52 protein-coding genes (1 of these 52 running past the window's edge) are annotated in these 57,671 nt (G+C 60.0%); 12 read left to right on the forward strand and 40 right to left on the reverse strand.

Annotated elements, in window-relative coordinates; genetic code table 11:
- Positions 1-323: 323 nt before the first annotated feature.
- The 17 genes from AB5Z25_RS07140 to AB5Z25_RS07220 all read right to left on the reverse strand — a co-directional run bounded on the left by AB5Z25_RS07140 (position 324) and on the right by AB5Z25_RS07220 (position 15,352).
- Complete coding sequence (locus AB5Z25_RS07140; protein ID WP_368135165.1) at positions 324-1,559, reverse strand: LCP family protein; 1,236 nt, start codon at positions 1,557-1,559, stop codon at positions 324-326.
- Positions 1,560-1,571: 12 nt separating this feature from the next.
- Entirely contained in the window at positions 1,572-2,855 is a 1,284-nt protein-coding gene (murA, locus tag AB5Z25_RS07145; RefSeq protein ID WP_195363613.1) for a UDP-N-acetylglucosamine 1-carboxyvinyltransferase, read from the reverse strand.
- 88 nt (positions 2,856-2,943) lie between these two features.
- Positions 2,944-3,336 carry an ATP synthase F1 subunit epsilon gene (atpC, locus tag AB5Z25_RS07150; RefSeq protein ID WP_006235718.1) on the reverse strand — a complete coding sequence of 131 codons (393 nt, stop codon included), beginning with the start codon at positions 3,334-3,336 and terminating at the stop codon, positions 2,944-2,946.
- A gap of 3 nt (positions 3,337-3,339) precedes the next feature.
- On the reverse strand, positions 3,340-4,794 hold the full coding sequence (gene atpD / locus AB5Z25_RS07155) for a F0F1 ATP synthase subunit beta (protein ID WP_006235717.1): 1,455 nt from the start codon (positions 4,792-4,794) through the stop codon (positions 3,340-3,342).
- A complete protein-coding gene (gene atpG / locus AB5Z25_RS07160) occupies positions 4,794-5,702 on the reverse strand; it encodes an ATP synthase F1 subunit gamma (RefSeq protein ID WP_368135166.1) in 909 nt (302 codons plus the stop codon). The genes atpD and atpG overlap by 1 nt, the downstream gene beginning before the upstream one ends.
- A gap of 5 nt (positions 5,703-5,707) precedes the next feature.
- Complete coding sequence (gene atpA, locus AB5Z25_RS07165) at positions 5,708-7,306, reverse strand: F0F1 ATP synthase subunit alpha (protein WP_368135167.1); 1,599 nt, start codon at positions 7,304-7,306, stop codon at positions 5,708-5,710.
- On the reverse strand, positions 7,306-7,782 hold the full coding sequence (locus AB5Z25_RS07170; protein WP_006235713.1) for a F0F1 ATP synthase subunit delta: 477 nt from the start codon (positions 7,780-7,782) through the stop codon (positions 7,306-7,308). Before AB5Z25_RS07170 ends, atpA begins: the two co-directional genes overlap by 1 nt.
- Entirely contained in the window at positions 7,772-8,374 is a 603-nt protein-coding gene (gene atpF, locus AB5Z25_RS07175) for a F0F1 ATP synthase subunit B (RefSeq protein WP_006235712.1), read from the reverse strand. Before atpF ends, AB5Z25_RS07170 begins: the two co-directional genes overlap by 11 nt.
- A gap of 15 nt (positions 8,375-8,389) precedes the next feature.
- Positions 8,390-8,584, reverse strand: coding sequence for an ATP synthase subunit C-like protein (locus AB5Z25_RS07180; RefSeq protein ID WP_022094262.1), 195 nt, complete (start codon positions 8,582-8,584; stop codon positions 8,390-8,392).
- 124 nt (positions 8,585-8,708) lie between these two features.
- Positions 8,709-9,512, reverse strand: coding sequence for a F0F1 ATP synthase subunit A (gene atpB, locus AB5Z25_RS07185; protein ID WP_022094263.1), 804 nt, complete (start codon positions 9,510-9,512; stop codon positions 8,709-8,711).
- 3 nt (positions 9,513-9,515) lie between these two features.
- The gene (locus tag AB5Z25_RS07190; RefSeq protein ID WP_035138788.1) at positions 9,516-9,827 is read right to left on the reverse strand and encodes a hypothetical protein; all 312 of its coding nucleotides are present in this window, start codon (positions 9,825-9,827) and stop codon (positions 9,516-9,518) included.
- Positions 9,828-10,108: 281 nt separating this feature from the next.
- Entirely contained in the window at positions 10,109-10,756 is a 648-nt protein-coding gene (upp, locus tag AB5Z25_RS07195) for a uracil phosphoribosyltransferase (RefSeq protein ID WP_035138786.1), read from the reverse strand.
- Between the two features lie 123 nt (positions 10,757-10,879).
- Positions 10,880-12,421: a glycerol kinase GlpK gene (glpK, locus tag AB5Z25_RS07200; RefSeq protein ID WP_052044221.1), complete on the reverse strand. Its 1,542-nt coding sequence runs from the start codon at positions 12,419-12,421 to the stop codon at positions 10,880-10,882.
- Between the two features lie 13 nt (positions 12,422-12,434).
- Entirely contained in the window at positions 12,435-13,178 is a 744-nt protein-coding gene (locus AB5Z25_RS07205) for an L-threonylcarbamoyladenylate synthase (protein WP_035138785.1), read from the reverse strand.
- Between the two features lie 148 nt (positions 13,179-13,326).
- Positions 13,327-13,629: a helix-turn-helix domain-containing protein gene (locus AB5Z25_RS07210; protein WP_006235701.1), complete on the reverse strand. Its 303-nt coding sequence runs from the start codon at positions 13,627-13,629 to the stop codon at positions 13,327-13,329.
- On the reverse strand, positions 13,616-14,011 hold the full coding sequence (locus AB5Z25_RS07215; protein WP_022094268.1) for a type II toxin-antitoxin system RelE/ParE family toxin: 396 nt from the start codon (positions 14,009-14,011) through the stop codon (positions 13,616-13,618). Before AB5Z25_RS07215 ends, AB5Z25_RS07210 begins: the two co-directional genes overlap by 14 nt.
- A 75-nt stretch (positions 14,012-14,086) precedes the next feature.
- A complete protein-coding gene (locus AB5Z25_RS07220) occupies positions 14,087-15,352 on the reverse strand; it encodes a N5-glutamine methyltransferase family protein (protein WP_368135168.1) in 1,266 nt (421 codons plus the stop codon).
- Between the two features lie 36 nt (positions 15,353-15,388).
- Here AB5Z25_RS07220 and AB5Z25_RS07225 point away from each other — a divergent pair, with 36 nt between their 5' ends.
- Complete coding sequence (locus tag AB5Z25_RS07225) at positions 15,389-15,562, forward strand: hypothetical protein (protein WP_368135169.1); 174 nt, start codon at positions 15,389-15,391, stop codon at positions 15,560-15,562.
- 438 nt (positions 15,563-16,000) lie between these two features.
- Here AB5Z25_RS07225 and prfA read toward each other — a convergent pair whose 3' ends face one another.
- The 7 genes from prfA to AB5Z25_RS07260 form a co-directional block, all read right to left on the reverse strand.
- Positions 16,001-17,068, reverse strand: a complete 1,068-nt coding sequence (prfA, locus tag AB5Z25_RS07230; protein ID WP_055252487.1) for a peptide chain release factor 1 — start codon at positions 17,066-17,068, stop codon at positions 16,001-16,003.
- A gap of 228 nt (positions 17,069-17,296) precedes the next feature.
- Complete coding sequence (locus AB5Z25_RS07235; protein ID WP_368135170.1) at positions 17,297-18,712, reverse strand: M20/M25/M40 family metallo-hydrolase; 1,416 nt, start codon at positions 18,710-18,712, stop codon at positions 17,297-17,299.
- Between the two features lie 72 nt (positions 18,713-18,784).
- Entirely contained in the window at positions 18,785-19,570 is a 786-nt protein-coding gene (locus tag AB5Z25_RS07240; protein ID WP_118099385.1) for an amino acid ABC transporter ATP-binding protein, read from the reverse strand.
- Between the two features lie 22 nt (positions 19,571-19,592).
- A complete protein-coding gene (locus AB5Z25_RS07245) occupies positions 19,593-20,741 on the reverse strand; it encodes an amino acid ABC transporter permease (RefSeq protein WP_368135171.1) in 1,149 nt (382 codons plus the stop codon).
- 9 nt (positions 20,742-20,750) lie between these two features.
- Positions 20,751-21,677 carry a transporter substrate-binding domain-containing protein gene (locus AB5Z25_RS07250; protein WP_368135172.1) on the reverse strand — a complete coding sequence of 309 codons (927 nt, stop codon included), beginning with the start codon at positions 21,675-21,677 and terminating at the stop codon, positions 20,751-20,753.
- Positions 21,678-21,940: 263 nt separating this feature from the next.
- Positions 21,941-22,834, reverse strand: coding sequence for an aldose 1-epimerase family protein (locus AB5Z25_RS07255; protein WP_035138780.1), 894 nt, complete (start codon positions 22,832-22,834; stop codon positions 21,941-21,943).
- A gap of 113 nt (positions 22,835-22,947) precedes the next feature.
- Positions 22,948-23,817, reverse strand: coding sequence for a hypothetical protein (locus tag AB5Z25_RS07260; RefSeq protein ID WP_035138779.1), 870 nt, complete (start codon positions 23,815-23,817; stop codon positions 22,948-22,950).
- Between the two features lie 252 nt (positions 23,818-24,069).
- Between AB5Z25_RS07260 and AB5Z25_RS07265 the strand changes: the two genes are divergently transcribed.
- Together AB5Z25_RS07265 and AB5Z25_RS07270 are read left to right on the forward strand one after the other, a co-directional pair.
- Entirely contained in the window at positions 24,070-25,320 is a 1,251-nt protein-coding gene (locus AB5Z25_RS07265) for an MFS transporter (RefSeq protein ID WP_368135173.1), read from the forward strand.
- Between the two features lie 45 nt (positions 25,321-25,365).
- Positions 25,366-25,812, forward strand: coding sequence for a low molecular weight protein-tyrosine-phosphatase (locus AB5Z25_RS07270; RefSeq protein WP_368135174.1), 447 nt, complete (start codon positions 25,366-25,368; stop codon positions 25,810-25,812).
- A 186-nt stretch (positions 25,813-25,998) separates the two neighbouring features.
- On the opposite strand, the gene AB5Z25_RS07275 is transcribed toward AB5Z25_RS07270, so the two are convergent.
- From AB5Z25_RS07275 to AB5Z25_RS07285, 3 genes are all read right to left on the reverse strand, one after another.
- Entirely contained in the window at positions 25,999-27,360 is a 1,362-nt protein-coding gene (locus AB5Z25_RS07275; protein ID WP_368135175.1) for an ATP-binding protein, read from the reverse strand.
- A gap of 183 nt (positions 27,361-27,543) precedes the next feature.
- Positions 27,544-27,873, reverse strand: coding sequence for a TIGR04076 family protein (locus AB5Z25_RS07280; RefSeq protein WP_215674512.1), 330 nt, complete (start codon positions 27,871-27,873; stop codon positions 27,544-27,546).
- On the reverse strand, positions 27,866-28,690 hold the full coding sequence (locus AB5Z25_RS07285) for a PfkB family carbohydrate kinase (RefSeq protein WP_055286300.1): 825 nt from the start codon (positions 28,688-28,690) through the stop codon (positions 27,866-27,868). The genes AB5Z25_RS07280 and AB5Z25_RS07285 overlap by 8 nt, the downstream gene beginning before the upstream one ends.
- 695 nt (positions 28,691-29,385) lie before the next feature.
- Here AB5Z25_RS07285 and AB5Z25_RS07290 point away from each other — a divergent pair.
- From AB5Z25_RS07290 to AB5Z25_RS07300, 3 genes are read left to right on the forward strand one after another with little or no spacing between them, the layout of a single operon-like run.
- Positions 29,386-29,889 (forward strand): MarR family winged helix-turn-helix transcriptional regulator, encoded by a 504-nt coding sequence (locus tag AB5Z25_RS07290; protein WP_195919859.1) that lies wholly within the window; start codon positions 29,386-29,388, stop codon positions 29,887-29,889.
- On the forward strand, positions 29,882-31,726 hold the full coding sequence (locus AB5Z25_RS07295; protein ID WP_368135176.1) for an ABC transporter ATP-binding protein: 1,845 nt from the start codon (positions 29,882-29,884) through the stop codon (positions 31,724-31,726). Before AB5Z25_RS07290 ends, AB5Z25_RS07295 begins: the two co-directional genes overlap by 8 nt.
- On the forward strand, positions 31,719-33,638 hold the full coding sequence (locus AB5Z25_RS07300) for an ABC transporter ATP-binding protein (RefSeq protein WP_368135177.1): 1,920 nt from the start codon (positions 31,719-31,721) through the stop codon (positions 33,636-33,638). Before AB5Z25_RS07295 ends, AB5Z25_RS07300 begins: the two co-directional genes overlap by 8 nt.
- Before the next feature lie 180 nt (positions 33,639-33,818).
- On the opposite strand, the gene AB5Z25_RS07305 is transcribed toward AB5Z25_RS07300, so the two are convergent.
- The 6 genes from AB5Z25_RS07305 to AB5Z25_RS07330 all read right to left on the reverse strand — a co-directional run bounded on the left by AB5Z25_RS07305 (position 33,819) and on the right by AB5Z25_RS07330 (position 41,977).
- Positions 33,819-34,910 carry a GGDEF domain-containing protein gene (locus tag AB5Z25_RS07305; RefSeq protein ID WP_368135178.1) on the reverse strand — a complete coding sequence of 364 codons (1,092 nt, stop codon included), beginning with the start codon at positions 34,908-34,910 and terminating at the stop codon, positions 33,819-33,821.
- A gap of 142 nt (positions 34,911-35,052) precedes the next feature.
- A complete protein-coding gene (gene srtB, locus AB5Z25_RS07310) occupies positions 35,053-35,787 on the reverse strand; it encodes a class B sortase (protein WP_368135179.1) in 735 nt (244 codons plus the stop codon).
- Between the two features lie 20 nt (positions 35,788-35,807).
- Positions 35,808-36,899, reverse strand: coding sequence for a DUF7601 domain-containing protein (locus AB5Z25_RS07315; protein WP_368135180.1), 1,092 nt, complete (start codon positions 36,897-36,899; stop codon positions 35,808-35,810).
- Between the two features lie 51 nt (positions 36,900-36,950).
- Positions 36,951-37,484 carry a signal peptidase I gene (lepB, locus tag AB5Z25_RS07320; RefSeq protein WP_368135181.1) on the reverse strand — a complete coding sequence of 178 codons (534 nt, stop codon included), beginning with the start codon at positions 37,482-37,484 and terminating at the stop codon, positions 36,951-36,953.
- A 95-nt stretch (positions 37,485-37,579) separates the two neighbouring features.
- Positions 37,580-40,822, reverse strand: coding sequence for a DUF7601 domain-containing protein (locus AB5Z25_RS07325; protein WP_368135182.1), 3,243 nt, complete (start codon positions 40,820-40,822; stop codon positions 37,580-37,582).
- A 276-nt stretch (positions 40,823-41,098) separates the two neighbouring features.
- Positions 41,099-41,977, reverse strand: a complete 879-nt coding sequence (locus AB5Z25_RS07330; protein WP_368135183.1) for a LysR family transcriptional regulator — start codon at positions 41,975-41,977, stop codon at positions 41,099-41,101.
- A gap of 233 nt (positions 41,978-42,210) precedes the next feature.
- On the opposite strand from AB5Z25_RS07330, the gene AB5Z25_RS07335 reads away from it, so the two are divergent.
- From AB5Z25_RS07335 to AB5Z25_RS07350, 4 genes are all read left to right on the forward strand, one after another.
- The gene (locus AB5Z25_RS07335; RefSeq protein ID WP_118934451.1) at positions 42,211-43,092 is read left to right on the forward strand and encodes an SDR family NAD(P)-dependent oxidoreductase; all 882 of its coding nucleotides are present in this window, start codon (positions 42,211-42,213) and stop codon (positions 43,090-43,092) included.
- A gap of 66 nt (positions 43,093-43,158) precedes the next feature.
- Positions 43,159-44,415, forward strand: coding sequence for an MFS transporter (locus tag AB5Z25_RS07340; RefSeq protein ID WP_368135184.1), 1,257 nt, complete (start codon positions 43,159-43,161; stop codon positions 44,413-44,415).
- 69 nt (positions 44,416-44,484) lie between these two features.
- Positions 44,485-45,525, forward strand: coding sequence for a Gfo/Idh/MocA family protein (locus tag AB5Z25_RS07345; RefSeq protein ID WP_368135185.1), 1,041 nt, complete (start codon positions 44,485-44,487; stop codon positions 45,523-45,525).
- Between the two features lie 411 nt (positions 45,526-45,936).
- Positions 45,937-48,084, forward strand: coding sequence for a Tex family protein (locus AB5Z25_RS07350; protein WP_368135186.1), 2,148 nt, complete (start codon positions 45,937-45,939; stop codon positions 48,082-48,084).
- A 382-nt stretch (positions 48,085-48,466) separates the two neighbouring features.
- On the opposite strand, the gene AB5Z25_RS07355 is transcribed toward AB5Z25_RS07350, so the two are convergent.
- The 5 genes from AB5Z25_RS07355 to AB5Z25_RS07375 all read right to left on the reverse strand — a co-directional run bounded on the left by AB5Z25_RS07355 (position 48,467) and on the right by AB5Z25_RS07375 (position 52,476).
- Positions 48,467-49,171, reverse strand: a complete 705-nt coding sequence (locus AB5Z25_RS07355; protein WP_368135187.1) for a transaldolase — start codon at positions 49,169-49,171, stop codon at positions 48,467-48,469.
- 324 nt (positions 49,172-49,495) lie between these two features.
- Positions 49,496-50,887, reverse strand: a complete 1,392-nt coding sequence (gene ulaA, locus AB5Z25_RS07360; protein WP_196033455.1) for a PTS ascorbate transporter subunit IIC — start codon at positions 50,885-50,887, stop codon at positions 49,496-49,498.
- Between the two features lie 71 nt (positions 50,888-50,958).
- Entirely contained in the window at positions 50,959-51,234 is a 276-nt protein-coding gene (locus AB5Z25_RS07365) for a PTS sugar transporter subunit IIB (RefSeq protein WP_022094539.1), read from the reverse strand.
- Between the two features lie 75 nt (positions 51,235-51,309).
- Positions 51,310-51,756: a PTS sugar transporter subunit IIA gene (locus AB5Z25_RS07370; RefSeq protein WP_117582968.1), complete on the reverse strand. Its 447-nt coding sequence runs from the start codon at positions 51,754-51,756 to the stop codon at positions 51,310-51,312.
- 9 nt (positions 51,757-51,765) lie between these two features.
- Complete coding sequence (locus AB5Z25_RS07375; protein ID WP_368135188.1) at positions 51,766-52,476, reverse strand: transaldolase; 711 nt, start codon at positions 52,474-52,476, stop codon at positions 51,766-51,768.
- Between the two features lie 348 nt (positions 52,477-52,824).
- On the opposite strand from AB5Z25_RS07375, the gene AB5Z25_RS07380 reads away from it, so the two are divergent.
- Positions 52,825-53,616 (forward strand): DeoR/GlpR family DNA-binding transcription regulator, encoded by a 792-nt coding sequence (locus tag AB5Z25_RS07380; RefSeq protein ID WP_368135189.1) that lies wholly within the window; start codon positions 52,825-52,827, stop codon positions 53,614-53,616.
- A 45-nt stretch (positions 53,617-53,661) separates the two neighbouring features.
- Here the strand turns inward: AB5Z25_RS07380 and AB5Z25_RS07385 are convergent, their stop codons facing one another.
- Positions 53,662-54,489, reverse strand: coding sequence for an HAD-IIB family hydrolase (locus tag AB5Z25_RS07385; protein WP_368135190.1), 828 nt, complete (start codon positions 54,487-54,489; stop codon positions 53,662-53,664).
- Between the two features lie 75 nt (positions 54,490-54,564).
- Between AB5Z25_RS07385 and rlmKL the strand changes: the two genes are divergently transcribed.
- Positions 54,565-57,132, forward strand: coding sequence for a bifunctional 23S rRNA (guanine(2069)-N(7))-methyltransferase RlmK/23S rRNA (guanine(2445)-N(2))-methyltransferase RlmL (gene rlmKL, locus AB5Z25_RS07390; protein WP_368135191.1), 2,568 nt, complete (start codon positions 54,565-54,567; stop codon positions 57,130-57,132).
- Between the two features lie 95 nt (positions 57,133-57,227).
- On the opposite strand, the gene AB5Z25_RS07395 is transcribed toward rlmKL, so the two are convergent.
- Positions 57,228-57,671, reverse strand: partial view of a response regulator gene (locus AB5Z25_RS07395; RefSeq protein ID WP_368135192.1) — the 3' portion only. The gene runs 270 nt beyond the window's last position; only the last 444 of its 714 coding nucleotides appear in the window; its start codon lies beyond the right edge, outside the window; it ends in the stop codon at positions 57,228-57,230.

The raw sequence follows: 57,671 nt of genomic DNA on the forward strand, positions 1-57,671 counted from the left end.
TGACCCCATATCGTTGGGGCCAGGCCCGATTTTGCCTCTTGACAATGTCCTGCTCATATTAAAAGGAACGTCCCCAAGTGCCAAGTGCATCAAGAGTGCCCCCTTTGACCAGTCGTTTAAGAACGTCCCCAATGACTACCCATGTGCCAAGTGTTACGCCGATGTTTTGGCACCGACAGCGAAAACCCGCCAGAGCGAGCAAGGTGCCTTGAAACGAGGTGGCATTGATCTTTTGATCATGCCGCCGAAGTTGAAAGGCAGATTGCCGCTCTGGCGGGTTTGCAGCGTCAACTGGTTACGCGGTTTGGTAAAACCGCGTAACTCTAGTAGTTGGCTTCGTAGCCGTTACCGTCGCCGGTGGGCTCTTCGTAGTAGTCCGAATCGCTCGAATCGCTTGAGTCATCGGAATCGTCAGAGCTGACCGATGAGGTTGCGGTACCGTTTGCGTAATCGTCAGACGTGTTGTTGTTCAGGTCGCCGATCGTAGAGCTGGAACCGTCGGAAAGACCCATGGTGTTGGGACCCTTGGGGTCCTTGCCGGCATCGACGCGCTCCATCATTTCCTTGAGCTCGTCCTCGTAGACAAAGACGTAGCTCACACCGTCGATCATGGTGCTGTCGTCGGCGTACGAGGGCAGGTTGGCCGAGTAGATACCGTCGACATCCATACCGCGCATGGCGTTGACCGTAGCCACGATATCCTGAACGCTCATATCGGTTACGAGCATATCGGACAGCGAATTAACCAGGCCAAAGATCTTCGTGGCATCGAAGTTATTGAGAATCTGGTTGGCAAGGGCGCCAAGCACCTGACGCTGGTGGCGCATGCGCGTGTAATCGCCGTCGGCATAGGTGTAGCGGCAGCGGGCATAGGTAAGGGCGGTGGCACCGTCCATATGCTGCTGGCCAGCGGTAATCTTAATATCCAGGTGCTCGGGGTCGTCAACATCATCGGTTGCGTTAATGTCGATACCGCCAACCGAATCAATCAGCGCCTGCATACCGTCGAAGCTGACCTCGGCATAGTGGGAAATCTGAACACCGCACAGCTCGTTGACAGCCTCGACCATGGCCTCGGCGCCGCCAACGGTATGGCAGGCGTTGATCTTCATGGTCTCGCCCTTGTACTCGACCTTGGTGTCGCGCGGAACGGAAATGAGCGTCGCCTGCTTTTGCGTGGGGTCGATGCGTGCCAGGATAATCGAGTCGGCACGGTACGTATCCTCGCCCGGACGGCCGTCGGTGCCAAGGAGCAGCACGTAGAACGGATCCTTTGCCTCATCGGTGTCAACCAGAACCCGACGCAGATTGTCGGTAATGACATTAGAATCGCCGAGCTTGCCCATAATGGTGGCAAACCACAGGCCGGCAGCGGTAGTGGCACTCAGCAGCACGCCAAGCACGACAATGAGCGCGACGTGACGAATCGTGTGGCTACGACGAAGTTGACGAGCGCGCTCGGAATAGCGAGCCACGTTATCGCGACTGTAGATCTTGGCCTGCGCACCAGTTGAGGGTCTTCGGGCGGTGGTATCCGCGAGGGGCTTTTTATTAAACATAGGCAACCTGTATTAGTAGATGACAGGATCGGGGACGGAAGCATGCTCGACATGCGCGCCGAGCGCCTGCAGCTTTTCGACAAACTGCTCGTAGCCGCGCTTGATGTGATGGATGGCCGAAACCTCGGTCGTCCCGTCGGCGATCAAGCCCGCTACGACGAGGGCCGCTCCGCCACGCAGATCGGGCGAGGTAACCTGTGCACCCGAGAAGCCCTTGACGCCATGAATCATGGCATGATGGCTCTCGATACGAATGTCGGCACCCATGCGCACCAGCTCAGAGGCGAACATAAAGCGATTCTCGAAGATGTTTTCGGTAATAACGGAACTGCCGTCGGCAAGGGCGGAGAGCACCATAATCTGCGCCTGCATGTCGGTCGGGAAACCGGGGAACGGAAGCGTCTGGATGTCGACCGGCTTGATACGCTCGGCACGGTTCACATGGACGCCATCTTCGACGCGCTCGCAGTCGATACCCATGAGCTCCATCTTCTTGAGCACCATACCCAAGTGAATGGGGCAAAAGCCCGTGACATCGACACCGCGATCGTCGGCCATCAACGCACCGGCAACGATAAAGGTACCGGCCTCGATGCGGTCGCCCACCACGCGATGGGTAACGGGATGGAGCTCTTCCACGCCCTCGATGGTCACGACGGGCGTGCCCGCGCCGACAATCTTAGCGCCCATCTCGTTGAGCATGTTGGCGAGATCGACGATCTCGGGCTCGCGGGCGGCATTATCGATAACCGTGGTGCCCTGTGCGCGCACAGAGGCCATGATGAGGTTCTCGGTCGCACCGACGCTGGCGAACTCGAGCGTGACGGTGGTACCGCGCAGACCTTGGGGCGCATTAGCGTTGATGTAACCGTGGGCGGTATCGAACTCAACGCCCAGGGCCTCAAGACCAAGAATGTGCATATCGATCTTGCGAGCACCCAGGTTGCAGCCGCCCGGCATGGCAATCTTGGCGCGATGGAAGCGGCCCAGCAGGGGTCCCATGACGGCGGTGGAAGCACGCATCTTGGCAACGAGCTCGTAGGGGGCCTCCCAAGAATCGACCTGAGAGGTATCAATCTCGAGCGTGTGCTCGTCGAGAACATCGATCGTAGCGCCCATGCCCTTGAGCACCTTGCCCATCACGTGGACATCGGAAATATCGGGCACGTTCTGCAGCGTCGTCTTGCCCGGCGCCAGAAGCGTTGCCGCCATGAGTTTGAGCGCGGAGTTCTTGGCGCCCGAGACGGGCACGGAGCCTCCGATGGCGTGGCCACCCTCAACGCGGATAATATCCAAGGTCTACCCTTTCAAAAAGCATGCCCGGGGTGGCTGGGCCATCCCGGGCATGATGTGTTCGCAAATGGTCGAACGCTAAATCGTTTGACTATTGGGCAAGCTTGAGCTTACACCATGCGATTTCATTATAGAGGTAGGCGCGGCGTGCATCATCCTCCGACAAATTACCCAGCTTCTCTTCAAAACCTTGAATATCAGCTTTAAGCTTGTCGGCATCGACGGTCGCCAAATCGCAAGCGCGCTCGGCGAGAACGGTCACGACATCGTCCGCAACCTGGGCATAGCCGCCGGCCACGGCAAACGTGTGGTCGACAGTGCCCATGGCCTTATCGGAAACGCGAACGTAACCGCGGTCGATCGTGCAGATCTCGCTGGAGTGAGCAGGCAGAACGCCAAACTCGCCATCCGTGGACGGAATCGACACAAACGCAGCGTCGCCCTCATAGGCGCAGCTCACGGGGCACACGATGCGGATACGCATAACCTACTTCTCCCCCATCTTGCGGGCGCGCTCGCGCACGTCCTCAATCGTGGAAGCATAGCGGAAAGCCTGCTCGGGCAGGTCATCGGCCTTGCCGTCGACAATCTCGGCGAAAGAGCGGACGGTATCCTCGACGCGGACGTAGACACCGGGGTTGCCGGTGAACTTCTCGGCGACGTGGAAGGACTGCGAGAGGAACTGCTGAATCTTACGGGCACGGTTGACCGTAAGGCGCTGCTCCTCGGACAGCTCGTCCATACCCAGAATGGCGATGATGTCCTGAAGGTCGGAGTACTCCTGCAGGAGCTCCTGGACCTTGACGGCGACACGGTAGTGCTCCTCGCCAACGATCGAGGGATCGAGAGCGTCGGAGGAAGACGCAAGCGGGTCGATAGCCGGGAACAGGCCGAGCGACGAAATGCTACGCGAAAGAACCGTGGTGGCATCGAGGTGCGTAAACGTCGTGGCAGGCGCCGGGTCGGTCAGGTCGTCTGCGGGGACGTAGACAGCCTGGACGGAGGTAATGGAGCCCGTCTTGGTCGAGGTAATGCGCTCCTGGAGGTCGCCCATCTCGGTTGCCAGCGTGGGCTGGTAACCAACGGCGGACGGCATACGGCCCAGCAGTGCGGAAACCTCGGAACCTGCCTGGGAGAAGCGGAAGATGTTGTCGATGAATAGCAGAACGTCCTGGCCACGATCGCGGAAGTACTCAGCGGTGGTAAGGCCGGCCAGACCGATGCGCAGACGCGCTCCGGGCGGCTCGTTCATCTGACCATAGACCAAGCAGGTCTTGTCGATAACGCCAGACTCGCTCATCTCGAGGAACAGGTCGGTGCCCTCGCGGGTACGCTCGCCGACGCCGGTGAACACCGAGGTACCGCCGTGCTCCTGGGCGAGGTTGTTGATGAGCTCCTGAATCAGAACGGTCTTGCCGACGCCGGCGCCGCCGAACAGGCCCGTCTTGCCGCCACGGATGTAGGGCTCGAGCAGGTCAACGGCCTTGATGCCGGTCTCGAAGATCTCGGTCTTGGTGGTGAGCTCGTCGAAACGGGGCGCTGCATGGTGGATGGGGTAGAACTCCTCCACCTCGGGCATGGGCTTGCCGTCGACGGGCTTGCCCATGACGTTCCAAATGCGGCCGAGCGTCTTGGGACCAACGGGCATCTTCATGGGCTCACCGGTATCGGTGGCGATGAGGCCGCGCTGCAGGCCGTCGGTCGAGGACATGGCGACCGTGCGGACGACGCCGCCCGGAAGCTGGCTCTCGACCTCGAGGATCGTGCTCAGATGACCGATCGGGGTCTCGGCCTCGACCGTGAGCGCGTTGTAGATCGGGGGCACCGCACCGTCAAACTTGACGTCGACGACAGGACCGATGATTCGCACGATGCGACCATCACCGGCAGTCGTCTTCTTGGTGGCTTCCTCGACCGCAAGCTTTACGGTGTTATTAGCCATTACTGTTCCTCCAATGCTGAGGCTCCGCCGACGATCTCGTTAATCTCGGTCGTGATCGAAGCCTGGCGCACGCGACTATACGTGCGGGTAAGGGTCGAGATGATCGCGGTGGCGTTTTCCGTCGCGGAGTGCATGGCCTTGCGGCGTGCACCCTGCTCGGCAGCCGCCGAATCGATCAGGGCCTGGTAGATGACCGTCAGGATATAAGACGGCACAAGCTTGCCGAGAACATGCTCGGGAGAGGGCACGAACTCGAACGTGGACGAGATGCGCTTAGGGGCGTCGGTCTCGTTCTTACGCGGACCGTGGGCCATAGCGATCATCTCGGGGTCGAGCGGCAACAGATGCTCGACGCGAAGCTCCTGATCCACGCGATTCTTGGCGTGGTGGTAGACAAGCTCGACACGGTCAAGCTCACCGGCACGATACGCATCGCAGATATGAGAGGAGATCATGCGGGCCTGATTGAAATCGGGCTCAGAGGAGTTGCCCTCAAAGTGCATGACGACGTTTTCGCGGTCACGGAAATACGTGGCCGGTTTGCGCCCACACGCGATGATCTCGCACTCGATGCCGTCGTTCGCCCAAGAAGCGGCGAGCTTTTCGGCCGTGCGCTCCACCGTCGTATTGAAACCGCCGGCAAGGCCGCGGTCCGAGGCAATAACGACAATCAGGCCATGCTTGACGTTCTCATGCTTCTGCAGCATGGGATCGGTGCCCGAACAGGAAGCGTCGCCGGCGACCGTCAACATGACGTCGGTCAGCGCCTCCTTATAGGGCTCGGCCTGCTTGGAGCGATCAAGGGCACGACGGATCTTGGCCGTAGAGACCATCTCCATCGTGCGCGTGATCTGCTTGGTCGTGGTAACCGAGGAGATTCGCTTCTTAATGTCGCGAAGGTTGGCCATGGGGCTTAGTTCTCCTCTGATCCAGAAACATCCGAATGGTGCTTGGCCATGAACTGCTGCTTGAAGTCGCCGATGACGCGCAAGAGCTCAGCCTTGGTGTCATCATCGATCTTCTTGGCGCGAACCTTGTCGAGCAGCGAGCCAAAGCCATTGTCCATGTACTCGATGAGCTCGGCACGGAAAGGCAGCACGTCGGCGATCCCCAGGTCATCCAGGAAGCCCTCGTTGCCAGCGAACAGCGTAACGATCTGCTCGCCAACCTCAAACGGCTTGTAGCGCGGCTGCTTCAGGAGCTCGGTCATGCGGGCACCATGGGTCAGCTGCTTCTGAGTAGCCTCGTCGAGGTCGGAGCCGAACTGCGTAAAGCCGGCGAGCTCCTGGTACGAAGCGAGGTCCAGACGGAGGTTGCCGGCGACCTGCTTCATAGCCTTGGTCTGCGCGTCGCCACCGACGCGGGACACGGAAATGCCCACGTCAACTGCCGGGCGCTGGCCCTGGAAGAAGAGCTCGGACTGCAGGTAGATCTGACCATCAGTAATGGAAATGACGTTGGTCGGAATGTAGGCCGAGACGTCGCCGTCCTGGGTCTCGATGATCGGCAGAGCCGTCATGGAGCCATAACCGTTCTTCTTGGACATCTTGACGGCACGCTCGAGCAGACGAGAGTGCAGGTAGAAGATGTCGCCAGGATAGGCCTCGCGTCCGGGCGGACGATGCAGCGTCAGCGACATCTGACGGTAGGCCACAGCCTGCTTGGACAGGTCGTCGTAGATGACGAGCACGTGGCCGCCGGGGTTGGTCTCGCTGGCGGGCTTGCCGTCCTCGCCGTTGTACATGAAGAACTCGCCGATAGCGGCACCGGCCATAGGCGCGATGTACTGCATAGGGGCGGAATCGGCAGCGGTGGCCGAAACGATGATGGTGTAGTCGAGCGCACCGTGCTGAGCGAGGGTCTCGCGGATGTTGGCAACCGTGGAGGCCTTCTGGCCGATGGCTACATAGATGCAGACCATGCCCTTGCCGCGCTGATTGAGGATAGCGTCGATGGCGATGGCGGTCTTACCGGTCTTACGGTCGCCGATGATGAGCTCACGCTGACCGCGACCAATAGGCACCATGGAGTCGATGGCCAACAGGCCGGTCTGAACCGGCTCGCACACCGGGGTACGGTCGATGACGCCGGGGGCCTTGAACTCGACGGGGCGACGATGCGTGGCGACGATGTCGCCAAGGCCGTCGATAGGTTGGCCGAGCGGATTGACGACGCGGCCGAGCATGGCGCGGCTCACAGGGATATCCATAATGCGGCCAGTGGTGCGGCACTCGTCGCCTTCCTTGATGGAGTCGACGGCACCAAACAGAACGGCGCCGACCTCGTCACGGTCAAGGTTCTGGGCAAGGCCGAAGACGGTCTCACCGGTATCGGAGCTCTTGAACTCCAGAAGCTCGCCTGCCATGGCGCTCTTGAGGCCGGAGACGCGCGCGATGCCGTCGCCTACCTCGTCGACCGTTGAAACCTCATGCGTATCGACCGTCGCGGAGAGGCTCGTGAGCTGCTCCTGCAGTTTCTTGGCGATATCCTGGGCATTGAGGGTTTCGGACATTAGGCTTCACCTCCGTACGAATTAGCAGAGTTTGCGAGGGTCTCCTGCGCGATGCGCAGCTGCGTCTTGACGGAAATGTCACGACGCTCGCCGCGGGCCTCGAGCACCAGGCCGCCCACAATAGACGGGTCGACCTGCTCGATAAGGAATACCTTGCGGCCGAAGTCCTGCTCGCATTTCTTAGTGATGGTTTGACGCAGCTCGTCGTCGAGCGGGATCGCCGTGGTGACGGTCACGCCCACTACATCCTCGTCTTCCTCGGCAACATACTTAAAGGCAGCTGCCACCTTGGGAAGAAGGTCGAGCTGGTCGCGCTTGGACATGGTGTCGAGCACGGCGATGATCTCGGGGCTGGCAGAAGCCAGGCGCTCGATCATCTCGAGGTCCTCGAACACATGGTTCTCGGCCTTGGCGGCTTCCAGAAGGGAGCGCGCGTAGGTCTCGAGCACCTTGTCCTGATAGCGGCTAGTCGGCATTCAGGCTACCTGCTTCCTGGATGTAGCGCTCGATGAGCTTCTTCTGCTCGGCATCGTCCTCGAGCGCCTCGCCCACGATCTTGGTGGCGACGGCAACGGACAGGTCGGCGATGGAGCTCGCGGCACCGGCGTAAATGGACTTGCGCTCGTCCTCGACGGTCGTATGGGCCTTGGCGATGATCTCCTCGGCCTCCTTGTGAGCAGCCTCGATGATACGGGCGCGCTCGGACTCGGCGTCCTTACGGGCCTCGAGAACGATGTCGGCAGCCTGACGACGGGCGTCGGTGACGATCGAGTCGGACTCAGCGCGCTTGGCGATGGCCTCCTGCTTGGTCTTCTCGGCCTCGTCGAGGCTCTCCTCGATCTTCTTGCCACGCTCCTCCATGGTCTTCATGATGCCCGGCAGGGCGACCTTGGCCAGCACGATCCAGATAATCAGGAAGGCGATAAGCGCCGGGATGAACTCCGCCATCTTAGGGATGAGGATGTCCGCACCGGCAGCGCCGTCCTCGGCGAACGCGGAAACCGGCATGAGCAGCGCGGCCGCGGATGCGGAGAGTGCGATCGCGCTCTTCTGGGATGAAAGATTCATACTTGACGCTCCGTGCTATTTAACGATCAGCGCGACAACGAAGCCGATCAGAGCCAGAGCCTCGCCGAAGGCGGAGCCCATGATGAAGACGGTGAACACGCGGCCCTGGACCTCAGGCTGACGGGCCATAGCACCCGTAGCACCCAGAGCAGACAGGCCGATAGCAAGACCAGCGCCGATAACACCGAGACCGTAACCGATAACTCCCACGATTCCTCCTTTGTCGTGCGTGTCTTATTTCACGCAGGATAACCTTTTTATAACTGCCGGGCTCCATGGGTACGGGCACCGGCGGTTTAACGAATTGCCTTACCTTTAAGGCACGAACGGAAGACTACTCCTCCTCCGCAACCTCCTCTGCCTCGGAGACATACACGGCGGTAAGGACCGTGAAGACGTAAGCCTGGATGGCGCCGACCACAAGCTCGATCGCATAGATCAGGATGAGGATGGCAAGCCAGGCCAGCGAAGGCAGGGCGCCGACGGCGTGGGCCGCGGAAACCTGCTGAAGCAGCGGCTGCATGAACATGCTCGCCATGATGGCAAACGAGCCCATGACCACGTGTCCTGCGAACATGTTGCAGAACAGACGGACGGCGAGCGTGATGAGGCGCAGGAAGGTCGAGAAAAGCTCGACGACCCACACGAGCACGTTCATCGGGAAGCTCACGCCCTGCGGGGCGAGGCTCTTGATGTAGCCGATCACGCCGTGAGCCTTGCATCCGTAGTAGATGAAGTACACGAAGGCGAAGATGGCGAGCGCGGCGGTGGAGCCGATTGCGCCGGTGCCGGGCTTCATTCCCGGGATCAGGCCGATCATGTTGTTGATCAGGATGAACAGGAAAAGCGAGCACAGGAACGGGAAGTGCTTCTTCCAGTTCTCACCCACGACACCCTTGCCGATATCGTTCTCGACGTACTCGATGATGTACTCGAAACCGTTGACGAAGAAGCCCTTGGGAACCAAAGTCTGCTTCTTCTTGAACACGGCCAGGACGATCAGGAGCACGATCGTGGAGACGATCAGCCAAAACGAGTACTGCGTGATGCCGCAGCTCAGATCGCCCACGACAGGGGTGGAGCTGAACTCGCTGACCAGATGATTAATCTCATCAGGCAGCTTTTCAAAAATTTCCACGACTTACCTTTCGACCTCATGAGGATCTCGCAGCGCCTTGGCGACGCGAACCGCGCAGGCGGCCATAAAGGCCACGAAGCCGATCGCCTCGCCCAGGAGGAACATGCGAAATGCCTCTCCGAACAACACAAACACAACCAAGGTAAAGACAAGCAACGCGATTGCCGAGACCGCGAGACTCACCATACCCTTGAGCATGTCCGCATTCTGCTTATCGTCAAGAACCGGCTTGAGCGTAAAGACAAAGGGAAGGAAGGCAATCGCGCCCGCGATGGCACCTGCAACGATAGCGAGCAGATCGGCTATCTGAAACACTGGCGTCCTCACTTTCCTTTTTAACGCCTCACAGAACAGTTCCCGCCAAACATTGGTGACTATTGTACGAGCCAATCGCTAAAGTACAACCGAAAAAGCATCGGTTAATACGCACCTGTTCGTTTTCTTAAGACCTTCTTTATGCCGCAGGTACGGTAATACGTTTTTCTCGAACCCTGCAGGGCAAAACGTCCGTTAACAGGAGTGCGCGCGGTCGCCTTTTGTTCGACCGCGCGCACCGTTTCTTCGTATTTGCAGCCGCGGCCGTCTTAGCCCAGCGACTAGAGCGTGCCGTAGATGCGGTCGCCGGCGTCGCCGAGACCGGGAACGATGTAGGCAGCCTCGTTGAGATGGTCGTCGATGGCGCAGGTATAGATATGCACATCGGGATCCTTCTCAGTCAGCGACTTGAGGCCCTCGGGGGCCGCGACGATGCACAGCATGCGGATGTCCTTGACACCGCGCCCGCGCAGGTAGCTGATGGCCATCTCGGCCGAACCGCCCGTGGCGAGCATGGGGTCGACGACCAGGCAGATGCGCTGGTCGATATCCTTGGGCATCTTGCAGTAATACTCGTGCGGCTCGTGGGTGACCTCGTCGCGCTCCATGCCGATGTGGCCCACGCGAGCGGAGGGCACCAGGTCGAGGATACCGTCGACCATGCCAAGGCCCGCACGCAGGATGGGCACGATGGCGAGTTTCTTGCCGGCAAGCTGTTTGAACGTGGCGGTAGTGATGGGGGTCTCGACCTCGACGTCTTCCATAGGCAGGTCGCGCATGGCCTCGTAGCCGTCAAAAAGCGCGAGTTCGCGCACGAGCTGACGGAACTGGTTGGTGCCGGTGTTTTTGTCGCGCAGGATCGACAGCTTGTGCTGGACGAGCGGATGATCGACAAGCGTCACACGGGACGCATCGTAGGTGACGGTCATGGGTTGATTGCCCCTTTCGTTGCAGCCGCAAAACGGCCTTGCTGACAAGGCGCGCAGCAATGTTGCCGCCGCACGCCATGCATAAGTTTAGCGGTTTGTTGTATCGAGCAGCCCATCGCAGCCCTACTGTGCGGTACTGAGCGAGCGCTTGACTGCATCACGCCAGCCCGCAAGGTTTTGCTCGCGACGCTCGGCGGACATATGGGGAAGGAAGGTCCTAACGATCTGGGCATTTTGCTCCAGCTCTTCAAGGTCTTCCCAATAGCCGACGGCAAGACCCGCCAAGTACGCGGCACCGATTGCCGTGGTCTCCACCGTCTCGCATTGCAGCACGGGGATATCCAGCAGGTCGGCCTGGAATTGCATGATGAACTCGTTGCGCGAGGCACCGCCATCGACAGACAGGCGCTCAATCGAAAGCCCCACGTCCTGCTCCATGGCGCGCAGCACGTCGTAGCTCTGATATGCCATGGATTCGCAGGCGGCACGTACGATGGTCGCACGGCTCGAGGCGCCGGTCAGACCGCACACGATACCGCGGGCATGCGGGTCCCACCAGGGAGCACCCAAACCTGCAAAGGCGGGAACGAAGTAGCAGCCCTCGTTGTCGCTAATCGAAGCGGCGAGTTGTGCCGACTCGCTCACGCTCGAGATGATGCCCATGTTGTTGCGAAGCCAGTTCATCGTTGAACCGGCGGCAAAAATAGAGCCCTCGAGCGCATAGCTGACTTTGCCGTCCGCAGCGATACCGATGGTGGAGACCAGGCCATTCTTGGATTCGACGATCTCGTCACCGGTGTTCATGAGCATAAAGCAGCCCGTGCCATAGGTGTTTTTGGTCTGGCCGGGATAGAAGCAGCAGTGGCCGAACAGCGATGCCTGCTGGTCGCCCGCCACGCCCATGATGGGCGGCATGTTGGTCATGATGTCGCTCGCGACGCGGCCGTAGTCGCCCGAGCTCCAGCGAACCTCGGGCATCATGGAACGTGGAACGTCAAAGAGCGCCAGCAGGTCGTCGTCCCAATCGAGCGTATGGATATTAAAGAGTGCCGTGCGGCTGGCATTGGTGTAGTCGGTGGCAAAGACCTGGCCGCCGGTGAGGTTGTAGATGAGCCAGGTGTCGATGGTGCCAAACATGAGGTCGCCCGCCGCCGCGCTCTCGCGTGCGCCGTCGACGTTGTCGAGAATCCACTGCACCTTGGAGGCCGAGAAATACGGGTCAAGCGTAAGTCCCGTGCGGGAGCGCACCAGCTCCTCGCAACCCTGTTCAACCAACGCGTCGATCGCCGGCGCGGTACGACGGCACTGCCATACGATGGCGTTATAGATGGGCTGGCCGCTCACGCGGTCCCAGACCACCGTGGTCTCGCGCTGGTTGGAGATGCCGATGGCGGCGATGCGATCGGAATGGATGCCGCTCTTAAACTGAACCTCCATCATCACGCCGATCTGGCTGGCAAGCACCTCCGTGGGATCCTGCTCCACCCAGCCGGGGCGCGGGAAGCTGGTTTTGACGCTACGACGCGCCTGGGCAACGATGCAGCCGTATTCGTCGACAATGGCCGCGAGTACCGAGGTAGTGCCGCAGTCGAGCGCCATGATGTAGGAACCGCCAAAGTTAAACGAGGCATCTTCCATGCCCAGGCTGCCCAGATTCAACGACATCGCTTACACCCTTCTATTGCATCGGGTCGGACAGGACCCGCTCGATCTCTGATGCGGGAAGTGCGCCTTGGCGCAGGATCTGGAGCCCGCCGTGCTGGAACGACACGATGGTCGAGGCGTAGCGACACGGGGTCTCACCGGCGTCGACGGCAACATCGACCCCCTCCAGGATGCGGCCCTCGACGGCGGCAAAGCTTGCCGGCGAAGGCGCGCCGTGCGTGTTGGCGCTCGTGCAGGCAAGGGGACTGCCGCAGGCGCGGATGAGCGCTTGGACCACGGGAGAGGCCGAAGCGCGCAGGGCCACGGTGTCGTCGGCAGCGCGCATAAAGGTCGGCACGCAGGGGGCTGCCTTGACCACGATAGTCAGGGCTCCCGGCCAGCATCGTCGCGCGAGTACGCGGGCATCTTCCGGGATATCCACGCCATAGCGGTCGAGTGCTTCGACGCCATCGACCAGCCAAGCGACGGTTTGCGTGAGCTCACGTTGCTTGAGAGTGAAGATACGGCGATAGCCGGTGCCGAGCGCAGGAACTGCGGCGCCATTGACGGCAGCCTGCGGATCGCGCGGCCACGATGGGAATTCGCTTGTATCTTGGGGCACGGCGCCCGAGAAGGCGTTGACTGCCACGGCGACACCGTAGACGGTCTCGGTCGGAATCAAGGCCAGGCCGCCGCGGCCGAGCACCTCGGCCGTGCGCTCGACGGCAAGCCGATGCGGCTCGCGCGTTCCCTCGTATACCCGATAGACCGTCTGCATGTGTATGCCAGCCCCTTACGCTCCGGTGCAAGTTTGTTTACTGTGGGGCATTCTCGCACGAAACATTCAACCTATTTGCCCAGAGCGCATGTTGGTTTGGTGAGCGGCTCTAGTAGTCGGTGAAAGTGAGGGGGTTAATTGAAGATTTTTAGCGCGCAAGCGTAACGGTACGATCGGGAAACTCGATGCTTGCAACCAGTTTTCCGCCGAGGCTCTCTGCGTACCTGCTCAGCGTGTCGAGCCTCATCGAACCCAACTCCCCACGCTCGAGCTCGGATACACGTTTTTGAGAAACGCCCATCGACTGGGCGACCGACGCCTGTGTTAGATCTTTTAACCTGCGAATCTGAGCAAGCTTATAGGCTTCGATACGATCGCGAGTCCTCTCCTGCTCGGCGGTAATGGAGTCGCGTGTTATCCCGCGAGATTCCATATACTCATGCAGTTCCATCTCGATCGAGCCTCCTTACGTGGCGACGGTATATTTGCTCGGCCCTTGGAATGTTGATCGCATACCAACCGTTCCATTTTGCCCTTGACGATCCCGCTCGCGACTTATCACCCGCCAATAGCAATACCGCCTGGCGCTTGGGGTCAAAGGCGAAGAGGATGCGAATCACCTGCCCACCACACGACGTCACTCTCAGCTCCTTTAAATGATGAAGCTTCGAGCCCTTTACGCGGTCAACCAGCGGACGACCAAGGCTGGGACCTTCCTTCTCGAGCACCAAAAGGTCTGCATAAATCTGCTTCAGCGTAGCTTCATCCTGCTCATCAAGCCAAGGTTCAATGTAATCAAGCACGATACGGTACCGATGCAGCTGATTTGACATACCTTTCTCCTTCTATAGTAGAAGTTTTACGGTATATTGCAAGGACAAACTTGCGCAAATGTCTATTTATTCAGCTTAAATACGCTGTTTGGGCTCGGTGACGATGGCTCGAACGATGCGGGGACGATCGGTGAGGTCGTGGACGATACGCACGTCCGAAAGGCCTGCCTGGCGACAGAGCTCGGCCGCGGCATCGAGGGCGCCCTCGTAGAGCTCGCAGGCAAACAGGCCGCCGGCGCGCAGCATGTAAGGCGCCGCATTGAGCAGGCGGCGGAAGATGTCCAGGCCGTCGGCACCGCCCTCGAGCGCCAAGTCGGGCTCAAAGTCCTTGACCTCGTGCGGCAGCGAGCGCATGACGCCGGTCGGGATGTAGGGCGGGTTGGAAACGAGCACGTCGAAGGTGCCCCACTCTTCGCGGGGAATGGAGCTCACCAGGTTGGTGAGACTAAAGGCAACCTCATCTGCCGTGAGGCCGAGCGCGTCGCGGTTTTTGGTGGCCAGATCGATGGCGCGCGGCTCGATATCGGTGGCGGTGCAGGTAACGTGGCCGCGGCGCTCCCAGGCAAGGGAGAGCGAGATGCAACCCGTGCCGCAGCCGACCTCGAGAACGCGGGCGATACGGGGCTCGGCTGGGGCAGGCGCAGCGGCATCCTGAGCCGAAGCCGTCTCCTGGCCGGCACCCTCGATGGCGATGCCGTATTCGTCGAGCTCGGGCTCGGGGGTTTCCATGGCCTCTGCTTCTGCCGCTTCGGCTTCTGCTGCCTGCGCGGCGGCTTCCTCGGCCTCGCGGTCGGCCAGTTCCTCGGCATAGGCACGGCTGCCCAGTACATCGCCGCCTAGCGCCGCCTCATCGGCAGCCGTCAGGTTAGCGGCACGGCGCTCGGCGGTCGCCCGTTCGTCTGCCAGCGCGGCCTCGGCCTTGCGTGCCTCCTCGACCTCATCGTTCCAAGGCAGCTCAACACGCTGACGGGCAGCAGCCTCGGGGCTCAGCACCTTGGCATCCAGATAATTGAGGACTTCCTCGACGAGCATCTCGGTCTCGGGGCGCGGAATGAGCACACCGGGGGCGCACGCGACGTCGATCATGCGAAACTGCGTGCTGCCCGTGATGTATTGCAGCGGCTCGCCCTTAGCGCGGCGGACAACGGCCGCATGCATGGTCTCGAGCTGGGCCGCGTTAAGCGTCTCGTCCATACGCATATATAGGTCAATGCGCGCCAGGCCCGTGGCGGCGCACAGCAGCCACTCGGCAGAAAGACGGGGGTGCTCCTCGCCGCGCTCGGCCAGGTACTCCTTGGTCCACTCGAGACAACGCTTGATGGTCCAGATCTCGTTTGCCATGGGGCCCTCCCCTCTTAAGCGCCGGACGGCGCGCGAATGTCGGAGCAGATTGTACGCGAGGCCAGCGCATGGCAAGGGGCGATTGAAGGCGATTATCGAGAATCAGCCCAGAATTTTGCTTGGAACCTGCCTAAAATGTTCATTCGTCGACGTCTAAATCTGCATTCGTCAAGCTTTTGGCAAGGTTGCCCAAAACTGACCAATATCTAACCAAGAACTTGCCACATCGCTTGACGCACGACCCATCAAAAATCGCCCCGCGACTTCTTGGACGATTTTTTGAGCATTATTTTGGTAATCGACCGACGCTTTAAGCAGGTAAATGGCCCATAGGCTACCAAGTCAGCCCAAATAAACCAACATAGCAATTTCCCAAAATGATCCGTAGGGGACGGAGGAAAACGGATCACTGGCACCGCATCGATGCAGAATGATCCGTTTTCCTCCGTCCCCAAGGGATCATTCAAGTGCCAACCAAGATAACGCCGATGTCTTGACAATGCCAGCGAGCGGGTCGCATTTGAGACAAGGTGACGTGAAACGAAAGGGCGCTGACCTTCTGGTCGCGCCCTTGAAGTTGAACGTCAGATTGTCCAAATGCGGCCCGCGCAGCGTCGGCTGGTCCGCCGTTCGGTAGAACGGCGGAACCTACACAGCCTGTGCCAGCTTCTCGGCTCGCTCGGCGGCGGCGAGCGCCTCGATGACGGTGCCGAGCTGATCGCCCAGAAGGACGCCGTTGTAGGTGGAGTTGAAACCGATGCGGTGATCGGTCACGCGGTCCTGGGGCTGGTTGTAGGTACGGATCTTCTCGGAACGGTTGCCGTGGCCGATCTGGCTCTGGCGCTCGGCACCGAGCTCGGCCTGCTGCTTCTCGAGTTCCATCTCGTACAGACGGGCGCGCAGCATCTGCATGCAGACCTCGCGGTTCTGGATCTGGGAACGCTGCTCCTGCGACTGCACCACGGTGTTGGTGGGCAGGTGGGTGATGCGCACGGCGGAGTAGGTGGTGTTAACGCACTGACCGCCAGGGCCGGAGGCGCAGTAGGTGTCGATGCGCAGGTCGGACTGGTTGATCTGGACGTCGATCTCCTCGGCCTCGGGAAGTACGGCGACGGTAGCCGTGGAGGTCTGAATGCGGCCCTGGGACTCAGTCTTGGGAACGCGCTGGACGCGGTGCACGCCGGACTCGAACTTCATGACGGAGTAGACGCGGTCGCCCTCGACCTTGAACTCGATGGACTTAAAGCCACCGGCCTCGCTGGGGCTGGAATCGAGCACGGTAGTCTTCCAGCCGCGCGACTCGCAAAAGCGCTGGTACATCTTGTACAGATCGCCGGCGAAGATGGCCGCCTCGTCGCCACCGGCGGCGGAGCGGATCTCGACGATGGTGTTCTTGTCGTCGTTGGGGTCGCTCGGGATGAGCATGTACTTGATGTCTTCCTCGAGCTGGGGAAGCTTGGCCTCGTTTTCGGAGATGTCCATCTGGAGCATCTCCTTCTCATCGGCATCGGTGGTATCGTGCAGCATTTCCTTGGCAGCCTCGATGTCATCGAGCGCGCCGATGTACTCGCGCGAGGCGGCAATGAGGTCGGACTGGTGCGCGTACTCCTTGTTGAGACGCGTGAACTCCTTGATATCGGAGGCGACAGCCGGGTCGGAAAGCTTCTTCTCGAGCTCCTCGTAGGCCTTGATGATCTTTTCGAGCTTGTCGCGCATGACGGACTCCTTTATATGCGTGAAGGCGAAAATCGGCAGAATTGATGGGGCGCGGGGCGCCGCTGCGGGGGTAAGTCCAGCTAGAGCATGTCGATCTTCAGATACATGCGCATCCCTTCGCGTATGGGGTACATAGTTGCGGTCTAACCCATATATGATAGCGTGCGCAGGCAAACCTGCATATAACCCGCACGGAATCCGACAAAGGGACAGTCCCTTTGTCGGATTCTAAAGCGTATGGAGTAGGGCGATGAGGAAGCGAACACCCTGGAGGTAGGCGCGGCGGGTGATGCGCTCGTTGGTGCCGTGGACGCCTCGGTCGCACTCGTCATCATCGACCACAAAGGCCGAGAAGCGAATGCACTCAGGGCAAATGTGCTGGTAGTTGGCAGCGTCGGTCGCACCGATCACGGTCGAGGGCACAATTGCCACTGGCTCGAATGATCCGTTTTCCTCCATCCCCTTTGGATCACGGAAATAGCGGACGGCGATGGAGCGAACCGCCTCGAGACCGGGACCACCGATGCGCGGGGACGGCGAGGGTTCGGAGCTGCCGGGGCCCAGCTCCACTTTGACACGACCGGCAAGGTCCGCCCCGGCAACCGCCTCACGGCAGCGCGCCACAACGTCGGCCACGCTCGTGCCCTCGAGCATGCGGAAGTTAATGTTGGCCCACATATCCTGCGGCATTACGTTGGCGCCGGTGCTGCCACCCTCGATCTGCGTGGGCGCGCAGGTGGTCGTCACCAGCGGATAGAGCTTTTTGCTGGCGAGGCAATCGCGGACAATGGCATCCCCGTTGGCGGCAATTTCATCGGCCGTGTAGAGCCCCAACTCGACGAGTTGGGCGGCAAGCAAGTCGGTCACGCGCGTCGGCCACTCGATATCGCAGATTGCGGTGATGGCACGGCTGAGCACCTCGAGTGAAGTGCCCCCGTAGGGGTTGGAGGAATGCCCGCCCTCGCTACGCGTCCTCAACACGATATCGGCGTAGCCCTTCTCCGCGAGATCGGCATGCATAAGCCAGCCCTCGCCCGCGCCGTACTCGGCAGCCGGAACGATGCGGTAGTCGCCCTCGTCGATCAGGTACTCAAGCTCAATGCCGCGCTCTTCGAGCACGCGGCCGATGGCACCCGCACCGAACTGCGTGGTTTCCTCGTCCTGGCCAAAAGCCAGCAGCAGGGTGCGCTCGTGCTCCCAGCCGTGTGCGAGCGCATACTCAACCGCCTCGAGAATGCCTGCGACCTGGTCTTTCATATCGATGGCGCCGCGACCCCAAATGTAGGTGTCGTCCACATGTCCGCTAAAGGGGACATGCGTCCAGTCAGCCTCGGTGCCGGGTACCACGGGAACCACGTCCATGTGGCCCATGAGCATGACGGGTTTGAGGGCAGGGTCGGAACCGCTAAGCGTCACCAATAGCGAATGGTCGATAAGCTCGACCTTACCCGCCGTAAATACGTGCGGCCAAGCCTGCTGCATATACGCGCGCAGGTCGTCGAACGGCTGCCAGTTCACCGCCTCGGCATCCATACTCGAGATGGTCGGAAACGACAGCACGCGGCCCAGGCGCTCGCACGCACCAGCCTCGTCCAGATCGGCAAAATCATCCTCATGCGCAAAAAAGCGCCAAACCTCGGCCATGACATCCTTTCGATTGTGACGACAAGGGCCGCCCCACCGGAGCGGCCCTGCCACATAAGCGTTTGCGGTCGGTTATTTGTCCTCGAGATAACGCGAGAGGAACTCGCGCGTGCGCTGATGTTTGGGGTTGCCGAAGAGCTCGGCCGGCGCGGCATCCTCGAGCACCACGCCCTTGTCCATAAAGACCACGCGGTCGGACACCGTGCGGGCAAAGGCCATCTCGTGCGTGACGACGACCATGGTCATGCCGTCGGCAGCGAGCTTGCGCATGACCTCGAGCACCTCGCCCACGATCTCGGGGTCGAGTGCGGAGGTCGGCTCGTCGAACAGCATGATCTGCGGATTCATGCATAGGGCACGAGCGATGGCCACGCGCTGCTTTTGACCGCCGGACAGGCGACCCACGGCGGCGTGCGCGAACTTCTCGAGCCCCACACTCGTCAAATGCTCCATCGCGACCTTCTCGGCCTCGGCCTTGCTCATTTTTTTGAGCGTGACGGGCGCAAGCGTGCAGTTGTCGAGCACATCCATGTTGTTGAACAGGTTAAAGCCCTGGAACACCATGCCGATGTCCTCACGCAGCTTGTTAATGTTGCAGCGCTCGGCCGTGAGGTCCTGGCCGTGGAACCAGATGTGGCCCGCGTCCGGGGTCTCGAGCAGATTGAGGCAGCGCAGGAAGGTCGACTTGCCCGAGCCCGAGGCGCCGATAATGGTGACGACCTCGCCGGGGTTAACGGACAGGTCGATGCCCTTGAGTACCTCGAGCGAGCCGAAGCTCTTGCGCAGGCCCTCGACGCGGATGAGCGGCTCATTGGTCTGTGCGGCGGCCGCAACGCCGGTAGTGGCGGTATCTGCCATGATGATTCTCCTCGTCTTAAGCCTAGTTAGAGCTGGGCAGCGTGGCCGGAGCCTCGGCACCGAGCTTTTTGCCAAAGGCTTCGAGCAGGCGGCTCGCCACGAGCGTCAGGATCAGGTAGACCACGAGCGCCACGCAGTAGACCTCCATCTGGCGGTAGTACACGCCGGCGACCGTGGTAGTAGCGTACATAAGGTCGAACACGCCGATGACCGAGAGCACCGACGAATCCTTGATGTTGATGATGAGCTCGTTGGTGAGCGCCGGAATCGCATTTTTAATGCCCTGGGGGAACACGACTTTGCGCATGGCCTGCCACTGCGACAGGCCCAGCGATCGCGCCGCCTCGGCTTGGCCGGAATCGATGGACTCGATGCCGCCGCGCAGGACCTCCATCATGTAGGCGGTGGAGTTGAGCGAGATGGTGACGAGGCCGGCGGTGAAGGTGCTCCAGATCTGGTTGGCCTGGGCGGTCTCGAAGCCCATGCCGCGCAAAACGGTGAAGCCCGCGTAATAGATGAGCAGGCCCTGGACCATCATGGGCGTGCCGCGCACGATGGTGGAGTAGACGGTCGCAAAGCCGCGGCCGATACTCTTAACGAAGCGCACCAGGTCGTTATCCACGCGGTCGAACGTCTGAATGCGTAGGAACACGAAGAGCAGCGCCAGGAAGAATGCGATGACGGTGCCGAAGGTGGCAAGCGCGATGGTGATCTCGATACCGCGAATGAAGAAGTCCCCGCTCTTGTAGGTCATGTAGACCAGGCTCGACAAAAAGTCGCTGGGGTTGGAATCCGAGACAATGCTCACCTGCACCAGGTCGATAAACGACATGACGCAGCGGTCAATAAAGAAAACTGCCGCGATGGCGACCATGACGTAGCTGCCCAGGCGTGCGCCACGACGGCAGCGCTCGGATGCGAACGGCGACTTTTCGCGATAGTCGTTCCAGTGCATGAGCTTGGTGACCAGCGCCGCCGCCGACACGACGAGCCAGGCCCAAAGGATTGCCCAGAGGCAGTCTTGGAAGATACCGGTGGGGGCCAAGAAGCTCAGCGGCGTGGGGTTGCGTTGGCTAAACGCCAGGCCGAGCGCCGCGATAACACTCGTGCCCAGGTATACATAACGGTGGTCGGCCTTGATAAAGGAGGCCAGGCGATTAATGGTTTTCATGCTGCCTCCCTATGCCGGCTGACGGTCGAGGCACGCGTCCCACATTTGGTCGCGCTCCTCTTGGCTAATGCCCTTGAGTGTCTTGTCGATGAGCTTAAGCAGCTTGTCCGAGCCCTTGCGGCAACCGACATTTGCCGTGACCTCCTGCTTAAAGCCCTCGCCCTCGGCAAACTGGATGGGGACGATACCGGGATTTTGGGCCATATAGCCCTTCTCATTCTCGGTGTTGTAAGTCACGGCGTCGCAGGTGCCCTGCAGCAGATTCGAAAACACCGTGGGAACCGAGTCGACCGGGTTTTTGTGGACAACGCCCGGGATCTCGTCGATGACGGTATCGAGCATGGTGTCCTTTTGCCCGAGCACCGTAGCGCCGCTAAAGTCGCTGAGCTTGGTCGCGTTTTGGTAGGGGGAACCCTCTTTTACGAACAGGCCAAAGTAGCCAATGAAGTACGGATCGGAAAAGCCGACGGACTCCTCGCGCTCGGGCGTGGCGCTCATGCCGGCAATGATGAGGTCGATCTGGCCGTTGTTGAGCGAATCGATAAGACCCGAGAAGCTCTGTTTGACGGCAACGGGCTCGCCGCCGAGGGCCTTGCAGACGATCTTGGCGATCTGCACGTCGTAACCATCGGCATAGGCGCCCTGCACGTTGTCGATGGGGATGGTGTACTCGCTGGCTTCGGAGACCTGCCAGTTGTACGGGGCGTAGGCCGCCTCCATGCCAATGCGGATCTTGTCCTTGCCGATCACGGAATCGGACAGGTCGTCGCGACCGCCGCCCGTCGTGGGCCGAACCACCTTGAGCGTTGACGGGCGCTGACAGCCGGCAAGCGCGCCGGCGACGACGGAAGCGCTCGCAGCGAGAGCGCTACCCAAAAAGATGCGACGGCTGCATACCGGCTGTGGATGCGCGTCGCGTTGATGGGGAGAATGCATAATCTGCCTTCCCTGTTGAATCGTATGCTGACGACTTAACAGGATATACGCCAGCAACTAGCAGCGCAGCACAAGCTCGAAAAATTAATAGACACGCGGTAGTCATTGGGGACGCCGATGTTTTGGCAATGCCGGCGAGCGACGTCCAGAGCGAACAAGTGGCATGAAAAAGGCAAGGCATGACCAGAAGGTCTATGCCTTGCCTTTTGAATGACAACTTGTCGCTCTGGACGACGCGCAGCATCGACCGAGCGGCGGAACCTCTAGAGCAAGGTAACGCTAAAACTGCGCTTGTCCGTCTCGCCCGGGGCCAGGGTGATGGTGTTGACCTTGTGCTCAAAGACATCGTCCTCGGTGTCCATGGTGGTGTGACCGGTCCAGGGCTCGAGCGCCACAAACGGAGCGTCGTTGGCGGCAGACCACACGCCAATGTACTTAAAGCCCTCAAAGTCGATCTTGACGCCGTGACCCGACTTGCGGCCGCGCAGCGTGAGCGTGGAGCCCGGGGTATCGGTGAACATGATGGCGTCGTTATCGAAGCTGCGGTGCGTGATGGGCAGCACGTCCGAGTTATCGGGAGCCTTGTAGCTGCCCTCGAACGTCATAAGACCGTCGGGCGTGATGATGGGAGCCTCGTTAGTCCAAGCCTCGGTAAACGCCAGCTCGTAATCCTCGAATGCCTCGTCCTCGGCACCGGGAGCCGGTACGTTAAACGCAGGGTGGCCGCCCACCGAGAACGGCAGGTCCACGTCGCCGGTATTGGTGACGGCAAAGGTCTGCGTGAGGATGGCGTCGCCGGTCAGGGCATAGGTCATGTTGAGCTTAAAGTGGAACGGAAAGGCCTTGAGCGACTCGGACGTGTCGGTGATCTCGTACGTTACCGAGGAGCCGTCCTCCGAAACCTCGACCAGCTTGTGCTCGACGATGCGCGCGAGTCCGTGGCGCGGCATCTCGCAGGTGCCGGCCGCAGACGTTGCCGTGTTGTTGCGCAGCGAACCCACAATGGGGAACAGGATGGGCGCATGCTTGCCCCAAAAGGCGGGGTCGCCCTGCCACAGATACTCGTTGCCGTTGAGAGCAAGGCTCGTGAGCTGGGCGCCCATGGAATCGATGGCCGCGGTGAGGCCGCCGCGCTTGATGGTAGTGACGGTAGACATGCTACTTCCTCCAAAAGTAAACAATAGTGTCGAGGGCTATTGTCCCACTCTTGGCGGCGGGACGGGACGGCAGGCGATTATTGAGTAGCCATAGCGGAATGAGCGGCGAGCGCCTACTGGGTATCTACGTAAAGGTCAAACCCGCCCTGTGGCGTGGTGTCGACCGTATCGGGCGCCTGCGAGTTAAAGCTCACGGGAACCATGCGCTTTGAGGCACGGAAGCGCGTGCCGTCGGTGGCGACGGGCGGTTCATCGACGGTGAGCTCGTAGTCGCCGGGCTTAAGTTCGATGCCGTCACCAGCGGAATTGACGTATTGATACTCGTCAATCGTCTGCCCTTTGAGCGTGCGCCCCACGATATGGATGAGCATTTGGCTGTCGCCGCGCGCGGTGTCCCACGTCGCGCCGTCCTTGACCTCGACCGACACATGTACCGAGCGCGTGCGGCCGAGCGATTGCTCGACAGACATCTCGACCCTGGCGGCGTCTTTTCGCTGCTGCTCGACATGGCTCCAGACGTTTCCAATTACCGAGCATGCGATAACGCCGGCCATGAAGGCGATAAGGATGGGGCCAAGCGGAGAGCGACGTCCTGCATCTTCCTCGCGAGACAGATTGGGGCGACGTGTGGGTGCGGGCGCCTGAGCGCCCTGCGAGGGCACGTCGAGAATACTGAAGGATGCCGTGCTGTCGGGATCGATGGTGTGACGCGGCTGCGGGGTCTTTGCCGGCGAGATCGACATGTCGGCTGGCTCGCCGAGCGTGGCCGTAGCGTCGGCCTTGGCCTCGTCTGCCTCGGCCTGGGCCCAAGCTTGTTCGAAGGTCAGGGGCTCGACGGGATCGAGGGCGGCGTCCGAGTCGGCGGCGACGTCGTTGCCGGTCTCGTCCTCGTCGCTCGACACGCCACGCGGCGTAGGCTCGTCCCACCCCTCGTCCGGAGTCTCACCCTCGCTATACCACCATTCAAAGTTATCGATATCCATACGGGGCGCCCCTTAGGCCTCGCAAATAAACACTCGCTAGTTTTATACCCCCAGACGACACCGAAGCTCACCCGCGCCGGACACAAAAACCGTCACAACATTCGACGCTTTTCCTCGATTTCGAGATTTTCGCCGAATGTTGTGACGGTTTGGGCGACTGGCCGGCAGCGCAATGCGACAAAGGGACTGTCTCTTTGTCACATTCTGTTAGAGTTGCAGGGATTGAATCCCGCTTATTAATGCGACATTGGAGTGACAACCTTGACCGCCGCAACCACGCCAAAAAGTAAGTCAACCGCCGCCGCGCTCTCCCCCGCGCGCACCAATCTTTGCCTGGCGCTGCTCGTGCTGTTGGGATTCTCGCTCGGCTGCTCCGAGTTCGTGGTCATCGGCATCGAAAGCGACCTAGCGACGGAACTCGGCGTATCGCTTGCCACCGCAGGCCAACTTATTAGCGTGTTCGCACTGATCTACGCTATCTCGACGCCGGTGCTCGCGCTCAGTACGGGGCGTTTTCGCCGCTACCAGCTGCTCGTGTGCTACAGCATCGTCTTTGTGCTCGGCAACCTGGTCATGGCGTTGGCGCCCAACTTCCAGGTGCTGTTCATCTCGCGCATCATCCTGGGCTCCGTCTCGGGCGCACTGCTCGCCGTGGGCGTGACGTACATCCCCGAGCTTCTGTCTCCGCAGCAAACTTCGCTTGCCATCTCGGTGGTATATGGTGCGTTTTCCGTGGCAATGGTCTTTGTCACTTCGATCGGCAAGTTTGTGGCCGACACGCTCGATTGGCACGTGGCCATGTACGGCACGCTGGCCTTTGCCGTTCTGATCTGCGGAGCGCTCGTGGCGTTTATGCCGCGCGCTGGGCAAACCGACGAGCCCGCCACTTTTCGCGAGCAGGCGGGTCTGCTACGCGAGCCGAGCATCATCACCGGCATGCTCATCTTTTTGTTTGGCGTGGGGTCGGTCTACGTTTTCTATGGCTACGTGACGCCTTATCTTGAGCAGGTGCTGGGCATGGGCACGGTCGAAGCCAGTACCACGCTCATGGCCTACGGCGTGTTCTGCCTGATCTCGAACATCCTGGGCGGATGGATCGATGCGCGCTTTGGCATGAAGGCGCTGCTTGTGACGTTCGTGCTGCAGGCTGCGGCGTTACTCGGGCTGTTTGCTGTGGGCGGCACCATGCCGCTCGCGCTGGCCTTTGTCTTTAGCTTGGCGCTGCTCATGTACTTGTTCTCGGTGTCGTGCATCACGCACTTCATGGACGTGGCACGCAGCCGCCATCCCAAGTCGATGGTACTCGCAAGTTCGGTTGAGCCCATGGCGTTTAACGTCGGCATCTCGTTTGGCACCGCAGTGGGCGGCGCCGTGGTAAGCAGCATTGGCATTGCGCACGTAGGCGCAGTGGGTGCCGCGTTCTCGCTTGTGGCCTGGGTGCTTACGCTGGTGACGATTAAATTGGCTCACTGGGAGCGCAGGCGGGCAAGGGCGCAGGCGTAGATGCGATACTCGAGCTCGATGATGGCGATCGAAAGGAAACCGCATATGCAACGTGTACTGTTTATCTGCCATGGGAACATCTGTCGCTCGACGATGGCTGAGTCCGTGTTTACCGAGCTAGTGCGGCGCGCCGGGCGCGCGGGCGAGTTTGTCATTGATTCCGCTGCGACCTCGACCGAGGAGATCGGCAACCCGCCACACCACGGCACCATTGCCAAGCTACGCGAGGTCGGGATTCCCGTCGTCGCACATCGCGCACGTCAGGTGCGTCGCGCGGAGTATGGCGACTGGGACCACATTGTCTATATGGACGACGAGAACGCCCGCGCCCTGTACCGAATTTTTGGGAAGGACCCCGATGGCAAGATCTCGCGCCTGCTCGATTGGACCGATCGCCCCGGCGACGTGGCCGACCCCTGGTACACCGGCAATTTCGACGCCACCTACCGCGATGTACTCGCCGGTTGCACCGCCATGCTCGAGCAGCTGTAGGCGCTCGGGCGGCGCGGGCACACGGGCCACGCCATCGGCATAAAACGAGCGTGGATTTTCTCCCACTTTGAGCGTTCGAGTGCGCTCTAAACGGGAGAAAATCCACGCTCGTTATCTCGGTGGGAGAAAATCCACGCTCATGAATGTGACAAAGGGACTACCCCTTTGCCACATCCGGGACTGGCCCTAGACCGGCTTGACCTCCAGCTTTATCCCCTCGGCGCAGGAGTCGCCCAAAACATCCGAAAGGGCCCAGGTCGCATATAGCGGCAAATAGAGAACCGCTCCGTTGCGCTCAACGTTGCCTCTCGAGAAAACAATCCCGAGCCTTACGCCATATTCAGCCGTATCAAGCACATGACCGAGCGCAGCGTGCGCGTGGTAATAGGAGCCCGATTTAACCTCGATCGGAACAGCCGTCCCATCCGGTCCATCGACCACAAAGTCCACTTCACCGCGCTTTTTTGTCTGATAGTAGTAAAGCTGGCGATTTTGGGCAGCCAGCTGCTGGGCCACCACGTTTTCGTAAATGCCGCCCAGATTGGGCTCCTTGCTATCAAGATACGCCGCTTGGGCGACTCCGACGGGGTAGCGCGCCATCAACATGCCCGTATCCGATTGATATAGCTTGAACTGCGATGGCCGTGCCGTCTTGAGCAAGGGCGATTTTGGCTCGGTTACGATATCGGCTTTGAGAGCAACGCCGGCATCGACAAGCCATACAAAATCTCGCTGATACTTCTCGTAGTGAGCCTTGGGGTCAATGGAATTGAGCACGAAGCGCTTGCTTTCGCCCTCGAGCATAATAGGGAGCTGATCGTAAATGCTCTGCACCTGAAGGGCTCGCCCGCTTGCATACTTGGAGATATCCCGCCGGTACTGTTCGTTGAGCTCTGACTGTAGCTGACGAACAGAGGCAAGGTCGCCCTGCGTGTCAAGGAAACGTTGCACGACCTCCGGCATTCCGCCGACAACGGTATAGGTCCTGAAGTTTGCCATCATCGCGTCATGAATGTAATCAGGAATGGGCCTCTCGCTGATACACGCGTCACGTATCGTTTGGCGAGCCCCCTCGCTCACCCCGATTGCCCAGCAAAACTCCTCAAAATCGAGCGGGAACATCCTAAGCTCGTGGACATACCCCACGGGATAGGACCTGACGCCCTTGAACTGGGTCCCGAGCATTGACCCCGAAAACGCCCAGCGGCACCTCCCGTCCTCTACAAGGAACTTTGCCATCGTCATGATGTCGGGGGCCTCTTGGACCTCATCGATAAACACGAGCGTTTTGCCTGGTGCAATCGACTTTCCCGAAAGAAGCGTCACCCTGCTGATGAAATCATCGGCATTCCGCGCCTCGAGAAGAGCATCTTTTGCCTGGCGATTTTCCATGAGATTGAGCTCGATGTAGGTTGCATGGCTGGCTTTGCCAAATGCGCGAATCGAATAGCTTTTGCCGATCTGGCGAGAACCCGTGATGAATAAGGCCTTTTGCTCGGCAGACTTCAGCCAACGCTCCAGCTCTGCCGCTATTTTCCTGCGCAGCATAGGCTCTCCCCTCAGTGTCATCAAATGAAATGCAAAGTTTTATGCGCTTAATTATCGATGAAATGTAGGATTTTTAGAACCTAAAATCGGATGAAATGCAGAGATTTAGGATTATAAGCAAAAAGAAGGGGCAGCCCCGGCGAATGTGACAAAGGGACTGTCCCTTTGTCACATTGCGCTCGACTACTCGTCGACGATCTCGGCAAGCCAGACGTTCAGCGTATCGACCTCGGGGCAGCAGAACTTTGCCGTACCGGGCTCGTTGCCAGGCACGGTTCCGCCATAGCGCAGGATATCGATATAGGGAAAGCCCACATGGCAGGCCATGGCACACATCTTGCCGCGGTCTCGGTCGAAGTCAAAAACGTCGCCCGGCTTGTGACCATGGTGGCAGCGGCACGCACCCAGCTGGTCCACGCAGCTCACGCGGATGCGCGGACGCTTGCCCCGCGGCGCGCCGAGCGGCTTGTTCTCGCCCGCAGGCTTGGCGCCGCCCTCGCCAGCATTACTCATGGTCAATCACATCCAGGCAGGCCTCGATGGGAAGGCCGGCCGACTTGTCCTCTTGGTCGGCATTGCGCTCGATAAGCTCGGCCACCACACGCATAGCGTCGGTCGTCGCACGTTGCAGGCTCCAGCCGGCCATAACGCGACCCACAAGCACCGACGAGAACGTATCGCCCGTGCCCGGGAAATACACCGGAATCAGCTCAAAGGGAATCGTAAAGTACTCTCCCGCCACATGGTCGTAGCCGATGACGGCACTCGCCCCGTCGACCTTTGCGCTCGTGATGACCACCGACTTGGCGCCCAGCGCGAGCATGGCATCCACGAGCGTACGAGCCTCGTCGGCCGTAATCTGCTCGGCCATAGGCGTATCGGTGAGCAGACACGCCTCGGTATAGTTGGGCACCGCGTAGTCGGCGCACTCGACCAGGCTGCGCATAAGGCCGATGGTCGACTCGGGCACGCCAGCGTAGAGCCTGCCGTTGTCGGCCATGATGGGGTCGACGAACACCTTGGTGCCCTTTTGCGCGCGGCGGTGGCAAAAGTCCGAGATGATGCGCGCCTCTTCCTCGGTCACGATAAAGCCGGTCGAGATGGCGTCGAATTCAAAGCCGAGTTCCTCCCAGATGGCGAGGCTCTGGCGGACATACTCCGTGGTGTCGTGGATGTAGAACTTGGGGTAGTTGAGCGTATCGGAAACGAGCGCCGTTGGCAGGTTGTGGATGCGATAGCCCATGTGCGACAGCACCGGCAGCATGGCAGAAAGCGCGACCTTGCCGTAACCGCACATATCGTTGATCAGCAGCAGCTGAGTGTTCTTCATGAGTGTCCCCCTTGGGTCGGGCGCGGCGCGACGGCGCCACAGTGCGACTAAGTGTAGCGCAGGAGGCACGGCGGGCGGGCGCTGGCGCCGTGGAGGGCAAATTGTTGCGGATAGGTTTCGGAAATGGGAGGCAAATCGCGGCGGTAGCGGCACGGTAGCTGCCATCTATTTACTACCATTCCAAAACTATGCCGGATTACTACGATAAACCGCCAGTCTCCAACCACAACGAATTGCACTCCAGCAAAACCGCAGGTAGACAGCTTGTGATTTTCCGAAAAACAATGCCGAGGTCTGAGATTTCGAATTCATCGTAGTAATCCGGCATAGTTTTGGGCAAAGCAACTTTGGAAGGGTGTCACCGCAGCCCAAAATGATCCCTTTTCCTCCGTCCCCAAGGGATCACATGCACCGAAGCGGACCGTGACGGAATCACAGATTTGAGGACGGACAGCGAAAGCGTTCCCAAGCGAGCAAGGTAGCGTGAAAGAGGAGGGCATAGGCCTTGTGTCCATGCCCGACGATTGAACGCCAGATTGCCGCTTAGGAGCGCTTGCAGCGTCGAGCCGTTACGCGGTTTGGCAAAACCGCGTAACCACTAGTTTGGTACCTTGACATTCCTGTATGGCGCTCCTAAATTAGTTAGGCACAAAACAATTCCTCTACCTAACTAAAGAAAGGAGCGAAGCTTAGATATGTGTGTTGAACCACTCGTCCTTCCACATGAGCCCGGCGGTGACCCGTCGCAACCGGTAGACATACCCGAAGCGGTCAGCGCCGAAGACAAACTCGCCAAGCGCATCCTGAGCGGTCTGGGCTTTTGCGGCCATTACATGCACTTTCATGGCGGAGGCGTATCCGGCAAGGCGCCCATCATCTGCCTGCTGGCCAAGCAGCCCGGCAGCGAGATGTCGCAGCAGGAACTCGGCATGCACTTTGACCTCAAGCCGGGGTCGCTTTCCGAGATCCTGTCCAAGCTCGAGGTCAACGGCCTCATTGAGCGCAGCCGTAACCCCAAGGATCGACGGCAACTCACCATTCGCCTGACCGAAACCGGCCGGGAAAACGCCCGCATCGACCAGGCCGCCCGCATTCGCTTTAGAGAGCAGGCCTTTAGCGCCCTCACCCACGACGAGCGTGAGCAGCTCGCCGAAATGCTCGAGAAAATCCGCAAAACTTGGGAGGAACTGGATGATTAAAACCCTCATGGGCAGCATCCGCGACTATATGAAAGTCACCGTTGCCACGCCGTTGCTCGTACTTGGCGAGGTGCTCTGCGAGATGCTGATTCCATTTATCACCGCCAACCTGATCGACGCCATCAAAGACGGCGCCACCGTAGCCGAGATGCTTCCCACCGCAGGCTTTTTGGTGCTCATCGCGCTGACGTCGCTTGCTTTCGGTGCCGCTGCCGGCGTCACCTGCAGCAATGCGAGTTGCGGCTTCGCCAAGAACCTGCGTCACGACCTGTTCTACAAGATCCAGACGTTCAGCTTTGCCAACATCGATGAGTTCTCGAGCTCCTCGCTCGTCACGCGCCTGACCACCGACATCAACAACGTGCAGCAGGCCTTTATGATGATCATCCGTATCGCCGTGCGCGCGCCGCTGGTATTGATCTTCGCCTTTACCATGGCGTTTATCATGGGCGGCAGCGTCGCCATGGTCTACCTGGTCATCATTCCGCTGCTGGGCTTTGGACTGTTCTTTATCATCTTTAAGGTGCGCCCCATCTTCTCGCGCGTGTTCCACAAGTACGATGCCCTTAACGAGTCCGTCGAGGAAAACGTCACCGGCATGCGCGTGGTTAAGAGCTACGTGCGCGAAGACTTTGAGAAGGAGAAGTTCGCGACCGCCGCGCGCGACGTCCAGATGGACTTCACCCGCGCCGAGAAGCTGCTCGCCTTTAACAACCCCATGATGAACATCTGCGTCAACGGCGCGTTTGTCGTCATCATCTACCTTGGCTCCAAGCTCATCATCACGAGCCAGGGCACGCTGTTCGACGTGGGCCAGCTCTCTTCAATCTTTACCTACGGTTTCCAGATCCTCATGAGCCTGATGCAGCTGTCGATGATCTTTGTCATGGTAACTATGGCCGACGAATCGGCGCACCGCATTACCGAGGTGCTTGCCGCCGAGCCCACGATCGCCAACCCGACCAAGCCCGTGCTCGAGGTTGCCGACGGCTCCATCGACTTTGACCACGTGAGCTTTAAGTATTCCGCGCATGCGAAACGCCAGGCGCTCGACGACATCGACCTGCACATTAAGAGCGGCGAGACCATCGGCATCATCGGCGGCACCGGCTCGGCCAAGTCCACGCTCGTAAACCTCATTGCCCGCCTGTACGACGCCACCGAAGGCACCGTGCGCGTAGGCGGCATGGACGTGCGCGACTACGGCTTGGACGCGCTGCGCCACCAGGTCGCCATGGTGCTGCAGAAAAACGTGCTGTTTAGCGGCACCATTGCCGAGAATCTGCGCTGGGGCGACCCGAACGCCACCGACGAGGAGGTCCGCGAAGCGGCACATCTGGCCTGCGCCGATGAGTTTGTCGACGGCTTCCCCAAGGGCTACGACACCTGGATCGAGCAGGGCGGCTCCAATGTTTCCGGCGGTCAGAAGCAGCGCCTGTGCATTGCGCGTGCCCTGCTGCGTCGCCCCAAGATCTTGATCCTGGACGACTCCACCAGCGCCGTCGACACCAAGACCGACGCCAAGATTCGCGCAGGACTGGCAAGCTATCTGCCCAACACGACCAAGCTCATCATCGCCCAGCGCATTAGCTCCGTGCAGGATGCAGACCGCATCATCGTCATGGAGGGTGGCCACATCGCGCAGATCGGTAACCATGATGAGCTGCTTAAGACAAGCGAGATCTACCGCGAGACCTTTACCTCGCAGAACAAGATGTCTGCCGAGGGCGAGGAGAACGCCGGCGACGTCTCCGGCAACACGGCCACGGCGGCAGACAACACCGATACGACCGTAACGCAAGCCCAGACCCAGGAAGGAGGCGAGGCACATGAGTAAGGCAACGACCGCCGAGCGCGCGCTCAACCGCAAGGGCGGCACCATGTCGCGCCTCATCAAGACGCTCTTTGGCTTCTACCCCGTGCTTTTGCCCCTCGTCGTCGTCGGCGTGGTGCTCTGCGCCATCATCAACTCCATCGGCGCGACCTTCCTTCAGAGCGCCCTGCAGATCATTAGCGACTCGTGGCAGTCGGGCGACTGGACGACCGCACAGCCCAAGATTCTGCAGCTCGTGACCACCCTCGCCTGCATCTACGGCGTCGGCATCCTGTCCTCACTGTTCTGGAACCGCGCCATGGCCATCGTCACGCAGGGCTCGCTCGAGAAGCTGCGCGAGAAGATGTTCAACCGTATGCAGGACCTGCCGATTCGCTACTTCGACACGCACCAGCGCGGCGACATCATGAGCCACTACACCAACGACATCGACACGCTGCGCCAGATGATCAGCCAGTCGCTGCCCAACCTGCTCATGACGACCATCGTCATCGTCACGGTGTTCTTTATCATGCTGTACTACAGCGTGTGGATGTGCCTGGTCATTGTGGCCGGCGTCGCCTTTATGACCTTTATGACCAAGCTGCTCGGCTCCAACTCCGCGCGTTTCTTTATTGCGCAGCAGACCGAGCTCGGCGTGGTCGAGGGCCATATCGAGGAAGTCATGAACGGCCAGAAGGTCGTCAAGGCATTCTGCCACGAGTCCGCCGCCGAGGCCGATTTTGACGAGCGCAACGAAAAGCTCTTCGAGGTCTCCCAGAAGGCCAACATGTACGCCAACATCCTCATGCCTATCCTCATGAACCTGGGCAACCTGCTCTACGTGCTGGTGGCCCTTGCCGGCGGCATTTTCCTGGCGCTGGGCGTGCCCAACCTGAGCATCTCGGGCATGACGCTGTCCATCGCCGTCGTGGTGCCGTTCCTCAACATGACCAAGCAGTTCTGCGGACAGATCGGTCAGATCTCGCAGCAGATCAACGCCGTGGTCATGGGCCTCGCCGGCGCCGACCGCATCTTTGAGCTCATCGACGAGGAGCCCGAGGCCGACGAAGGCTACGTGACGCTCGTCAACGCGCAGGTGAACCCCGAGACCTGGGAGTTCGAGGAGGCCGACCACCACACCGGCATGTGGGCATGGAAACACCCGCACCGCGCGACCGGCGAGATCGAGTATGTACCGCTGCGCGGCGACCTGGTCATGGACAATGTGGACTTTGGCTACACGCCCGACCACGAGGTGCTGCACGGCGTGTCCGTGTTTGCCAAGCCGGGCCAGAAGGTCGCGTTTGTCGGTGCCACCGGTGCCGGCAAGACGACCATCACCAACCTCATCAACCGTTTCTATGACATCGCCGACGGCAAGATTCGCTACGACGGCATCAACGTCAACAAGATCCGCAAGGCCGATCTGCGCCGCTCGCTGGGCGTCGTGCTGCAGGACGTGAACCTGTTCACCGGCACCGTGATGGATAACATCCGCTACGGCAACCTGGACGCCACCGACGAGGAGTGCATCGCGGCGGCAAAGCTCGCCGGCGCGGACGACTTTATCACCCGCCTGCCGGACGGCTACGACACCATGCTCACCGGCAACGGCGCGCAGCTATCGCAGGGCCAGCGCCAGTTGATCTCGATCGCACGCGCCGCCGTCGCCGATCCGCCGGCGATGATCTTGGACGAGGCCACGAGCTCCATCGACACCCGCACCGAGGCCATCGTGCAGGCCGGCATGGACAAGCTCATGGAAGGCCGCACGACGTTTGTCATCGCGCACCGCCTGTCCACCGTGCGCAACTCCGACGCAATCATCTGTCTGGACCACGGTCGCATCATCGAGCGTGGCAACCATGACGAGCTGATCGCCAAGCGCGGGTATTACTACCAGCTCTATACCGGAGCGTTTGAGCTGGAGTAGTTCGGCCCGCCGAGATGGCCGTTTTGCCGCTCATTCGTCGGGCATGACCCCAAGGTCAATGCCCTCCTCTTTCGGGGAAAATCGACTCATCTCAACGACCCAAACACAACGCGCCGCAACGAATAAAGCCTCCGCAGCCACACGAGCTGCGGAGGCTTTTCTATGTCCTCCGTTATGAGCTTACCGATCCTCGCGTTGCAGCCCGGCTGCCTCGGCTGTCTTTACGCGGTTCTTGTCGATGTACATGTTTTTGTCGGCCTGGGAAAAGAGCTCGCGCATCGTAGGCGGTTCATCAAAATCACTGGAAAGCGCGTAGCCCACCGCGTAGCTGATGGGCATATCGGGGTGGACTTCGGAATACTCGTTCACGTTCGCACGAACCCGAGCGAGACAGGACTCCGCGGCAGCTCGATCGGTATCCCGCAGCACCGCGATAAACTCATCGCCGCCGTCGCGGCCCACAAAGCACGTCTCGGACGCCACACTTCCCAGTTGTTGGGCAAAAGAGCGGATGTATTCGTCGCCCTTCTCGTGGCCGAAGTTGTTATTGACCGTATGCAGATTGTTAAGGTCGAAGACGCACACCGCAACGGGCGCCTCCGCGGAGACAGGCTGCTCCTGCCCCAAGATCTCCTCGCACTTGTTCTTGTTGGGCAGTCCCGTGGCTTCGTCGAGATAGACTTTGCTCTGCAGTTCGCGATTGAGCGCGGCAGTTCGCACCGCGCGAACAAGTTCAACCGCAAAGGTCGCCACCAAGCCCACGATGTCGATGACCACCAGGCCCTCGAGATAGTTGAGCGCCGACGCCTTCTCCTGAGAGTAGTCCTCTGCGAGTCGCGTAGCATCGTCGCAAATGCCAAAGAATTCCTCGCTCATGGCGATGATGTCAGTGTCCTCGTAGCCGACTTCGCGCACGCGAATGATCTCGGCACAAAGCTCATCATAATAATTTGCAAGCTCGGTCATTTTTGCCTGATACTCATCGTCGTCGAGACGGACGAGGTTGAGGTCGTCACTTCCGTAACGCAAACCGTTGATGTATGAATCCACGGCTTTGAGCAGGTCATCTTGAGGCTGGCCCGCATCCTCGAGCTTAACGATTCGCTGCGTGGTACCGCGCACCAGACCGGCGTAGTTGACCACGCGCGCCGTGCCCTGGATATCGGAGACGAGCAGCATAACATTGATGAAGAAGAAGATGAGAACTGCCGTGAGCACCATCATGAGCAGGCGCACCACTTGGCTGGCCTTCTTGGCGACAGAAGTATTCACAAGTTCACTCCTCCAAACGGTAAAAGCGCAGGTAGCGCGCAGTGTGCCGAAATTCACGCGCGGACAACTCTACCATGATGGACCGAGAGCCTCAAACTTGATGCAGCCTATGGGGCGCAGCTTAATCGGGATATTCAATGAGCTACAAGACCTCTGCTATAAGTGCTCGGCGCCCATTTGTTTTATCGCTGCAGGTAGAAAGCGCGATGATGCGTGCATCGGGGCCAACGTCATCCATGTTCTCGTGCACCGCCGTCTGCGAGATATGCGCGAGCAGCGTCTGCATTGAGGCCTGGTCCAGGTTTCCCGGCCCAAAGATAATGTCATCACTCGCAGCAAACGAGCACACGGCAACAATGCGCAGGCGGAACGCCCCATCCTTTGTGTAGAGCGTGCCCGTGCGGTGCAGGTCAAAGAAGCCCCTGTCTAAAAACCGATCGACATCGCCAAACATCGCGCCGTTATCCATGTGGTGCGCATAGAGCAGATTGTAGGAATCGGTCATCGCGCGACTGTTGCGCGTATCCAAAAACACCGCTCCCGAAACCGCGGACTCCCCCAACACGTTTTTGTTGAGGTATTCCTGGTTATCTTTTCCCTGAACAAAGGGATAGTCGATGTTGGTGCCATCGATGGTAACCCATCCGACCACGTCGGGATTTTTGGCCATCAGTTCCTGCAGGCGTGCGCAATCGTTGGCCCCGGTGGGTTTGTAGTGCAGCAGCTCATCGCTGATGAACCCACCGTTCATAACGTTGTTTGTGTCCCACAGCGAATAGCCCCCGTACAGCAGCATGAGCAGCACGAGAAAGCCGGCAAACCACGTAAGCACGCGGTCGCCGGCTCTCGCCAGCCGAGCCATGCGTTTAAGCTCCATCGGCTGTAATCCTCGCTGTTTTAATGGCGGTTACGACGAGGACGGAAGAAGACCACGCCCATCACGGCAGCAAACGCGACGATTGCCGCATAGGGAACGACCGTCCGAATAACATCGGTGGGAACGGTAGCCTCTTTTGTGTTGGTAAAGGTCACCGTGGTGTCAGAAGTACCGATACCCTTCTCGGCAATAGAGTTACCTTCTGTCGAACTGGTGTCATCACCAATCTTGTACGACGTCTTATAACCTTCGCTATGATAATCCGCCTCAGTTACGGCGAATTTATCCTCCGATGAGAGACCGTAAAAGATGACGGATTCTCCGTTCTTAAGGCTCACGCTAATCGCAGTTCCCGACGCGGCCTTAACTTCGTTCGGGGTAGTAGTCCCGTCTTTCACAGTGGCGTACTTATAAGTCTCCCCGTCAGTGCCTTTAATCGTGACGGTAAAGTCAAAGTCCTTATTCTTGTCACCCTGGTTGCCGGCAACGACCTTTTTGATGGTCAACTTTTGGGTGACATATTTGTTCTCAAAGCCTGAGGTCTTGTCGCCCGATCCCGCCGCTGTGCTAAGAGTGCAGCCCTTAGCAACTAAGCCTGAGTCGCCATTTTCTACGTAAACATCCAGGAACAGTTCCTTATACTCAACGTCGTTGAGGCCATCCAGCTCTGGCGGCGTCTGCGTAATTTTGTATCGATAGATGCCCGGAGCCGCGAACTTTGAGGTATCAAGGCTGACGCTCATTGGGGCGGTTATTGTCTTAGTAACGCCGTCGGTATTATCTTCGCTAGAAAGACCTTTGGCAGAATAATTTACGGAAGACGGCGAAAGCGAAACGGCCCCTTCCACTCCAGCAGTAACGGGCATACCCGTGTTCGTAAGCTCGCTCGTCTCCGCCGGCGAGATCGAATACTTAAACTGCGCATTCGGCTCCACAGCATCCTTGTTCATGGTAAGCGTCGAGGTGATCGTAACCTTGTTGCCAGTTACCGGCAGATGCGGAGTAGTAGATCCCCCCTCCGCCCACGCGGGCGTGACAACTCCCACCAAAGCCAGCAGCATCGTGGCAGCCACAACTGCAAACGCCGCCAGTCGCCTCTTTCCAGTTTTCATGTTGTATCCTTCCTCTCGGGCACATGCCCTTAATAAAACCAATCTCCGTGCCTACAGGTTCGACCTGCGCAGCACGCTGATCACGTTGCCTTTGATCTGCGAACGGGCAATCGGCCCATACAGGCGACTGTCGTGCCCGCCCTCGCGCAAATCTGCCAGCACAAAGAGCTCATCCGCTGCCAGGTGTACGGGATAGTCCACAGCAGACTCATAGCGCGGCGTCGGCGTGGTGATATCGCTTTCCACCACAACAGCCCCGTTAACCATGAGCTCGCCCGACTCGGTAATTGTGACCTCATCACCGGGGCGGGCAACCACGCGACCCAGGCGCTCTTCGCCATCCGCGGTGTATACCACCACGTCACCCTCGTTAAAGCTCTGGCTGAGCCTCCAGTAGAGCATGACGTCACCCGAACAGATGCGGGGGGCCATCTCGCCAGTCGTGACTGCGCCCACGCCCAAGACCACACCAAAGAGCAGCCAGAGCGTCACGACAAAAAATGCCAGGCGCGCCAGAAAGCCCACGATATCGCGCCGGTCGTCCGCTTCTCCCAGATCTGGTGCCGCATGGGCGCCCAACCTCACGTTCGACGCGGCCGAATACCGCGAGCCCCGGGGTCTTCCCTGCGGGGCCGCTCGTGCGGCTGGCCCATCACCAGCATTGCTGGCGCCATGTCTTCTCATAGGCGCCCACCCCTCTTGGAGCCGCGGTGTAAACGCAGCGCAACCATGCCCGTAGCCAACAGCACGCCGGCGGTCAAAATCGCCAGGGCATAGATGGGGTTGCGCGTAATACCCGTAGGCACCGCGACCTGTCGGGAATTGGTGGCCTTAGCTTCAACGGCAACGGTCACACGCGGACCGTTGAGCGTGCCGCTCGCACCCGTAAGCTTAGCCTGATACCCCAACGAAGAGTAATCGTCTTCGCTCACGGTATAGACCGCGTTGTAATCCAGCGCCTTAATCGAAACGGTCAGGCCGTCCTTAACGGCAAACGGCATGGTCGCCTTGCCCTGGCCATCGGCCGTAAAGGCCGTCTTGTTTTCCACGGTCTCGGCCCGATCATTCGGTCGCGCTACGAGCGCATGGCTGCCTTGGGCAGACGCATCCGAATACTCGATGGCGTAGGTCTGACCAGCCTTGAGGCCCGTAAAGGTTGCCGTCATCTTAAAGTAGGCACGCTTGTCGCCCATATTGCCCGTAACGCTCTTGGAAACCTTGAGCGTGTAGGTACGTGGGGTGAACCGTGCGTATACGCATCCCGTATGGCGCTCTTTTACGTTGTACGTATAGGTGGGTGAAGACGACAGCAGCTCCGGGGCGTCCGGATTTGACAGGTCGTACCAGCCCTCAAAGTGATAGCCCTCCTTGGGAGTGGCCACCGCCTCCACAAACGTGCCGTCATCCACAAAGTAGGCGATACCCGAAGTTTTGTACGCGTCGGCGTCCTTGCCCGAGCGATCCCCGGCATCGATGGAGCCCTTTGCCCCCTTAAGCTTGGAGCTGACCGTACCGCCCGTCGTTACGTTGCTCCACGTGCCATCGGCATTTTTAAGCTGAGCAACAAAGGCCTGACGATACTTCCATTGCGCCACGAACGTCGCGCCTTGGCTCTCGGGAATGTTTTTGACCGTTACCTCATCGCCTGCAGCACCGGTATCCGAATCGACCTTCTTGCCCTTAATGGTAAGAGTGCCGGAATCCGTGGTACCCTCGGGAGCCGTATGGGTCACCGTGTGCTCTGCGCTAAAACGAATGGCTTTTCCCGAGCCCGCGTACTCCCAGCCCATAAACTTCCAACCGTCGTTTTGCCCTTCGGCAGCATGGGAGGTATAGCTCGCTCCAGCACCAGAAAGCTGCACGAAATCGCCCGTGGACTCATTGGACGGATCATAGTGATACGCTTTGCCACCGTTCACATCGTATTGAACACCCGCCTTAGAAAACACAAGGTGCACTTTGTAGTGCTTTGTGACCTTGTCGACCTTAAAGTGATAGGTGCCATCGTCCAATTCGGTCCAGTGCGCCTTATCGTCCGCGGAATAGAACTCGCCGTTGACAAAAGCACCGATAAAGACTGCCCCGCCATCGCGCTTGGCGTCAACCATAAAGTAGGAGTTCTTTTCCTGTTTCCCTACGTAGTTTTTGGCATACGTAAAGTCCGCTGTCTCGTTGTCGGAGTTATAAAAATACGTTCCGCTTCCGTTGGGCGTCGTGTACGTCTCGATGCGATAGAACTCCCTAAACGAGATATTGTCGAGGAAGTTGCCGATCGAATTGCTCCCGTTGGCCGTGTTGTAGGCCACAAAAGCAAAGACGCTCTGGTTTTGGCCATCCGGAATGGTGTAGGTATAGTCGTAGTCAACCTTTTTGTTCTGCTCGAGCGCGTTGGAACCGTAGGAAGCCCACGCGTCGTTTTCGGACGCCATAATCCATACGCACCATTTTTCGGTATGCTCCGCATCGGCCGTCCATGAGAACGCGCTTCCGCTGGACGCATCGGCAAATCCGCCCACTTTGTCAAACTTGGTTGAATACAGGATGATCTTTTTGCTGCAGCCCGATTGGGAAAAATTGGCCACATCCAAACCGACATAGTTATCGACGCTCATTTGAATCCATTGAACAATTTGCTGGTACTGATCGAGTGCCTTTTGATTGTCCTTGTACGGCTCGTTTTCTTGTCGCGGACCGATGATAAGGGCCATGGCGTCTCGACCCGAGCGGCCGCGGTGATCGAGCCCCCACTCGTACTGTTTTCCCGGCTCGGTCGTCACATATTGGTAGAGCGAACTCGCCTCGTGTGCGTTGAGCTCGGCTGCATAGTCACCATCGGAGGGCGTAAACGTAACAGAATGCCCAGCTGGGTCGATATAGTAGTCGTTCTGGGCAACGATCTCGATACGATGGTCTGTCTCGGTCGTACGCCAATGGGGCGAGCACAACGTAAACTTGCTGGGCCTCTGGTTCCCTAGATGTATATCCTCTTCAAAGCTGCCGTTAGCAATGTTCGTATTCTCGTTCTTAAGATTCGAGGTCGAGAACGCATAGCGCGTGAGCGTTGTCATGGTCTCGGACGAGTTTTCCTGATACACCTTGGCAAAGTCGCTATAGATATTGCGCGTGCCCTGCTTTTCCACGTGAACGTCGTTGACCAGATTGCCAAACCACTCCCGGTATTGTTCGTTTGCCCCCGTAAGATTTGAATCGTAGCAAGTTAGTGCAAGCATCGTGTTTTCGGACGCTGCGGCATAGACTGCCTGATAGGCAAACTCATCGTCTTGCTCGGGAAGCGCTCGATAATAGTGTGTACTGTTGGTGCCAAAGGAAAACCAACCCTGTCCGTTAGAGCTTACGAGCCACACAGAAAGCGCAATGCGACCGTCGCTCTGCTCAAACGAGAAGTGGGATCCGTCGGCGCTGCTACCAGCAAAGCCGCCATTTGCAGCAAAGGGATCGCTGTAAACGGTGTACTGCTCAACGGTATTTCCCTGGGGCATCTTGCCCTGCGCCTTAAGCCAAGTCCGCAGCTGCATGAGCTGGTCTTGGCCTGCGCTGTTAACCGACAGATTCTCCTGTTGAGGACCCATCGTGAGCATCAGCACGTCGTGTTCGGTTGCGGCGCGATGGTTGAGGCCCCACTCGTACGTGGAGCCGCTCTGGGTGGAAAAGGTGGTGTAGGTTGATCCGGGTTCAAAATAAGCATTGGTATCCTGCGGCTTAAGATTCCACGCAAGCGCAAAGTGATTACCGTTAGCTTGTTTGAGGTTTCTTTGACCGTTGAGGAGCTTCGTGGGGAGGTCGAGGTACGACGCCTCGCCGATTTTCTTATCCGGAGAGGTCGTCGACCAACCAGAAGCTTGGTTGGTAAAGGTTGGGTTCGCTATAAGGTTGCCATCGTCACCGTACGCACGCGAGGGCAACCCCCCCCCGACCATAACGAATGCGCATAAGACCGCTGCCAACATCACAAAGGTGCGGCGCATCGACGCTATATGACCGAAAGGACCCTGCACGGGCGCACCCCCCAGCCGCAGCCCGAGCTTTCGCGCAAGCTGCACAAGTAGTACGTTTAAGTTTTTTGATTCTACAACCAGCCCAGGGCAAAAGCAAAATCATGCGTAACCGATTTGCAGTCATTTTTCGCATTGCGCAGGTAGGACGCCAAAAGTGGCTAAAAAAGCCCCGTCCTAAATGAGCTATTTGAGAAGCTGAGCCATGGCGTTGACGAATTTTTGGACTTGGAGGGTGGGCTCGAGCGGGTAGTGCAAAAAGACCGGCACCTCACGGCCGCACAGGAACGGCACGCCCACAAAGGCCGGGTGCACCCCCGACCACGCCCCGCAGGTGAGCACCGCGTCGCCCTTTTCCTCCGCCTCGTTAAAGAGCGCAAAGTCAAAGCTGTCCACGTCGATCACGTCAACGCCGCCGTCGGCCAAAAGGTCGATACGCAGACTGTCCATGGCGTCGTTGCCGTGGCGGAGCACGCGCAGGCGCATGCCCTCCAGGTCGGCAACCGTAATGCGTGCCTTGCGCGCCAGCGGGCTCGTGCGCGGCAGGTCGATATAAAACGGTACGTTGACGATGCGGAGCTTTTGGCAGGCATCACCCCAGCGCGGGGTCGAAAAACTCGACTGCACCACATCGACCTCGCGACCCAAGCTGCGCATGACGGATTCGCGCTCGTCATAGAGGTCGCTCACCGGCACGATCTCAAATCGCAGCGACGGTTCCAGATCGTGGATGCCCGACCACATCGACAGCGTTTGGCGCCCCGGGCACATCATCGACACGCCCAAGCGCACGGCACCGCCATCGCCCGCCGCGCGTCGGGCACGGCGCAGCGCGTCCTCGGACTGCCGCATGATCGAGCGCGCGTCGTCCACCAGCAGTGCGCCGGCCGGCGTCACCTTGACGCCCGAGTGCGAACGTTCAAACAGCGTGATGCCGAACTCGGCCTCGAAGCCCGACACCTGCTTGACGAGTGCTGGGGTCGACACGCGCAATTTTGCCGCCGCACGCGAGAAGCTTCCCAGCTCCGCGGCGGCCGATATGGCCTCAAGTCGTCGATCGTACACGTCAATCTCCCGTTTTCGCGCCCGTGGCCACATGGCGCCACAGGGGGTTGTTTTCGCAGGTCACGCGTTCAGTTGAGCATAAACTACATCGCATAGTGTAAACCTACGGTTAACGCCATTCTAACAAATATGCAATTCACCTGCGCAAATGCAAAGCATACGATAACCTGCGAAAACCACGTGGATCGATTAATAAGAGCGACCCACCGGGAGGCACAAGAAGGGAAGTTCCTATGAGCAACTGGCTTAAGCTCGAGGGCGATGTCTGCGCCGTGACTGGCGCACTCGGCGGTATGGGCGTCGAGATCTGCCGCGAGTTCGCCCGCAACGGCGCCAATGTCGTCCTGCTCGATCTGGACGAGGAAAAGGTCAAGGCCGCAGCCGCCGACCTCGCCGCCGAGTTTGGCATCCACGCCGAGGGCTACAAGATGAACGCCACCGACGAGGCCGAGGTTCAGGCCGCCGTCGACGCCACCATCGCCGACTTCGGCCGCGTCGACGTCCTCGTCAACACCGCCGGCATCCTGCGCTTTGCCGCTATGGAGGACCTGCCGCTCTCCGACTGGGAGCAGGTGCTCAACGTCAACCTCACCGGTTACTTCATCACCTCACAGCGCTTTGGTCGCGAGATGATCAAGGCCGGCCAGGGCCGCCTGGTGCACATCTCGACCGTTGCCAGCCACTCCCCTGAGACGTTCTCGGGCGTGTACAGCTCCACCAAGGCGGGCGTCAACATGATGTCCAAGATGCTCGCCGCCGAGTGGGGCCCCTACGGCGTGCGCTCCAACTGCGTCGAGCCCTGCTTTGTCAAAACCCCCATGTCGGCCAATTTCTACGCCGACCCCGAGGTCGAAAAGAGCCGCAGCCGCCTGATCGCCACGCGCCGCATCGGCGAGGTCAGCGATATCGCCAACGCCGTCATGTTCCTGGCGTCCAAGCGCTCGGACTTTACCACCGGCGACGCCATCAAGGTCGACGGCGGCTTCTCCAACATGATGGGCGACCTCACCGCCAAGCCCGGCGGCCGTCGCGCCTATGCCGACAACTACCTCAAGAACAAAGGTGTCGAGCTCTGGTCCGATGAGTCCGGCGTCGCCAAGCCGACCGACCAGTAAACCAACATGACAGGGAGGCTCCGCGGACACGCCCGCTCCTCCCCCGTATCGATTAGAAAGAGTCCAATGGCTTCCACCAACTCCAACAAGGGTCGCGCCGTCGTGCTTTCCGCCGCGTGCGTCACCATGTTCTTCATCAGCTCCATCGCGCTGTATTCCGTCGTGAGCAAGAATCTGCTCGCCGTCTATCCCGAGTGGTCCAGCGCCCTTACCTGGGCTTTCCCGGTCTTTCAAACCATCATGGCCGTGACGGGCATCTTCGCCGGCCGCATCTCCGATAAGATCGGCCCGCGCAACGTCGTGATCGCCGCCGCCGTGTGCTACGGCCTGGGCTGGTTCATGTCCGGCACCGTCACCGAGCCGTGGCAGTTCTACCTGTGGTTCTCACTCGTCGCCGCCGTCGGCAACGGTCTGGGCTATAACCCGGCGCTCACCACCGGCCAAAAGTGGTTCATCGACAAGAAGGGTCTCGCCTCCGGCATCACCCTGGCCGCTTCGACCGCCGGTCCCGCCGTGCTGTCCCCGGTGCTCGCCTCGCTGCTCATCCCGAGCCTGGGCATCTTTGGCGCCCTTAAGGCGCTCGGCGTCATCTTCTTTGTGATGATCGCCGCCTCCGCCCTGTTCCTGAAGGCCCCCGAGGCCGGTTGGCTGCCCGAAGGCTTCGAGGCCCCTAAGGGCGGCGCACATGCCGGCACCTTCGGCGACCTCACCCCGGGCGAGATGGTCAAGACCCCGCGCTTCTGGGTCCTCATCGTCACCTTCGCCTTCGCCGCCACCGCGGGCACCTTGCTCGTGGGCAAGGTTGCCTCCATCGCCGCCGTCCAGCTCTTCGCCGACCCCACGAGCGCCGCGGCCGTCGCCCTCGGCGGCGTGGTGGTCTCCGTCAACACCTGCGCCAACCTGGTTGGCCGTCTCTCCTTTGGCCAGATCATCGACAAGATCGGTGCCTACAAGTCGCTGCTCATCAGCCTTGTCGTCACCATCGTCGCACTCGTCATCATGTCGATGAGCTTTACGCAGGGCATGTTCTTTGTGGCGCTCGCCCTGCTCGGCTTTAGCTTTGGCGCCCTGCTCGTCATCTACCCGCCGCTCACCGGTGGCGCCTTTGGCACCAGCAACATCGGCGTCAACTACGGCATCATGTTTTTGGGTTATGCCGCTTCCACCTGGATCAGCCAGCCCATCACCGCCGTGCTGTATCACGCCGAGGCCGGCAGCGCCGCCTACCAGCAGTCCTTCTACGGCGCCATTGTGATCGCCGCCATCGCCGTCGTGCTCACCGTCTACATGATGGTCTCCGACAGCAAGAAGAAGTCCGCCTAGTTTTACCGATGCGACAAAGGGACAGCCCCTTTGTCGCATTCCACCGGTCACCAGTATTAAGGAGTCGAAATGTCTGAGCTCAACCCCGTCCGCATTGCCGTTATCGGCGCCGGCGCCATGGGCCGCAACCACATCCGCTTTGTCACCGAGGAGCCCGAAGCCGAGCTCGTCGCCATCGCCGACGCCTTTGAGGGCGCCCGCGCCACGGCCGAGGCCGCCGGCGTGCCGTTTTATACCGATCCCGCCCAGATGATGGACGAGGTCAAGCCCGAGGCCGTCATTATCGCCACCCCCAACGACCTGCACTTGGGCGTTGCCCGCGAGGCTGTGAAGCGCAACATCGTGCCGCTGGTCGAAAAGCCGATCTCCAACGACCTGGAGGATGCCCAGGCCTTCGCCGCCGAGGCCGAGACCGCCGGCGTGCCCGTGCTCGTGGGTCAGCACCGTCGCCACAACCCCTTCGTCAACAAGGCCAAGGAGATCATCGAGTCCGGCGAACTGGGCAAGCTCACCGTATCGAGCTTCCACTACATGATCTATAAGAATGACGAGTACTTCGATGTCGAGTGGCGCCGCAAGAAGGGTGCCGGCCCGATCCTGGTCAACCTGGTGCACGACGTCGACCTGCTCCGCTACCTGCTGGGCGAGCCCGTTGCCGTCCAGGGCATGCAGTCCAGCGCCGCCCGCGGTTTTGAGACCGAGGACTCCGCCGTGGTCAACGTCCGTTTTGCCGATGGCGCGCTCGCAAGCATGACCATCTCTGACGCCACCGCCAGCCCCTGGAACTGGGAGGCCACCGCTCGCGAGGATCCGCAGTACCGCCCCTTCGACGCCGACGCCTATTTTATCGGTGGCACCAAGGGCGCCCTTTCGCTGCCCCGCCTGCACCAGTTCTCCTACGACGGTGCCTCCAACTGGCACAAGCCGCTGCAGATGGAGATCCCGGCTGTGGACCCGGCGCTGCCGCACAAGATGCAGCTCAGGCACTTTGTGAAGGTCGTCCGCCGCGAGGTCGAGCCCGTCGTGACCCCCGCCGACAACGTTAAGACGCTCACGCTGCTTAACGCCATCAAGGAGGCCGCCGAGACCGGCCAGCTCGTCGAGCTGTAATGCCTTAAGAGCGGCCGCGGCAGAAGCCCCATGCCGAGCCCCTCGGTCCGCCACCAATAAGCCCCTCTTCTTTGCCCCGCGAGCAGCCTCATGCCCGCGGGGCTTTTTGCTACTTCGCTGACAATTTTTCTGAGACGGGGGCTATTTTGCACCTCGGCTTGATTCGTTCGCCACGAAACGCACCTATCTACTACGTTTAACCGATCGCCCTCAACCATGCCAAATTTCGCGAAATAAAAACTGCAGGTAGACGGCTTGCCGATTTTCGGAAAACCCAGGCATGGTCGACCTATACGGTTCAAACGTAGTAGATGGGCCGTTTTCATGGCGCAGCCCCAAAACAGTCTTTTGGGACGGGTGGTATCCTTGGTAGCCCTGTGCTGCAAACGCACCTCAAACGCAAGGAGTCCCATGGATCTTATCGCCCAGCTCGCCCGCGAGCTCAACCTTAAGGCTGACAACATCGAGGCAGCCGTCAAGCTCATCGACGAGGGCAACACCATCCCCTTTATCTCGCGCTACCGCAAGGAAGCCACGGGCGGCATGGACGACGTCGCCCTGCGCGCCCTCGACGAGCGCCTGTCTTACCTGCGCAATCTTGAGCAGCGCAAGGAGGACGTCATCCTGCTCATCGACGCCCAGGGCAAACTCACGCCCGAGCTCGAGCAGCAGATTCGCGAGGCCACGCAGCTCCAGCGTGTCGAGGACCTCTACAAGCCCTACCGAAAAAAGCGCATGACCCGCGCGCAGAAGGCCCGCGAAGCCGGCCTGGAGCCGCTTGCTAACATGATCATCATGCAGGCATCCGCCAAGGGCAGCGCGCTCGACGCCGCCGCGGCATACGTCAACGAGGAAGCCGGCTTCGACACGCCCGAGAAGGCGCTTGCCGGCGCAGCGGACATCGTGGCTGAGACGGTAGCCGAGGACCCCGAGAACGTCGCCGACCTGCGCGCCTTTACGCAAAACACCGCCGATATCGTCGTCGAGGCCACCGATCCCACCGAGAAGACTCCCTACGAGCCGTACTACAGCTATGACGAGCCACTGCGCCGTATACCCAACCACCGCGTGCTGGCTATCGACCGCGGTGAACGCGAGGGCAAGCTCCGCGTGCGCGTAAACGTCGACGGCGCTGCCGCCACGGCACGCCTCGGCAGCCGTTGGCCCCGCCGTCAGGGCGTGTTTGCTCCCATCTTCGATGCCGCCATCGCCGACGGCTACAAGCGCCTCATGGCCCCCTCGCTGGAGCGCGAGGCCCGCGCCAAACTCACCGTTCGCGCCCAGACCGAAGCCATCAACGTCTTTGCCAAGAATCTCGAGGGCCTGCTCTCGGCACGCCCCGTGCGCGGCGCCCGCGTGCTCGCGCTCGATCCGGGCTACCGCACCGGCTGCAAGGTCGCCGTCATGGACGAGACCGGCAAGCTACTCGACCACGGCGTGGTCTACCCCACCAAGCCGCGCCACGACGTCGCCGGCACCAAGCGCGAGCTCGCTCGCCTCGTCAAAAAGGACGGTGTCAACACCATCGTCATCGGCAACGGCACCGCTAGCCGCGAGACCGAGGAAGTAGTCTCGGAGTTCATTGCCGAGCAGGCGCCCAGCCTTCGCTACACCATCGTCAACGAAGCCGGCGCGTCGGTGTACTCCGCCTCCGAACTCGCAAGCCAGGAGTATCCCGACCTGGACGTCACCGTGCGCGGCGCCATGAGCCTGGGCCGCCGTCTGCAAGACCCGCTGGCAGAGCTCGTCAAGATTCCGCCCCAGTCCATCGGCGTTGGCCAGTACCAGCACGACCTTGACCAGGCAGAGCTTTCGCGCACCCTGGGCCACGTGGTGGAGGACGTCGTCAACCGCGTGGGCGTCGACGTAAACACCGCGAGCGCGAGCCTGCTGGGATACGTATCGGGCATCACGCCGAGCGTGGCCAAGAGCATCGTGGCCTACCGCGAGGAAAACGGCGCCTTTACCGATCGCCGCCAGCTCAAGAAGGTCCCCAAGCTGGGACCCAAGGCATATCTCAACGCCGCGGGCTTCCTGCGCATCAGCGGCGGCAGGAACCCGCTCGACGCGACAAGCGTCCACCCCGAGAGCTACGAGGTGGCCACGTCCGTCTTGGAGCGCGCAGGCGTTAAAACCAGCGAGCTCAGCCGTGGCGGCGTGCCCGACATTGAGCGCCGTCTGGGCAGCATCTCGGCGCTGGCAAGCGACCTGGACTGCGGCACCCTCACGCTCATCGACATCGTCAACGAGCTCAAGAAGCCCGGCCGCGACCCGCGCGACGACGCGCCCGAGGTGGTCTTTAGCCGCTCGGCACTTTCTATCGATGACCTGGAGCCCGGCATGGAACTCAAGGGCACGGTGCGCAACGTCGTAGACTTTGGCGCCTTCGTCGACGTCGGCGTGCACCAGGACGGCCTCGTGCACATCTCCAAGCTGGCTAACCGCTTCGTCAAGCACCCGAGCGACGTGGTACGCGTCGGCGACACGGTAAAGGTGTGGGTGGAAAAGGTCGATCGCGACCGCAAGAAGATCTCGCTCACCATGGTGCAGGGGAAGTAAACCACCTAAAGCAAGGGTCCCCCCTCTCGCGACGTGCAAAATCGCGAGTATTCTGCAATTTCCGCCGCCCCGAACGCCCCTCAGAGGCAATAAAGTCAAAAACAGCCCCCGTTTTAGCGTCGTCAGAGCCAAAACGGGGGCTGTTCCGTGCTTCAGCTAGCTGATAAAAACCTTTACCTTGCTGAATACTCTCGATTTTGCACGTCGCAGGCGGGGGTACCTTTGTCCACGGCAGGATATGGAAGCCAAACACCAACCTACTAGCAAGTTCGTGTCGGCAGCCCCGGCCTTTCCTTTGCCTAGCGCGACCCTCGCGAAGCGCGTGAGCGATAGGGAAAGGAAAGGCCGGGGCGAACAACCCTCGGCGCAGCCAGCGTTCGCGTTACGGCAGGATATGGAAGCCGAGCGAGGCGATATCCTTGGCAAAGCCGCGCACGGTGTCGAGCGAGACCTCGTAGGGGTCACGGCCGATGTTCTTGCGCTTGGCCAGGATGCTGTTGGGCACCGTGATGATCTGGCAACCGCAAGCTTCGGCCTGGTAGATGTTGATGAGCTCGCGCGTGGACGCCCACAGGACCTCGCAGTTGGGCTTGACGGCGGCCTTCTTGACCGACTCCGTCACAAACGGAATGGGATCGACGCCGGTATCGGCGATACGGCCGGCAAAGAGCGAGATGATGGACGGCGTCTCGGCGTCAACGGCCTCGACCATCTCATCGACCTGCTTAGGCGTAAAGATGGTGGTGACGTTGACCTTGATGCCGTCGGTCGAAAGCTTGCGGACCAGCTCGGCGGTGGACTCGCCCTTGGTGGTCACGCACGGGATCTTAACGTAGACGTTCTCGGCCCAGGTAGCGATCTCGCGCGCCTCGACCTCCATGGTCTCGACGTCGTCGGCAAAGACCTCAAACGACACGGATACATCGGTGATGTGGGCCAGGACCTCCTTGGCAAACGCGCGGTAATCCGTCACGCCGCCCTTCTTCATAAGGGACGGGTTGGTCGTGAAACCCTGAACGTTGCCGTTCTCGTACATGTCGAGCATGCCCTCGAGGTTTGCGCCGTCAGCGAACACCTTGATTGCCATCTGCCTGATTCCTTTCGTTTGCACGCGAGCGTTGAACTGCTAAACACTTTACCTACGTTCATCAAGGCGTGAGCTGCGGGTTTTTATCTTCTCGGCGAACGGTTTTGCAGATTTACCATTTTTATATCGACGCCCCAGCGGCAAAACGTTTTTGCCGATCATCGCGGTTGATTCCGTTCACGGAACAGAAGCAGCGCCTTGCCGGCTCGTTTTCACAATCGCCCCAAAGCAAAAAGCGGTGACGCCTCATTTGAGACGTCACCGCTTCCGTGTAGGAGCCGGTTATCGGAGCTCCGCCCGATTAGGGCTTAACGTACGCCTGGATTACTCTTCCTCAACGTGATTGATCACAGCACCCTTGGTGTGGATGAAGTTGGGGACGAAGGCGACGACCAGAAGGACAGCGAGAATCGCGTAGACACCGGTGGTACCGAAGGCCTCGGCAGCGCGGCCGAGCGTAATACCAATGACAGAGAAATCGAAGTCGCCGAACGTAGTGTTCTTGAAGCCAAAGACGTCAAGAACGGGCAGGAGCAGGGCCGGGGCAAAGGTGATGAGCAGGCCGTTGACGAAAGCACCAAGAGCTGCGCCCTTGCGACCGCCGGTAGCATTGCCGTAGATGCCGGCGGTAGCACCGCAGAAGAAGTGGGGAACCATGCCCGGGATGATGAAGATGCCCAGGGTAGCGCCCACGATGAACATACCGACCACGCCACCGATGAAGGAAGCGACAAAGCCGAGGATGACGGCAGTGGGAGCATAGGGGAAGAAGACGGCGCAGTCGACGGCAGGGATGGCGCCAGGGATCAGCTTGTTGGAGATGCCCTGGAAAGCCGGGACCAGGTCGGCGAGGATCATACGAACGCCGTTGTAGACGATGGTGACACCAACGGCGAAGGACAGGGCACAGGTCAGGGCATAGACGATTACATTGTCGCCGCCAGCGGTCTTGGTAACGACCGCAGGATCTGCGATGTAAGCGGCGAAAGCGGTAACCAAGTAGAAGAAGGCCATGGTAAGAGCCGTGGAGATGGTGGTGTCGCGCAGGAAGGAGAACTTCTCGGGAACCTCGATCTTCTCGGTGCTGTTCTCCTCGGCGTCCTTAGCAAAAAGCGTACCGACTGCAGCGGAGATGTAATAGGCGAGTGAACCGAAGTGGCCCATGGCGATTTCATCGCCATCGGTAACCTTCTCGGTGAAACGCTGACCAACGGCGGGAAGCATAGCGCTCACGAGGCCCAGGAACATGCCACCCACGATGACAAGCTGGACATCCTGGAAGCCAGATGCCTGCAGAACGGCAGACAGCAGGCAGGCCATAAACATGCTGTGATGGCCCGTCAGGAAGATGTACTTAAACTTGGTAAAGCGGGCAATGATAATGTTCACGACGTAGCCGAGAATCAGGATCATCATAGTCTGAACGCCGAGGACGCTCTGAGCCATCGAAACGACGACCTCGTTGTTGGGCACGACGCCGGTGATGTGGAAACCGGTCTCGATGAAGGTACCCAGCGGAGCAAGGTTCTCCTGAACAACAGCGGCGCCGGCAGACAGCATGATGTAACCCAGAATGGGCTTCAGGGTGCCCGTCATCACCTTGTGGGCAGGACGCTTAAGCGCGACAAGGCCCACAAAGGCAAATAGACCCATGATCCATGCTGGCTTGGTCAGAATCGATTGGATAAACTCAAGTATGGGAAGGATGGCTTGCATCTGCGCTTCCTTTCTCTCTAACGTGGGCGCGTTTCCCTCTTCCACAGGGAACCGCCCTTTTTTGTGCCGCTTTAGGCGTTAGCGGCGGCCGCCTTGATTGCCTCGAGGGCGTCTTCGCGGATCTTCTTCTTGTTCACATAGCTGCGAACGATCACAACGTTGCCGTGGAGCTCGGGAGCGAGTTCCTTAACGGTGATGAACAGATCCGGATTTGCGGAAGAAGCACCGTTCAGGTCCATAGACTCAACGTCGGCCTTGATGCCCTCCTCCTCGCAAAGCTCCTCGACTTTGCCAGCGAGCATCAGGCTAGACCCGATGCCGTTTCCGCATACGGTGATGATATGCATGGCAACCTTCCTCTCCTACACGTGACGGTTTTCCGTCTATCCAAAAGCGGCGACGCATCGCCGTGCCATTAAGGCCTAAAAGAATGAACGCATGGTCTCCAAAACCTGCTCGGGCGTATCGCATGCGCTGAGCTTGGCAACGCAGTCTTCGTCCTCGAACATCTGCGAAAGCTCCGCCAAGCAGCCAAGATGAGCCTTGGGGTCGGGTGCGCAAATACCCACAAGCACGTGAACCGGATCGAAATCCTCGTGTCCAAACGCAACGGCAGGGTCAAGCGTGACGATACAGATTCCCGCTTCACTCACATTGCCATCTGCCTGGGCGTGAGGCATGGCGATGCCCTCTTCCAAGACCATATAGGGGCCGAATTTGTGAACCGATGAAATCATGGCGTCAACATAGCTCTGGTCGCATTTGCCAGCGTCTACGAGCAACTTACCGCATGCCCTGATCGCTTCCTCCCAGTCGGAGGCCTCGACGTGGCAGGCAACAAGCTCGGGTTTAAGAAGATCGGTCAGCATACTCGTCCCCTACTCCTCGGGCAAGATATGAAAACCAAGCGCCTGAACGTCGCGGGCAAAGCCCTTGACCGTATCAAGCGAGTACTCAAGCAAATCTTTCCCGAAATTCTTGCGCTTGGCAAGAAGGGCATTGGGGACCGTAATGATCTGGCATCCAACGGACTCCGCCTGGAAGATATTGAGGACCTCGCGCGTAGACGCCCAGAGAACCTCGGCAGCAGGCTTAACGGCAGCCTTCTTTACGGACTCCGCCATGAGGGGCAGCGGATCGACGCCGGTATCGGCAATGCGACCGGCAAAGATGGACAGAATAGAGGGGGTCTCGGCAGAAACGGCATCGACGAACTCGTCGACCTGCTCGGGCGTGAAGATAGTGGTGACATTCACCTTGATGCCGTCGGCAGAAAGGCGCTTGACCAGCGCGGCAGTAGACTCGCCCTTGGTGTTGAGCGCCGGAATCTTAACATAGACGTTATCTGCCCAGGTTGCAATCTCGCGAGCCTCGGCCTCCATACCAGCCTCGTCATCAGCGAAAACCTCAAAAGAAACCGAGACATCGGTAATGTGCTCAAGAACCGTCTTGGCAAAAGCGCGGTAGTCGGTCACGCCGCCGGCCTTCATAAGGGAAGGATTAGTCGTGAAGCCCTGAACGTTGCCATTGTCATGCATGTCAAGCATGCCCTCGAGGTTAGCGCCGTCGGCAAACACCTTGATCGCCATGTTCGGTCCTTTCTCATCTAACGCTATTGCTATCGAAAGCCTTCTTCTTTGTTTCAAAAGCTTTTCGGTTTTCTTTTATAAACCATTTCAAAAGCTATCGAAAGCTCAATTGTCAACCTTCCGTGAACGGTCGAATATCGGGTGTGAACGTGCTTCTTTTGGGCGGCACCTCCAGAACAAGCCCCTCTATACGCTATTTAAGTGCGAACTATCTGCTACATATGCATTCGGGACATGCCATTCCGTTCATTTGATTCATACGATTTTGCCTTGTTCTTTTCATATCGATACGTTATATTTCGATTACGAAAGGCCCCTCTTTTGCCTTTCGTTCAAAAGGAGTGGCATATGGCATCTACTTCAGACCTTTCACCGGCCGAGCGTCAGCGATTTATTATGAACTGGCTGGCCGAAAAACCAAATATCTCGGTATCCGACATCGTTCGCCGTTTTTCGGTTTCGGAAGTCACCGCACGACACGACCTCGTCTCACTGGAATCCGAAGGCAAGCTGCGTCGCGTACGCGGCGGAGCGGTATCGCTTTCTCGCTCCAACGCAATCTCGTATCCCGAGGAGCGCATCAATGTCCAAGTCGAGGCCAAGGAAGCCATCGCCGCAACCGCAGCAACTCTTGTTGATGATGGCGATGTTCTGGTAATTGATATCGGCACCACAGGCTTTTACTTCGCTAAGGCCCTCATGGACAAGCGTGAGATCACCATTATCACCGGCGATCTTGCAATCGCGAACTACGCCAGCTTCAATCTCCCCAATGCTTCGGTAGTGCTGCTGGGCGGCTCCGTGCGCAAGGGCCACCTCTATCTCGCGGGCGCACTAACGCTCGACTGCATGAGCAAACTACATGCCGACAAGGCGTTTGTCAGTGCCGACGGATTCCACCCCGACCACGGTTTTACCGTCGAGCACGACTTCTCGGCCATGATCAAGCATATGTACCTTACCAACTCAAACCAGGGCTACATGATGGTTGACCAGGGGAAGTTCAATAAGACCAGTTTTTATCAGTCCGCGCAGATCGATGACCTCGACGGCATCATCGTTGATGGAGACGACGAGGGCATCATGACGGCGGCGATCGAGAGCAGTCGCAGTCATCCCAAGCTCTATATTGCAAAATAGCTCAAATGGCCGGGTCGCCCCCACTGCGGGCGACCCGGCCATTTATTAAATCAACCCAAAATGGCGCATCGCTGTGACGGTGCCATCGTGTGCGACATCGTCGGTCACGTAGTCGGCGACTGCCTTGACCCCGGGCATGGCGTTGCCCATGGCTACAGCCGTCTCGACGGCGGCGAGCATACCCAGATCGTTGCCGGAATCGCCAAAGCCAAAGGTGCGCGCGTTGCCGGTGCGACCCAGGTATTCCAGCGCTCGCGCCACGCCCACGCCCTTGTCGATGCCCTTGGGGCTCAGCTCGCGATTCTGACCACCGGTGTTGCACAGCTCAAAGTTGCGATTGATAAAGCCGTCATCGTTGGCTACACGAGCCAAACTGGGCACATTGAGGCATACCTTGCCCACGCGCAAGCTGCCGTCGATGCGCATCTCCTCGGCGCTGTGCACCACAGAGGTACCGATTAAAGACGAGCGCTCAACGCCCACAGGCTCCAGCGCAAAGGTCGCAGCATTGGACTCGAAAAAAACCTCGATGCCGGCATCCACAACGCGATGCGCAAGCTCCTCAACAATGTCTTCGTCAAAGCAGTCCTCATGCACCACGCGGCCCTCGACCTCGAGCGTCGCCCCCGCCATGGCAACGATACCCGCCGGGTTCAGCGCGCGCAGGCCATCGGCAATCAGCCACAAGGGACGACCCGTGCAGATAAATGCCCGGTGACCCGCATTGCGCAGACGACCAAATGCATCGATAACGGACTTCGACGGATGGACTGCATTGAAGTCCTTATCGGTCATATCGTCGGGATCGAACGACGCCAGCGTGCCGTCCACGTCAAAAAAGAGCACAGCGGATTCGGGGCACGCATCAATCATATGGGTTCCTTTCGAGGATAAGGGCAAACGAAGCATCCATCATATAATGGAGCGACGCAACCAGAGAGGTCACCCATGGAATTTTACGCAAGCTGCCCCGAGGGCTTTGAGTCCGCACTCGCCGATGAGCTTAAACGCCTCGGACTTTCGCATGTCCGCCGCCTGAAAGGCCGCGCTACATTTGAGGGCGAGCTCGAAGAAGGCTACCGCGCCTGTCTGTGGTCGCGCCTGGCGAGCCGCGTGTTCGTGGTACTCGGGCGCTTTGAGGCGCAGGATGCCGACGAGCTGTACGATAGCGTTTACGACATCGCCTGGGAGAGCATCGTCCGCCCCGGCGCCACCATCGCCATCACAGCCCGCGGCGTGACCGAGCAGCTGCGCAACACGCGCTTCTCGGCCCTGCGCGCCAAAGACGCGCTGTGCGACCGTCTGGCCGAGACCACGGGCCGTCGCGCCGACGTCGATGCTGCCGACCCCGACGTTCACCTGCTGCTTTCGCTGCGCCAGCGCCGCGCGAGCATCAGCCTGGACCTTTCAGGCGACCCGCTGTTCAAACGCCTGCCGCCCGCAGCGACCCGCGCCGGCGAGGGCGCGCACGTGCTGCGCCCCGACTACGCCGCCCTGGTGCTGGCGCAGGTCGGCTGGACCGCACTGTGCGAGCGCGAGCTAACGGCCGACGATTACGAGAACGAAGCCCTTCCCACGCTGGTCGACGCCTCGTGCGCCGGCGGCGGTCTGCTGCTGGAGGCCGTGAACATTCTGACCGACCGCGCCCCGGGCGCCGCACGCGAGCGCTGGGGCTTTGAGGGCTGGCAGCTGCACGACGCCGCCCTGTGGGAGCAGCTGCTTGCCGAGGCGCGCGAGCGCGAGACCGCGGCGCGTGAGCGCCAGGCGCGCATCGTCGCCGTGGACATTGACCCCGCCGCCCGCAAGACTGCCGAGCGCATGGTCAAGTGCGCCGGCTACAAGCGTTTTGTCGACTTTTGCGCTGCCAAGCCAGCCACCGTGCTGGACCACGCGGGCGCCGTCGCCGGTGCCGCCGTGGTCGCGGACACCACCGAGACCCCGCTTTCGCTCATGCACGACGCCATGACGCTGGTCGGTGAGCTGCGCCGCGCGCCCGAGCTTTCCGCGGCGCCGGTCGCCGCGCTCACCCGCGATGGATTGCTGGCCCGCGCGCTCCACGCCGAGCCCGAGCGCTCGATCGCCGTCATGCCCAATAACGAGGAGGCAACTATTGAGGTTTGGCCCTCGCTCGACCACGCCGCCGCGGCGTTTGAGGCTTCGACCAGTGCGGATGCCGAGGCCGAGGTTGCGGATGCCAACGAAGTCAACGACAACGCCGCCAACACCCCCATGCCCGAACCTGCCGCCACGCTCGACCTGGGCGACGGCAAGCCGCTGCCCGTGCTCATCCCCGAGTCGGAGCAGTTCGCCAACCGTCTGCGCAAGAACGCCCGCCTGCGTCGCAAGTGGGCCAAGCGCGAGGGCGTGAGCTGCTACCGCGTCTACGATGCCGACCTACCCGATTACTCCGCTGCCATCGACCTGTACGAGGGTTGCCCGCAGACGCCGGGCCGCTGGCTCGTCATCGCCGAATACGCCGCGCCCAAGACCATCGACCCCGCACTGGCCCAGGCCCGTATGCTCGACATCTTGGCCATCGCGCCGCGCATCCTGGATGTTCCGGCCGAGCATGTGCACGCCAAGGCCCGCATGCGTTCGCGCGGCGGCTCGCAGTACGGCAAGCAGGGCGCCGGCAAGGGCGCATCGGGCGAGCGTGCCAATAACGCACGCCGTCGTCTGCCGCTCATCGAAGAGGGCGGCCTCACCTTTGCCGTCAACTTTGACGACTATCTGGATGTGGGCATCTTCCTGGATCACCGCGTCACCCGCAACCTAGTGCGCGAGCACGCCAAACAGGCGCGCCGCTTCCTCAACCTGTTCGCCTACACCGGCACTGCCACCTGCTACGCGGCCGATGGCGGCGTCGAGGAGACCGTGACGGTCGACCTCTCCAACACCTATCTGGACTGGGCCGAGCGCAACATGCGCCAGAACGGCTTTGTGGGGCCGCAGCATCATTTTGTGCGCGACGACGTGCTTGCCTGGATTCGCGACCAGCGCCAGACGCGCAACCGCTGGGACCTGATCTTTGTCGACCCGCCCACGTTCTCGAACTCGTCAAAGATGGGCCGCCGTACCTGGGATGTCCAGCGCGACCATGTTGAGCTTTTGGCCGGCGTATCTCGCCTGCTCGCGCAGGGCGGCCATGCCATCTTCAGCTGCAACCTGCGCGGCTTCCGCCCCGAAACGCGCAAGCTCGCGCGCGCGGGCGTCGTGCTGGAGGACATTACGGCGCAGACCATCCCCGAGGATTTCGCGCGCAACCAGAAGGTGCATCATTGCTATATCGTGCGCCGCCTGCCCATCGAGGACGCCATGGCCGAAGTCGGCTTTAGCGCTGAGGAGATTGCCGAGCGAACCGAGGAGCTGCGCAACCCCGAAGCCCGCAAGCCTCGCGCAACGACGCCCGTGCACGCGCAGACCGGCAACGGCAAGTCCAACTTTGCCGGCAAACCCTCCCCCGCCGGCAAGCCCAAAAAGAAGAAGTTCTACGCCAGCAAGCCCAAGGGCAAATAAACAAAGTTGCGGTGGAATAGTTCCTAAAAATGCCTGTTAAAGGCGCAAACAGGAACTATTTCACCGCAACTCATATTGGGATGGTGGTCGGCGATCTAGCCTTGGGTGACCAAGCGATAGCCGATACCCACGTGCGTTTGGATATAGCGCGGGTGCGCGGGGTCGGACTCGATCTTCTTGCGCAGCGTGCCCATAAAGACACGCAGGCTCGCCAGGTCGCTCTTGGTTGCCGTGCCCCAAATCTCGTGCAAGATAAACTGGTGCGTCAGCACCTTGTCGGCGTTGTGCGCCAGCAGGCACAGGAGCTTGTACTCGATCGGCGTCAGATGCAGCTCCTCGCCATCCATCGTGGCGATGCCGGCATCAAAATCGATATGCAACTCACCGGCATCGAACGAGCCCTCGGAGGCAACGCCGCCCGTTTGTGCATACGAAAGGCGCCTGAGCGTCGTGCGAATGCGCGCGAGCAGCTCCTCGACCGAAAACGGCTTGGTCAGGTAGTCGTCGGCGCCGGCATCGAGCGCGCGAATCTTGTCCGC

The organism is Collinsella aerofaciens (genome assembly GCF_040910325.1).
GTDB lineage: Bacteria > Actinomycetota > Coriobacteriia > Coriobacteriales > Coriobacteriaceae > Collinsella > Collinsella aerofaciens_BL.

What these genes read in the sequence shown, in the direction of transcription:
- AB5Z25_RS07140 (WP_368135165.1), bottom strand. Translation starts at nt 1,559, where the DNA reads ATGTTTAATAAAAAGCCCCTCGCGGATACCACCGCCCGAAGACCCTCA.
- atpC (WP_006235718.1), bottom strand. Translation starts at nt 3,336, where the DNA reads ATGCGTATCCGCATCGTGTGCCCCGTGAGCTGCGCCTATGAGGGCGAC.
- atpD (WP_006235717.1), bottom strand. Translation starts at nt 4,794, where the DNA reads ATGGCTAATAACACCGTAAAGCTTGCGGTCGAGGAAGCCACCAAGAAG.
- atpG (WP_368135166.1), bottom strand. Translation starts at nt 5,702, where the DNA reads ATGGCCAACCTTCGCGACATTAAGAAGCGAATCTCCTCGGTTACCACG.
- atpA (WP_368135167.1), bottom strand. Translation starts at nt 7,306, where the DNA reads ATGTCCGAAACCCTCAATGCCCAGGATATCGCCAAGAAACTGCAGGAG.
- AB5Z25_RS07170 (WP_006235713.1), bottom strand. Translation starts at nt 7,782, where the DNA reads ATGCCGACTAGCCGCTATCAGGACAAGGTGCTCGAGACCTACGCGCGC.
- atpF (WP_006235712.1), bottom strand. Translation starts at nt 8,374, where the DNA reads ATGAATCTTTCATCCCAGAAGAGCGCGATCGCACTCTCCGCATCCGCG.
- upp (WP_035138786.1), bottom strand. Translation starts at nt 10,756, where the DNA reads ATGACCGTCACCTACGATGCGTCCCGTGTGACGCTTGTCGATCATCCG.
- glpK (WP_052044221.1), bottom strand. Translation starts at nt 12,421, where the DNA reads ATGTCGTTGAATCTGGGCAGCCTGGGCATGGAAGATGCCTCGTTTAAC.
- AB5Z25_RS07205 (WP_035138785.1), bottom strand. Translation starts at nt 13,178, where the DNA reads ATGCAGACGGTCTATCGGGTATACGAGGGAACGCGCGAGCCGCATCGG.
- AB5Z25_RS07210 (WP_006235701.1), bottom strand. Translation starts at nt 13,629, where the DNA reads ATGGAACTGCATGAGTATATGGAATCTCGCGGGATAACACGCGACTCC.
- AB5Z25_RS07215 (WP_022094268.1), bottom strand. Translation starts at nt 14,011, where the DNA reads ATGTCAAATCAGCTGCATCGGTACCGTATCGTGCTTGATTACATTGAA.
- AB5Z25_RS07220 (WP_368135168.1), bottom strand. Translation starts at nt 15,352, where the DNA reads ATGGCAAACGAGATCTGGACCATCAAGCGTTGTCTCGAGTGGACCAAG.
- AB5Z25_RS07225 (WP_368135169.1), top strand. Translation starts at nt 15,389, where the DNA reads ATGTCGGAGCAGATTGTACGCGAGGCCAGCGCATGGCAAGGGGCGATT.
- prfA (WP_055252487.1), bottom strand. Translation starts at nt 17,068, where the DNA reads ATGCGCGACAAGCTCGAAAAGATCATCAAGGCCTACGAGGAGCTCGAG.
- AB5Z25_RS07235 (WP_368135170.1), bottom strand. Translation starts at nt 18,712, where the DNA reads ATGGCCGAGGTTTGGCGCTTTTTTGCGCATGAGGATGATTTTGCCGAT.
- AB5Z25_RS07240 (WP_118099385.1), bottom strand. Translation starts at nt 19,570, where the DNA reads ATGGCAGATACCGCCACTACCGGCGTTGCGGCCGCCGCACAGACCAAT.
- AB5Z25_RS07245 (WP_368135171.1), bottom strand. Translation starts at nt 20,741, where the DNA reads ATGAAAACCATTAATCGCCTGGCCTCCTTTATCAAGGCCGACCACCGT.
- AB5Z25_RS07250 (WP_368135172.1), bottom strand. Translation starts at nt 21,677, where the DNA reads ATGCATTCTCCCCATCAACGCGACGCGCATCCACAGCCGGTATGCAGC.
- AB5Z25_RS07255 (WP_035138780.1), bottom strand. Translation starts at nt 22,834, where the DNA reads ATGTCTACCGTCACTACCATCAAGCGCGGCGGCCTCACCGCGGCCATC.
- AB5Z25_RS07260 (WP_035138779.1), bottom strand. Translation starts at nt 23,817, where the DNA reads ATGGATATCGATAACTTTGAATGGTGGTATAGCGAGGGTGAGACTCCG.
- AB5Z25_RS07270 (WP_368135174.1), top strand. Translation starts at nt 25,366, where the DNA reads ATGCAACGTGTACTGTTTATCTGCCATGGGAACATCTGTCGCTCGACG.
- AB5Z25_RS07275 (WP_368135175.1), bottom strand. Translation starts at nt 27,360, where the DNA reads ATGCTGCGCAGGAAAATAGCGGCAGAGCTGGAGCGTTGGCTGAAGTCT.
- AB5Z25_RS07280 (WP_215674512.1), bottom strand. Translation starts at nt 27,873, where the DNA reads ATGAGTAATGCTGGCGAGGGCGGCGCCAAGCCTGCGGGCGAGAACAAG.
- AB5Z25_RS07285 (WP_055286300.1), bottom strand. Translation starts at nt 28,690, where the DNA reads ATGAAGAACACTCAGCTGCTGCTGATCAACGATATGTGCGGTTACGGC.
- AB5Z25_RS07290 (WP_195919859.1), top strand. Translation starts at nt 29,386, where the DNA reads ATGTGTGTTGAACCACTCGTCCTTCCACATGAGCCCGGCGGTGACCCG.
- AB5Z25_RS07295 (WP_368135176.1), top strand. Translation starts at nt 29,882, where the DNA reads ATGATTAAAACCCTCATGGGCAGCATCCGCGACTATATGAAAGTCACC.
- AB5Z25_RS07300 (WP_368135177.1), top strand. Translation starts at nt 31,719, where the DNA reads ATGAGTAAGGCAACGACCGCCGAGCGCGCGCTCAACCGCAAGGGCGGC.
- srtB (WP_368135179.1), bottom strand. Translation starts at nt 35,787, where the DNA reads ATGGAGCTTAAACGCATGGCTCGGCTGGCGAGAGCCGGCGACCGCGTG.
- AB5Z25_RS07315 (WP_368135180.1), bottom strand. Translation starts at nt 36,899, where the DNA reads ATGAAAACTGGAAAGAGGCGACTGGCGGCGTTTGCAGTTGTGGCTGCC.
- AB5Z25_RS07335 (WP_118934451.1), top strand. Translation starts at nt 42,211, where the DNA reads ATGAGCAACTGGCTTAAGCTCGAGGGCGATGTCTGCGCCGTGACTGGC.
- AB5Z25_RS07340 (WP_368135184.1), top strand. Translation starts at nt 43,159, where the DNA reads ATGGCTTCCACCAACTCCAACAAGGGTCGCGCCGTCGTGCTTTCCGCC.
- AB5Z25_RS07345 (WP_368135185.1), top strand. Translation starts at nt 44,485, where the DNA reads ATGTCTGAGCTCAACCCCGTCCGCATTGCCGTTATCGGCGCCGGCGCC.
- AB5Z25_RS07350 (WP_368135186.1), top strand. Translation starts at nt 45,937, where the DNA reads ATGGATCTTATCGCCCAGCTCGCCCGCGAGCTCAACCTTAAGGCTGAC.
- AB5Z25_RS07355 (WP_368135187.1), bottom strand. Translation starts at nt 49,171, where the DNA reads ATGGCAATCAAGGTGTTCGCTGACGGCGCAAACCTCGAGGGCATGCTC.
- ulaA (WP_196033455.1), bottom strand. Translation starts at nt 50,887, where the DNA reads ATGCAAGCCATCCTTCCCATACTTGAGTTTATCCAATCGATTCTGACC.
- AB5Z25_RS07365 (WP_022094539.1), bottom strand. Translation starts at nt 51,234, where the DNA reads ATGCATATCATCACCGTATGCGGAAACGGCATCGGGTCTAGCCTGATG.
- AB5Z25_RS07370 (WP_117582968.1), bottom strand. Translation starts at nt 51,756, where the DNA reads ATGCTGACCGATCTTCTTAAACCCGAGCTTGTTGCCTGCCACGTCGAG.
- AB5Z25_RS07375 (WP_368135188.1), bottom strand. Translation starts at nt 52,476, where the DNA reads ATGGCGATCAAGGTGTTTGCCGACGGCGCTAACCTCGAGGGCATGCTT.
- AB5Z25_RS07380 (WP_368135189.1), top strand. Translation starts at nt 52,825, where the DNA reads ATGGCATCTACTTCAGACCTTTCACCGGCCGAGCGTCAGCGATTTATT.
- AB5Z25_RS07385 (WP_368135190.1), bottom strand. Translation starts at nt 54,489, where the DNA reads ATGATTGATGCGTGCCCCGAATCCGCTGTGCTCTTTTTTGACGTGGAC.
- rlmKL (WP_368135191.1), top strand. Translation starts at nt 54,565, where the DNA reads ATGGAATTTTACGCAAGCTGCCCCGAGGGCTTTGAGTCCGCACTCGCC.